The organism is Micromonospora arida (genome assembly GCF_003857035.1).
In the GTDB taxonomy this organism is placed as follows: Bacteria; Actinomycetota; Actinomycetes; order Mycobacteriales; family Micromonosporaceae; genus Micromonospora; species Micromonospora arida.
In genome coordinates, this window is the sequence record NZ_QGSY01000143.1 from 1 (window position 1) to 41913 (window position 41913).

General features: G+C 71.4%; 33 protein-coding genes and 1 pseudogene. 13 read left to right on the forward strand and 21 right to left on the reverse strand.

Annotated elements, in window-relative coordinates:
• Both DLJ58_RS09275 and DLJ58_RS09280 read right to left on the reverse strand, forming a co-directional pair.
• Positions 1–1279: glycoside hydrolase family 99 protein (locus tag DLJ58_RS09275; protein ID WP_244218855.1), on the reverse strand; the 1279-nt coding region annotated here is incomplete at its 3' end.
• A gap of 124 nt (positions 1280–1403) precedes the next feature.
• Complete coding sequence (locus DLJ58_RS09280; protein WP_124854826.1) at positions 1404–2456, reverse strand: GDP-mannose 4,6-dehydratase; 1053 nt, start codon at positions 2454–2456, stop codon at positions 1404–1406.
• Between the two features lie 267 nt (positions 2457–2723).
• Here DLJ58_RS09280 and DLJ58_RS09285 point away from each other — a divergent pair, with 267 nt between their 5' ends.
• Positions 2724–4031, forward strand: coding sequence for a glycosyltransferase family 2 protein (locus DLJ58_RS09285; protein ID WP_208740958.1), 1308 nt, complete (start codon positions 2724–2726; stop codon positions 4029–4031).
• A 193-nt stretch (positions 4032–4224) separates the two neighbouring features.
• On the opposite strand, the gene DLJ58_RS09290 is transcribed toward DLJ58_RS09285, so the two are convergent.
• The 3 genes from DLJ58_RS09290 to DLJ58_RS09295 form a co-directional block, all read right to left on the reverse strand.
• Positions 4225–5394 carry a YeiH family protein gene (locus DLJ58_RS09290; RefSeq protein ID WP_124854830.1) on the reverse strand — a complete coding sequence of 390 codons (1170 nt, stop codon included), beginning with the start codon at positions 5392–5394 and terminating at the stop codon, positions 4225–4227.
• Positions 5394–5540, reverse strand: a complete 147-nt coding sequence (locus tag DLJ58_RS34080) for a hypothetical protein (RefSeq protein ID WP_167493693.1) — start codon at positions 5538–5540, stop codon at positions 5394–5396. Before DLJ58_RS34080 ends, DLJ58_RS09290 begins: the two co-directional genes overlap by 1 nt.
• Before the next feature lie 359 nt (positions 5541–5899).
• Positions 5900–7753 carry an adenylyl cyclase gene (locus tag DLJ58_RS09295; RefSeq protein WP_124854832.1) on the reverse strand — a complete coding sequence of 618 codons (1854 nt, stop codon included), beginning with the start codon at positions 7751–7753 and terminating at the stop codon, positions 5900–5902.
• 240 nt (positions 7754–7993) lie between these two features.
• Between DLJ58_RS09295 and DLJ58_RS34855 the strand changes: the two genes are divergently transcribed.
• Positions 7994–11035 (forward strand): AfsR/SARP family transcriptional regulator, encoded by a 3042-nt coding sequence (locus DLJ58_RS34855; protein WP_279635852.1) that lies wholly within the window; start codon positions 7994–7996, stop codon positions 11033–11035.
• 7 nt (positions 11036–11042) lie between these two features.
• Here the strand turns inward: DLJ58_RS34855 and DLJ58_RS09305 are convergent, their stop codons facing one another.
• The 7 genes from DLJ58_RS09305 to DLJ58_RS09335 all read right to left on the reverse strand — a co-directional run bounded on the left by DLJ58_RS09305 (position 11043) and on the right by DLJ58_RS09335 (position 20992).
• Positions 11043–11597 (reverse strand): dihydrofolate reductase family protein, encoded by a 555-nt coding sequence (locus tag DLJ58_RS09305; RefSeq protein ID WP_124854836.1) that lies wholly within the window; start codon positions 11595–11597, stop codon positions 11043–11045.
• Positions 11598–11670: 73 nt separating this feature from the next.
• Positions 11671–12237 carry a hypothetical protein gene (locus DLJ58_RS09310; protein WP_244218856.1) on the reverse strand — a complete coding sequence of 189 codons (567 nt, stop codon included), beginning with the start codon at positions 12235–12237 and terminating at the stop codon, positions 11671–11673.
• A gap of 17 nt (positions 12238–12254) precedes the next feature.
• Positions 12255–14102, reverse strand: a complete 1848-nt coding sequence (locus DLJ58_RS09315) for a S9 family peptidase (RefSeq protein ID WP_124854838.1) — start codon at positions 14100–14102, stop codon at positions 12255–12257.
• Positions 14103–15881, reverse strand: coding sequence for an N-acetylglutaminylglutamine amidotransferase (locus DLJ58_RS09320; protein WP_124854840.1), 1779 nt, complete (start codon positions 15879–15881; stop codon positions 14103–14105).
• A 99-nt stretch (positions 15882–15980) separates the two neighbouring features.
• Positions 15981–18650: a carboxylate--amine ligase/circularly permuted type 2 ATP-grasp protein gene (locus DLJ58_RS09325; RefSeq protein WP_208740961.1), complete on the reverse strand. Its 2670-nt coding sequence runs from the start codon at positions 18648–18650 to the stop codon at positions 15981–15983.
• A 255-nt stretch (positions 18651–18905) separates the two neighbouring features.
• Positions 18906–20243 carry a cellulase family glycosylhydrolase gene (locus DLJ58_RS09330; protein ID WP_124854842.1) on the reverse strand — a complete coding sequence of 446 codons (1338 nt, stop codon included), beginning with the start codon at positions 20241–20243 and terminating at the stop codon, positions 18906–18908.
• Between the two features lie 167 nt (positions 20244–20410).
• Entirely contained in the window at positions 20411–20992 is a 582-nt protein-coding gene (locus tag DLJ58_RS09335) for a dihydrofolate reductase family protein (RefSeq protein ID WP_244218857.1), read from the reverse strand.
• Positions 20993–21099: 107 nt separating this feature from the next.
• On the opposite strand from DLJ58_RS09335, the gene DLJ58_RS09340 reads away from it, so the two are divergent.
• Positions 21100–22077 (forward strand): aldo/keto reductase, encoded by a 978-nt coding sequence (locus tag DLJ58_RS09340; RefSeq protein WP_124854844.1) that lies wholly within the window; start codon positions 21100–21102, stop codon positions 22075–22077.
• On the opposite strand, the gene DLJ58_RS09345 is transcribed toward DLJ58_RS09340, so the two are convergent.
• Genes DLJ58_RS09345 through DLJ58_RS09355 form a run of 3 tightly spaced genes read right to left on the reverse strand, consistent with a single transcriptional unit; the run spans position 22071 to position 25160 of the window.
• Positions 22071–22835 carry a YqjF family protein gene (locus DLJ58_RS09345; RefSeq protein WP_124854846.1) on the reverse strand — a complete coding sequence of 255 codons (765 nt, stop codon included), beginning with the start codon at positions 22833–22835 and terminating at the stop codon, positions 22071–22073. The genes DLJ58_RS09340 and DLJ58_RS09345 overlap by 7 nt on opposite strands.
• Positions 22836–22872: 37 nt before the next feature.
• Positions 22873–24030, reverse strand: a complete 1158-nt coding sequence (locus tag DLJ58_RS09350; RefSeq protein ID WP_124854848.1) for a winged helix DNA-binding domain-containing protein — start codon at positions 24028–24030, stop codon at positions 22873–22875.
• The gene (locus DLJ58_RS09355; RefSeq protein ID WP_124854850.1) at positions 24027–25160 is read right to left on the reverse strand and encodes an epoxide hydrolase family protein; all 1134 of its coding nucleotides are present in this window, start codon (positions 25158–25160) and stop codon (positions 24027–24029) included. The genes DLJ58_RS09350 and DLJ58_RS09355 overlap by 4 nt, the downstream gene beginning before the upstream one ends.
• Before the next feature lie 62 nt (positions 25161–25222).
• Between DLJ58_RS09355 and DLJ58_RS09360 the strand changes: the two genes are divergently transcribed.
• The 4 genes from DLJ58_RS09360 to DLJ58_RS09375 all read left to right on the forward strand — a co-directional run bounded on the left by DLJ58_RS09360 (position 25223) and on the right by DLJ58_RS09375 (position 28790).
• On the forward strand, positions 25223–26191 hold the full coding sequence (locus tag DLJ58_RS09360) for a helix-turn-helix transcriptional regulator (RefSeq protein WP_124854852.1): 969 nt from the start codon (positions 25223–25225) through the stop codon (positions 26189–26191).
• A gap of 94 nt (positions 26192–26285) precedes the next feature.
• Positions 26286–27209: an RNA polymerase sigma factor gene (locus tag DLJ58_RS09365; RefSeq protein WP_124854854.1), complete on the forward strand. Its 924-nt coding sequence runs from the start codon at positions 26286–26288 to the stop codon at positions 27207–27209.
• 113 nt (positions 27210–27322) lie between these two features.
• Positions 27323–28207: an alpha/beta fold hydrolase gene (locus tag DLJ58_RS09370; protein ID WP_124854856.1), complete on the forward strand. Its 885-nt coding sequence runs from the start codon at positions 27323–27325 to the stop codon at positions 28205–28207.
• A 121-nt stretch (positions 28208–28328) separates the two neighbouring features.
• A complete protein-coding gene (locus tag DLJ58_RS09375; RefSeq protein ID WP_124854858.1) occupies positions 28329–28790 on the forward strand; it encodes a DUF5709 domain-containing protein in 462 nt (153 codons plus the stop codon).
• 54 nt (positions 28791–28844) lie between these two features.
• On the opposite strand, the gene DLJ58_RS09380 is transcribed toward DLJ58_RS09375, so the two are convergent.
• The 6 genes and pseudogenes from DLJ58_RS09380 to DLJ58_RS09405 form a co-directional block, all read right to left on the reverse strand.
• On the reverse strand, positions 28845–30425 hold the full coding sequence (locus tag DLJ58_RS09380) for a DHA2 family efflux MFS transporter permease subunit (protein WP_124854860.1): 1581 nt from the start codon (positions 30423–30425) through the stop codon (positions 28845–28847).
• 448 nt (positions 30426–30873) lie between these two features.
• Entirely contained in the window at positions 30874–32124 is a 1251-nt protein-coding gene (locus tag DLJ58_RS09385) for an HNH endonuclease signature motif containing protein (RefSeq protein ID WP_124854862.1), read from the reverse strand.
• 109 nt (positions 32125–32233) lie between these two features.
• A complete protein-coding gene (locus DLJ58_RS09390) occupies positions 32234–32806 on the reverse strand; it encodes a DinB family protein (protein ID WP_124854864.1) in 573 nt (190 codons plus the stop codon).
• Between the two features lie 72 nt (positions 32807–32878).
• Positions 32879–33663, reverse strand: a pseudogene (locus DLJ58_RS09395) (integrase core domain-containing protein).
• Positions 33664–33787: 124 nt separating this feature from the next.
• Positions 33788–34591 carry an IclR family transcriptional regulator domain-containing protein gene (locus tag DLJ58_RS09400; protein WP_124854866.1) on the reverse strand — a complete coding sequence of 268 codons (804 nt, stop codon included), beginning with the start codon at positions 34589–34591 and terminating at the stop codon, positions 33788–33790.
• Positions 34592–34595: 4 nt separating this feature from the next.
• The gene (locus DLJ58_RS09405; RefSeq protein ID WP_124854868.1) at positions 34596–36032 is read right to left on the reverse strand and encodes an amidohydrolase family protein; all 1437 of its coding nucleotides are present in this window, start codon (positions 36030–36032) and stop codon (positions 34596–34598) included.
• Between the two features lie 198 nt (positions 36033–36230).
• Here DLJ58_RS09405 and DLJ58_RS09410 point away from each other — a divergent pair, with 198 nt between their 5' ends.
• The 6 genes from DLJ58_RS09410 to DLJ58_RS09435 all read left to right on the forward strand — a co-directional run bounded on the left by DLJ58_RS09410 (position 36231) and on the right by DLJ58_RS09435 (position 41849).
• Complete coding sequence (locus DLJ58_RS09410) at positions 36231–37367, forward strand: CaiB/BaiF CoA transferase family protein (RefSeq protein WP_124854870.1); 1137 nt, start codon at positions 36231–36233, stop codon at positions 37365–37367.
• The gene (locus tag DLJ58_RS09415) at positions 37352–38122 is read left to right on the forward strand and encodes a citryl-CoA lyase (protein ID WP_124854872.1); all 771 of its coding nucleotides are present in this window, start codon (positions 37352–37354) and stop codon (positions 38120–38122) included. Before DLJ58_RS09410 ends, DLJ58_RS09415 begins: the two co-directional genes overlap by 16 nt.
• Positions 38123–38153: 31 nt before the next feature.
• Positions 38154–39020 carry a DODA-type extradiol aromatic ring-opening family dioxygenase gene (locus DLJ58_RS09420; RefSeq protein WP_124854874.1) on the forward strand — a complete coding sequence of 289 codons (867 nt, stop codon included), beginning with the start codon at positions 38154–38156 and terminating at the stop codon, positions 39018–39020.
• Positions 39017–39379 (forward strand): hypothetical protein, encoded by a 363-nt coding sequence (locus tag DLJ58_RS09425; protein ID WP_112589508.1) that lies wholly within the window; start codon positions 39017–39019, stop codon positions 39377–39379. Before DLJ58_RS09420 ends, DLJ58_RS09425 begins: the two co-directional genes overlap by 4 nt.
• Positions 39376–40341: a quinone oxidoreductase family protein gene (locus DLJ58_RS09430; RefSeq protein WP_124854876.1), complete on the forward strand. Its 966-nt coding sequence runs from the start codon at positions 39376–39378 to the stop codon at positions 40339–40341. The genes DLJ58_RS09425 and DLJ58_RS09430 overlap by 4 nt, the downstream gene beginning before the upstream one ends.
• Before the next feature lie 83 nt (positions 40342–40424).
• Positions 40425–41849 (forward strand): aldehyde dehydrogenase family protein, encoded by a 1425-nt coding sequence (locus DLJ58_RS09435; protein ID WP_124854878.1) that lies wholly within the window; start codon positions 40425–40427, stop codon positions 41847–41849.
• The last annotated feature ends 64 nt before the right edge of the window (positions 41850–41913 follow it).

The following is a 41913-nucleotide window of genomic DNA, read 5'->3' on the forward strand; positions in this document are numbered from 1 at the left end:
CACCGATGGTCGGCACCCCGCCCCCGACCATCGGTGGGGTGGGGCGGACCGAGGTGAGCGCGAGTTGCCCCTTGAGCATCCGGCCGCCGTCGGCGGTGATCCGCAGGTAGTAGTCGGCGGAGCAGGCGACGCCGTCCTCGTCGAGGGCCCGGATGTTCGCCCCGGCCGGGGTGGTGGCCTGGGTCTCGGACGTCTTGGCGATCTGGTTGCCCTCGTTGTACTCGTCGAACATGGACACGTACAGGCCCTGGGAGCCGAGCCGGACCATGTTGTAGATGTGCCGCCAGTAGAAGTCGCCGTGTTTGCGGTGCCCGCCGGCGAGGTCGCCGGGCATCACGCAGGGCAGGTAGTCGATGCCGCGTGCCGCGCAGTCGGCCATGTCGCCGATGTTGACGTTGTTGTAGTAGGAGTCGAGTTCCTCCACGGTCCTGGCCCGGTAGACCATCCACGGCGAGATCGCGTGGAACGCGTGGTAGACGTCGAGGAAGCCGGGGCGGGAATCCTCGATGCCCTGCCGCCACCAGGTGGGCACACCACCGATGACGTAGCAGCCCTGAGCCTTGAACCAGTTGATGACCTCCAGGCAGGGCCCGGGGGTGAAGGGTCGGCTGGGCTCGCTGAAGCCGAAGCCCCAGATGCAGACGACCGGTTTGCCGTTCTGCCGGGCGTACGCCGACGACGCGGTGTGCGCGGCCATCTTCGTCGTCCAGTCGGTCTTGATCTCCGATTGGAAGGTCAGCCAGTCGGTGACGTCGTACATGATGTAGAACTTGCGGTTGTACCGTTCGGCCGCGGAGCGCACCTTCTGCGTCATCGCGTCGCGGGTCGGGCCCTCGTCGCCCATCGGGTTGAACCGTTGCAGCGCGGCGGTGTCGCAGCCGTTCTCCTGCATCCAGCGGAAGTGGGTGTCCACCGTCTGCTGGTCGTACGAGGAGAAGAGGGTGGCCGGCTGGCCGTTGCCCAGGTTGGGGTACGCGGTGGGATAGGTGCGCGTGTACTCGCGCACGTCCGGCCAGGACACGATTGTGGTGTTGGCGGGTGAGGGCGGCTGGAACCGGTCGCGGCCCCAGTGCCACCATCCGCCGATCGGCGCCCCGTCGCCGGGAGCGCTGAACCAGCCCTGGTAGCCGACCGTCACCTTGCCGACCACGTCCCCGGGGGGACTGGCGGCGTGCGCGGGGCTGGCCAGGGTGGTGAGCAGCTCGGTGGTGGTGGAGGCGGTGGCGAGCGCGGACCCGGCCAGCACCGATGTGACGAACCTGCGGCGGGAGACCGCCATGAGGACCACTCCTTCGGGACGGAAGGCATTGACGGCCATCGTGGCAGCAGTCGATGCCGGCCCGCAAGAGTTAGACTGATCGATGAAAATCCCGATCAGATGACGGGAATTACGCGCTGGGTTGTCAGTGGCTGGCGGCCCGCTCCCGCGCCCACAGCGGGGACAGGATCTGGCTCGGGGCTTGACGGCGGCGGGCGTCGCGCACCGTTATCCGTACGCCCTCGGTGAAGCCGATCTTCGGATGCCACCCGAGCGACTCTCGCGCCTTCCTGGTGTCCAGCGCCATGTTGCGCACCTCGCCCGGCCAGGGCAGCGGCTCGTAGCGGGCCGCACTGTCGACGCCGGACGCCTCCCGGACCGTGTCGTACACCTCGTTGACGCTCGTCTGCCGACCCGAGGCGATGTTGACCACACCCACACCGTTGTGGTGACAGGCGACGGCGATCGCCTCGGCGACGTCGCTGACGTGGACGAAATCCCGGGTCTGGGTGCCGTCGTCGTAGATCACCACCTGCCGGCCACCGAGCAGCGCATCGACCATCAGGGACACCACGCCGCAGTCGCTGCCTTCCGGCCGCGGCCCGTAGACATTTCCGAACACCATCGAGGTGTACGACAGGCCGTGCTGACGCCCGTACCAGTCGAGGTAGTGCACACCGGCGGCGTTGCTGACGCCGTACGGGCTCACCGGGGCGATCGGGTAGTCCTCCCGGACCGGCAGGTCACGGGCGGCGACACTGCCGAAGATGGCGCTGCTGGTCGCGTTGATCACCAGCCGTACGCCGCTGCGGGCGCAGGCGTCCAGCACGTTGACGGTGCCGAACACGTTCACGTCGGCGTCGTAGAGGGGTGATCGCTGGGCCTCGGGGACGCTCGACTGTGCGGCGAGGTGCACCACCACGTCCGGCTGCCACTGGTGGATGATCTCGACACCCTCCGGCGTACGGATGTCACCCGAGACGACGTCCGCCTCGGTCAGTCCGCCGTACGCGGCGTCGGTCAGGTTTTCGATCCGGCCGGTGGAGAAGTTGTCGAGCACCCGGACCTGGCTGCCCATCAGCATCAGCCGGGCGACCACGTGGCTGCCGATGAAGCCGGCGCCCCCGGTGACCAGCACGCGCCCGGGAATCAGGTCCCTCGGCGGGTCGACAGCGACGGCAGTAGCGGGCAGGTCCATTTCGGACTCCTCGGAACGACGGAACGGTCGGCCCGCTGCGGCAACCGGACGGCCGCACACGACCGTAGCCCACCAAAGGCCACCAAACGGACGATCAGCCCGAATAACTTGCGTAGATATCACCCATTCATCACTATTCACCCCATACCGCTAGTAATTTCTCCTCCGGGGGTGTCCGCCGGCATGCCCTGGCTGCACCGGACGGAGAGGGAGGACGGCGTGTTGAGAGAGACTCCGGGCCCACCACCGCGACAACCGGGCGGTGGCGTGACGAGCGCTCCCCTGCTGTCGGTACTGCTGGTCAGCTGGAACACCCGCGAACAGACCCGACAGTGCCTGGAGTCGCTGGCGTCGACCGCCGATCCCGATCTGGACTACGAGGTGGTGGCCGTCGACAACGGATCGTCCGACGGCTCAGCCGACCTGCTCGCCGACCAACCCCGGGTCCGACTGATCCGCAACAAGCACAACAACGGTTTCGCCGCCGCCGTGAACCAGGCGTACCGACGGGCGAACGGGCAGCTGATCCTGCTGCTCAGCAGCGACATCCGGTTTCACCCGGGCGCGCTGTCCCGAATGGTCGACCATCTGCGGGAGCGGCCAGACGTCGCAGGGGTCAGCCCGCTGTACCTCAACCCGGACGGCACCTTCCAGCAGCACTACGTTCAACAGCCCAGCTTCGCCGCCACCATCGCGCTGGTGACCGCGCTACGCCGACTGCCCGGGTTCCGCCAGGCGCTGCACCGGTTCCAGATGCGGGGCGAGGACTTCAGCCGTCCCCGGCAACTCGCCTCGGGCAGCTGCGTGCTGCTACGCCGCACGGCGCTCGGGCAGCAGACCATCTTCGACGAGACGTTCCCCGTCTACTGGAACGACGCGATCCTCGCGCGGCAGCTCGACCAGGCCGGGCACGAGCTGTGGATGCTTCCGGACGCCGTGGTGACGCACAGCCGTGGCGCGTCCTGTCGGCTGCTCGGGCCGACCATCCGCTTTCGACACCTGCTGGGCAGCCTGGTCGGGTATCTGCGGATGACCCAGCCCCGGTACCGGTTGCCGGTGTTCCGGGCCGTGCTGCTCGCCGACCACCTGGTCAAGCGACTCTTCGGTCGATCCGTACCGCTGGGCCTGGGCGACCTGTTCGCCGCGCTGCGCGGCGACGTCGGCCCGCTGCCCGACGGTGACACCCGCGACTGGGTGGTGCTGTTCAGCCGAACCCGCTGGTCTGTCGACGGGCATCCGACGGTGCTGGGGCAACTGACGTCCGGGCAACGGTTGCTCTTCGTCGACCCGCCGGGACGCCGGCCGCGCTGGCGATGCGAGGTGAGCCCGATCGGCTCCGCGGCCTGGCACGCCATCGCACCGACCGCGCTGCCGCTGGGCGACTCGGTGCCGCTGGTCAACTGGATCAACCGGCGGATCGCGGCCGGTGCGCTGCGTGGCTGGCTGGACCGGCACGCCGGCGCTCGCCTGCTGCGACTCGACGACGAACGCGCCCGCGCGGTGCTCGGCCGCCTCGGCGAGGACGAGTTGCTGCCCGCCGGAGCGCCACGGCCGGTGGAACGGTCGCCACGATGAGAGTGCCGACTGTCGCGCCCGGTGTGCTGCTCGCCGGCGCCGGGCTGGGCGCGGTGCTGACCGTGGTCACCCTGCTGCCCGGACCGGTCGGCCTGGCCGCCGCCATCGGCGTGCTGTGTGCGGGGGCGTTCCTACTCTGGCCGTGGGCCGTGCTGCCGGTCGGCATCATCGGCGGCGCGGTGGTCGGCGCTACTCAGGCCGAGAAGTTGCGGAACAGCAGGGACGCCAGAGCGAGCGCCAACGCCAGGTTGAACACCGTGGCACTGGCGAACACCGCCACCGGTCGCCAACCCGCCTCCCGCAGCGACGCGACCCGGACCTCCAGGCCGATGCTGACGAAGGCCAGGATCAGGAACCACACGCGCAGGTCGTTGACGATGGCGATGGTGGCCTTGCCGTCCGCGCCAGCCGCGTCGAGGTACCAGGTGGCGATGACCGAGGCCGCGATGAAGCCGAGGACGAACTTCGGAAACCGCGTCCACAGCTCACCGAGGCCCGGTCGGGCCGCGCCGGGCCGTCGTTCCACCCGCAGGGTGAAGTACGCGGTGAGCGCGACCGCCACCACACCCATCAGGGCATTCTGGGTGACCTTGACGATGCTGGCGATCTGGAGCGCCTCCTCGCCGGCGAGCGCACCCGCCGCGGTGACCGCTGCGGTGGTGTCGATGTTGCCACCGATCCAGGCGCCGGCCACCGCGTCGGAGAGCCCGAACACGTCGGCCAACCAGGGCAGGACGAAGATGGACGGCAACGCGAAGACGATGACCAGACTCGCCGTGTAGGCCAACTGCTCGCGGCGCGCCCGGACCGCGCCGGCGGCGGCGATCGCCGCGCTGACCCCGCAGATCGACACCGCCGACGCGAGCAGCGCCCGCAGCTTGTCGTCGAGGCCGAACCTGCCGGCCAACCACCAGGTGAACAGGAACACCCCGCTGATCAGCAGAATCGCCTGGGCGATCGCCGGGCCGGCGGCGCTGGCGATGACGGCCAGGTTGATCGACGCCCCGAGCAGCACCAGCCCGGTCTTGATGAAGAACTCGGTCCGGAACGCGGCGGAGATCCGGTCCCGCCACCCGAGCAGCGTGACGGCGACATTGCCGAGCAGGCCGAGCAGGATCGCGTAGACCGGGTACTCGACCGCCGCTCCGATGTCCTCGACGGCGGTGCCCTCGGCCCAGGCCGGAACGTTCTGCTCCAGGTAGCGGGTGAGCGCGGCGAGACCGACCACGATCAGCAGGCCGAGCGCCGTCCACGCCCAGAACGCCCCGTCACGCGCCACGCTGGTCGGCTCGGCGGGATCGGCGGTGGAGGTGGCGTCGGCCGGGCCGGGCTCGTTGCCCGTGCGGGTCACGTCGGCGGTCATCAGGGCACCAGCCCGGCGGGGATGGCACCCAGCAGGACCAGGGCGAGCAGGGCCAGGCCGAGGATGGTCGCCACCCAGTCCTCGTTGAATGCGAGCCGGGACGCACCGTCCGTCGGCGGGGTGGGCGGTGGCTGGTCGGATGTCATGGCGTACCTCCATGGTGGTGAACCGATCCGGCCGTGCCGGATCGGTTCACCAAGCGCGGTGACGAACGTGCGGAGCCGCGCCGGGTCACGAGCCGGCGGCGCGGCCGGAAGAGGAGTGCGGTGCTGCGGTGCTCAGTCGGTGCCCGGTGCGCCCGGACAGAGCTCGCTGGCGGTTCGCATCAGGTCGACGACCCGACGCGAGGTGAGGAGCGGACCAACCGGCATTCCCGTATTTTCCTACCGACTCGATAGGAATTCAAGACCGTCGACCCGAATTCTCGCTCTGCCGTGCCGACCCACACGGACGACGGGGCCGGAGCCGTCGCCGGCTCCGGCCCCGTCGGTACGCCCGAACTCCGCTACGGGGCCGGGTACTGGGTCAGGTACACCGGAGCGCCGACCTTGGTCATGTCGGCCGCGTCCCCGATGCCGTTGACCACGTGGTCGATAGTGCCGGCGCTGAGGTTGACGGTCATGATGTGGTGCAGCCGCACCCCGGGCCGGTTCGGGACCTCGAAGCCGTTCTCGGTGTGGATCGACGGGTTGTTCTGGTTGAACACGTACACCCCACCCCCGTACAGGGTGTGGTGACGCACCCGGTCACCGACCTTGTATCCGGCCCAGCCCTCGACCGCGCCGTTCATCCAGTCGGCCTGCGTCGGCGGGTCGTACGGCAGCTCGTTCTGGTAGAGGATCGTGGTGCCGTGCTCGCCGTTCCAGACCGTGTTGTAACGCTGGAAGTGCTCGACGAAGAGGCCGGTCGCGGTCACGTGGTCCCCGTTGATGACGGCCCCGTAGCGACCGGTGTTGGTACGCCAGCGGTCGGTGTCACCGTTGACGCCCTCGGTGAAGCCCTCGACGCCGTGATCACCGCGCCACACCCAGGTGTGGTCGATGAGCACGTTGTCGCTGTTCACCTCCAGCGCGGTGTTCGTCCGCCCGATGTGCGGGCCGCCGACCCGGAAGTACACGTCGGAGAGCGTGGTCGGGTTGTGCGGACTGCTCGCGTTGCGGCCGTGCTCACGGCCGACCCGCAGCAGGACCGGCGACTCGACGAGGCCGGCGTCGATCGTGACACCGGCGACGATCACCCCGGGAACACCGGCCACGTCCAGCGGGATCGCGCCGTTCACGGCGGTCAGCGTGGCGTGGCCGATCCCGAGCACCACGGTGTTCGGACGCCGGACCTCGATGCTGCGCGCGATGTCGTACGTTCCGGGCGTGAGCAGCAGGTGCTTGCCGCGCGCCAACTGGCTGTTGATGACGCGCACCGAGTCCGACGGCTTGGCGATGAAGAAGTCGCCGATCCCGATGGTGCGCCCCGGCGTGATGCCGTCAGCCCAGGAGACGCCCCGGCTGTCGCGCTGCGCGGCGGGCACCCGCACCTGGTAGCGACCCTTGCCGTCGACGAAGAGGTAGGGCTTCTCCCGGCTGAGCGGGGTGGTCTCCAGGGTGGTGTACGGCGGGTCGGGGAACGTGGCGTCGTCCGGTGCGCCCTCGACCCCCGCGAACACCTGGTTCCACACCGCGTTGGACCAGCCGCCGACCTCGCTGTTACGGGTCAGCCACTGTTGCTGCGAACCGTTCGTCGTGGCCGGCAGCCGTGAGTCGGCGATGAACCCGCCGCTGGCGTACTGCGGGCCGGCGGTGCAGTAGTCCATCAGTGACAGACCGCCGCCGCCGATGTTCAGCCGGCGCATCGACACCGCCTGGGAGACCGCCCAGAAGTTCGCCGTCGACCGGCAGTCGTCCTGGCCGGCCGCGTTGATGGTGAGCGAGAGGTTGGACAGGGTGCGCCAGAAGTTGACCAGCGCGAGGCAGTTCCCGGTGCCGCCGTCGGCCAGGCAGCGGTTGTAGACCTCCAGCTTGCCGTTGACTGTGACGTCGGTGGGCGAGGCGCCCAGGCCGGACACCTCGGTGTAATAGCCGACCTTGGCCTGCAACGGCTGCGCGGCCGTGCCGTACGTGCCGGGCTTGAACAGGTAGGCGTGCCGCTCGGTGCCCATCTCGTTGTCGACCTGCCGGGCGTGCGCCGCGTCGAGGGTCTGCTGGATCTCGGCGACCGGCATGGACGGGTCGAAGATGGTCACGTTCGGGCCGAAGTCGGGTGCGCCGTGCGTCGGGCGGCCGGCGCTGGCCGCCGTGCTGGTCATGGTGACGGCGGCGGTCACCAGCAGAGCAAGGGTGAGGGTCCGTCGGGACGGGCTTGTCATGTGGTTCGTCCTCTCCGCTGGCCGAACATGCTTCCGGCGCAGCTGGGGGCGGTGAGAGCGCTCTCTGACCCCTGCCGCCGCCAGTGCGGTCGCGGTGAAGGGGTCGACATGTTTCTACCCGTTAATCCGGCCGCACGCCACGAGCGCCGCACCGCGAATGTCGGTGGGTGGGACGCTCGCGGTGCCGGTGCGCAACGGACGCGCTCGTGGTCGGCTTGGGTTCGCCTGCGCGCGGTTAGGATGACCGCCGTGCAGTTCGGGGTGCTCGGGCCGCTCGCCGTGACCACGGACGCCGGCGAGCCGGTGGTGGTGCCCGGCACCAAGGTACGGGCGTTGCTGGCCGACCTGTTGGCCAACCGCAACCAGGTGGTCTCGGCGGACCGCCTCATCGACGACCTGTGGGGTGACGACGCCCCCGCCAATCCGGCCGGGGCCCTCCAGGTGCGGGTGTCGCAGCTGCGCAAGGCCCTCAACGATGCCGAGCCCGGCGCCCGCGAGCTGGTCGAGTCCCGGCCACCCGGCTACCTGCTGCGGGTCGACGCGGTCGACGTCGACCATTTCGGCGAGCTGGCCCGCTGCGCCGACGTCGAACGGCTGACCGAGGCCCTCGCGTTGTGGCGCGGCGAGGCGTACGCCGACGTGGCCGACGCCGAGTTCGTGCGGGCCGAGGCGGCCCGCCTCGCCGAGCAGCGCCTCGTCGTTCAGGAGCGGTTGGCACAGGCCCGGCTGGCCCGGGGTGAGCATGACCTGGTGGCCGCTGACCTGGCCGAGTTGGTCGCCAGACATCCGCTGCGCGAAGGCCTGCGGGCGGTGCAGCTACGCGCGTTGTACGCGGCCGGCCGCCAGTCCGAGGCGTTGGAGAGCTACGCCGAGCTGCGGGCCCGGCTCGCCGAGGAGCTGGGCCTCGACCCCGGCCCGGAGCTGGTCGCCCTGCACCGCAGGATCCTCGAACAGGACGCCGGCCTGAACGCCCCGCCGAAGGCGGCGATCATCCGGAACAACCTGCCGGCCCCGCTCGACGAGTTGATCGGACGGGACGAGGCGCTGGCCGAGCTGCGGGCGTTGCTGCCCCGGCAGCGGCTGGTCACGCTGGTCGGGCCGGGCGGCGTCGGCAAGACCCGGCTGGCCACCGAGACGGCCCGCGCGACGTCCTACCCGGACGGTGTCCGACTGGTCGAGCTGGCCCCCCTCCCCGCCGGTGACGCCCGCGTCGCCGAACAGGTGCTCGGCGCTCTGGGCGCCCACGAGGCCGCCGGAACGACCCAGTCCCCCGCCGACCGGGTGGTCACGGCCCTGCGGCACCGGCAGCTGCTGCTCGTGCTGGACAACTGCGAACACGTCATCGAACCGGTCGCCGAGCTGATCGCCCGGCTGTTGCGCGACGTGTCCGGGGTGAGCGTGCTGGCCACCAGCAGAGAGCCACTCGGACTGACCGGTGAGCTGCTCTGGGAGGTACCCCCACTGCCGGTGCCCGACGACGGTGACCTGGACGCGGTCCGGCGCTCGGCGGCGGCCCGGTTGTTCGTCGCCCGCGCCGCCGCGCAGCAGCGCGGGTTCCGGCTCGACGGGCAGACGGCGACGGCGGTGGCCCAGCTCTGCCGCCGCCTCGACGGTCTGCCGCTGGCGTTGGAACTGGCCGCGACCCGGGTCCGCGCGCTGGGCGTACGCGGGGTGGTGGACCGGCTCGACGACCGGTTCCGGCTGCTCACCACCGCGCAGCGGGACGTGCCACAGCGGCAGCGGACGCTCACCGCGGTGATCGGCTGGAGCTGGGACCTCCTGGACGAACCCGACCGGGTGGTGCTCGCCCAACTGGCGGTGTTCCCGGACGGCGGCACCCCGGAGGCCGCCGAACAGGTCTGCCGAACCGACCTGGACGCCCTCGCCCGGCTGGTGGACCGGTCGTTGGTGGTACTCGACGACTCCGGCGCGGCCCCCCGCTACCGGCTGCTCGAATCGGTGGCCGCGTTCTGCCTGGAACGCCTCACCGACGCCGACGAGGTACGCGGGCGGCACGCCACCTACTACACCGAGCTGGCCGAACGGGCCGACCCCGGGCTGCGCGGGGCCGACCAGCGGCGGTGGCTGGCGCTGCTCGACACCGAGCTCGCAAACCTGCGGTCGGCGCTGACGCACGGTGGTGGGCTGCGCCTGGCGGTCGCACTGAGCTGGTACTGGTTCCTGCGCGGCCGGCTCACCGAGGCACGGCGGGCGCTGGCCGTGCCGGGCGACCCGGAGCAGGAGGCCCGCGCGGCCCCCTGGCGGGTCGGCTTCGCCCTGTCGCAGGGTGAGGTGATCGCACCGGACGACGTGCGCGCCGCGGTGGCCGCCGAGCCGGACAGCCACGCCGCCTGGTTCGCGGCCAACGCCGTGATCGAACACGGCGACCTGGCCCTGGTGTCGGAGCTGCTGCCCACCGCCGCCACCGACCCGTGGACCGAGGCCGCGGTGCTCACCTCCCTGGCCCACATCGCCCATGCCAACGGTGACCAGGCCACCCTGGAGCGCACCGCGACCCGCAGCGCCGCGCTCTTCGCCGACCTCGGCGACCGGTGGGGTCGACTCCGGGCGACCGAGTGGGTGGGTGGTCTGGCCGACATGCGCGGCGAGCACGAGCGCGCCGCCACGCTGCACCGGGAAGGGCTGCGCTGGGCCGAGGAGTTGGCGCTGTGGCCGCAGGTCTGCGCCGAGCTGTCCTGGCTGGCCTGGCTCGCCGTGCAGACCCGCGACTACGCCCAGGGTCGGGAACTGGCCGAACGCGCCTATGACCTGGCGGTGGAGCAGGGCTCGCCCGGCGCGCTGATCTTCGCGGAGATGAGCCTCGGGCTGGCCGCCCGCCGCGACGGCAAGCTCGATCTGGCTGTCACCCACCTCAGCCACCTCGCCGACCTGGGCCGGGGAGAGAGCCAGTCCGCGCTCTACCTGCCGATGGTGCTGGTGGAGCTGGGCTACGCGGTCGAGCAGGGCGGCGACCCGGACGCCGCGTTGGCCCTGCACATCGAGGCGTTCGAGGTCGCCGAGGCGATGGCGACGATGCGGGACGCGATCAACCCGCTGGAGGGGATGGCGGCGGCGGTGCGCTCGCCCGAGGTCGCCGCCCGGTTGCTGGGCGCCGCGGCCGCCGCCCGGCTCGCCACGCAGTCCCCTGCCGCGCCGGCCGAACGCGACGACACCGACCGGACGACAGCGCGACTGCGCGCCGAACTCGGGCCGGAACGCTTCGACGCGCTGCTCGCCGAGGGCGCGAAGCTGAGCCCGGGCGAGGCCCGGGCCCAGCTCTGACCGGTGCTCAGGAGGTCACCTTCGGCGCGTACGAGGCGACGATCACGCCGCTCTTGTGCACCCGGGTGTCGACCAGGTCGAACGACGCCTTGACGTCGGTCAGCGGCGCGGTGAGGCTGGGGCCGCCCTCCAGCACCGGGTGGATCCAGAACCGGACCTCGTCCACCAGCCCGGCGCGGATCAGCTGGGCGGTGACCGAGCCGAAGCCGTACTGGATGATGTTCTTGCCCGGCTGGGCCTTGAGCGCGGTGACCGCCTCGACCAGATCGCCCTGGAGCACCTCCGTGTTGTTCCAGGTGGGGTTGGTCAGGGTGGTCGAGGCGACGTACTTCTTGACGTTGTTGAAGTACGCGGCGCCCGTGGTCGGGTCGCTCTCGTCCCTGGTCGGCCAGGCGGCGGACATGCCGTCGTAGGTGGCCCGGCCCATCAGCATCGCGTCGGCCTCCTCGGTCTGCGCCCCGGCGAGGCTGGCCGCCTCCTCGTCGAAGTACGGCATGGTCCACATCGGGTTCTCGATGACGCCGTCGAGGGTGATGTAGGTCGAGTTGACGAGCTTGCGCATCGGGATCTCCTGGGTGTTTGTCGTGCTCTCCGGTGACACCCAGAACTCTGCCGGCCTCCGCTTACGATTCGCTTCAGGTGCTCTTACCCGCGTCGTCGACCGGGCCTTGCGCCGGGTCGGTCAACGGGATCGGCAGCGCCTGCGGGGTCACCGTGCCGCCGCCGGTCGAGTGGGCCGGGGCGGGGCGGTCACCGCCGCGGCTGTGCAGCCGCCCGCGCCCGGCCGGACCGGCCCGCCGGGTCACCTCGACGGTCACCATCCGCACCGGCGGTGGCGGCGCGGTGAAACGCCCGACGCCCCACCGCACCCAGATCGGGATCCGGCCGGCGTCCGCCTCCGCGCGCAGCTTCTGGACCGTACGGGCCCGGTCGGTGTGGTCGACCTCCACCACGACGGGCGGACCGTCCGGACGGGCACACGCCACGTCGAGCACCGAGTGCCGCTGCTCCATCGGTGGTGGCAACGGCAGCACGCTGGGCGCGCGCCGGTAGACCCGCCAGCCCTGGGCCTCGGCCCACCGCACCACCGAGTCGATCACCCGCGCGGTGACCTCGTCGGTGTCCAGGTCGACGAAGGTCACCTCGGCCAGCCAGCGACCCAGGTCCGCGGCCAACCGCTCGCCCTGCGCCGCGACCTCCACCGGCGCAGGATAACGCCTCAGCCGACGAGGGTCGCGGTCGCGGCGAGGTGCCGGGTCAGCCAGCCGGTGGTGGCCGTACGGGCCGCCTCGGCGTTGGTCCGCGACAGGAAGTCGTGCCCCTCCCCGGCGAGCACCAGATGCCCGTGCGGCACACCGCGGTCGGCGAGGGCCTGGGCGACCTGCGCCGACTCGCCCGCCGGCACGTTGGTGTCGTTGGCGCCGTGGATCAGCAGCACCGGCACGTCCAGCCGGTCGATGTGGGTCAGCGGGGAGAGGTCACGCAGCAGCTCGGCATCCCGGTGCGGGTCGCCGTACTTGCTGACGGCGGCGGCGGCGATCCACGGCTCGGTGCCGGCGAAGAAGGTCCGGAAGTCGGAGATGCCGCACTCGGCGACACCGGCCGCGAACAGACCGGGGAAGTTCACCAGCACCGCGAGGACCAGGTAACCGCCGTAGGAGCGGCCCAGGACGCCGAGCTGGCCGGGCCGGGCGACGCCGGCGTCGACGAGGAAGTCGGCGCAGGCCGCGACGTCGGCGATCGCACCGTAGCGGCCGGCGAGGTTGTCGGCGGCGACGAACGAACGGCCGAACCCGGACGACCCACGGACGTTGGGCGCGAAGACCGCGATGCCCTGCGCCACCAGTGCCTGGAACAGCGGGTTGTAGCCGGGGCGCTCCTGCGCCTCCGGGCCACCGTGCAGGCTGATCGCCGTCGGCCAGGGACCCGGGCCGGCCGGGCGGTAGAGCCAGCCGGAGAGCGGCAGCCCGTCGCGAGCCCGCAGGTCGACCAGTTGCGGCGCGACACCGGCATCGTCCGTACGCGGGACGCCCGTGTCCGGCCGCAGCGGGCGCGGCGCCCCGGTCGACGGGTCGACCAGCCAGACCTCCCGTGGTTGCACCGGCCCCTGCGCGGTGAGGCAGAGCAGGCCACCGTCGGCGGCGAAGACGGCGTCGCCGAGCACCTCGCCGGGGGCGGTGACGGCCCGCTGCACACTGCTGGCGAAGTCGAGCAGGCTCAGCTCGCTGCGCCCGCCGTAGGTGTTCCACAGCAACGCGCCGCGCTGCCCGTCCGCGCTGGCCGCAACGTGTTCCAGCTCGGCGTCCGATCGTCCGGCCAGCCGGGTCGGCGGCTGCTCCGGCCGGGTCAGGTCGACCCGTACCAGCGCGGAGAGTTCGGAGTACGCGTCGGTGCGGGCCAGCACGCTCGTTCCGTCCGGGCCGAACCAACCCTGGTCGGTGCTGCCCCGCCCGGTGTCCGGAAACAACCGCCGTCGAACGCCGGTGGCCACGTCGAGCACCTCCAGCCAGCGGGCGTTACGGGGGCCGCGGCGCAGCAGCGCGGTGCCCGCGTCCGGGGTCACGTCCAGGAGGGTGAGCAGGTCGCCCTGGGCGAGCACCCGCCGGTGCCCGGTGGCCGCGTCGACCAGCAGGGCCTGCCCGTGCTCGTCGGTCTCGGTGACCGCCAGCACCGCGCCGTGCGGCAGCCAGCCGGCCAGCGCGGCGCTGCGGCGGCCGAACCCGGCGACCTGGTGGCGTCGCGTGCCGTCCGGGCGCAGCACCCACAGCTCGGTGCGGGGCGCGCCACCGGGGGCGACGACACAGGCCAGCCACTGGCCGTCCGGGGACCAGCTCAGTGCGAGAACCGGTTCGTCGCCGACGGGCAGCGCGACGGGCGCACCCGCGTCGACCTCACAGACCCAGACGCCGGGCGTGCCGGCCCGGTCGGAGAGGAACGCCACCCGGCGGCCGTCGGGGGACGGCGCGGGGGCGAAGTCCTCGCTGATCGGCACCGGCGGTGACACCGGCCGCTGGCTCGCGAATCGGGGCCGCCGGGTGGTGCGCGGCGGTTCAATCCGTACGCTCATCTAAACCCCGATCCGCTGCAACCAGAGCTCCAGCAGCCCGAGCTGCCAGAGCGCGTTGGAGCCCAGCGTGGTCCGCCGGGCGTTCGGCGCGTCCAGCAACTCCTCCAGGTAGTCCTTGCGGAACAGGCCCCGCTCGCGCGCCGGTCGGGCGGTCAGCGCGTCCCGCACGTCGTCGAGCAGTGGGCCGGAGAGGTGCCGGATGGCGGGCACCGGGAAGTAGCCCTTCGGCCGGTCGATCACCTCGTCCGGGACGATGCCCCGGCTCGCCGCCTTCAGCACCCCCTTGCCGCCCTGCGCCAGCTTCAGGGCCGGGGGGCAGGCGGCGGCCAGCTCGACCACCTCGTGGTCGAGGAACGGCACGCGGGCCTCCAGCCCCCAGGCCATCGTCATGTTGTCGACCCGCTTGACCGGGTCGTCGACCAGCATCACCAGGCTGTCCAGGCGCAGCGCCGCGTCCAGCGCGGTGTCCGCGCCGGGCGCGCCGAAGTGCGCGGCGACGAACTCCAGGCTGGCGTCGTGGTCGAGCATCCACTCGGGCGCCAGGTGCCCGCCGAGCGCGTCGTGGCGACGATCGAAGAACACCCGGGCGTACGCCTCGACGGCGTCCGCGCGGGCCACGTTGGCCATTGGCGGGTACCAGTCGTAGCCGGCGAGGATCTCGTCGGCGCCCTGCCCGGACTGCACCACGGTGATCCGCTGCGAGACCTCCTCGGAGAGCAGGTGGAACGCGACGCAGTCGTGGCTGACCATCGGCTCGCTCATCGCCGCGATGGCCTGGTGCACGGCGGGGACGAACCGCTTCGCGCCGATGCGGATCTGCTGGTGGTCGGTGTCGAAGTGGCGGGCGATCAGGTCGGAGTAGTGGAACTCGTCGCCGCTCTCCCCCGCCGCCGCCTCGAAGCCGATGCTGAAGGTGGCCAGGCCGGTTTGGCCCTGCTCGGCCAGGAGGGCGACGATCAGGCTGGAGTCGAGACCGCCGGAGAGCAGTACGCCGACCGGTACGTCGGCGACCATCCGCCGTCGTACGGCGGTGCGCAACGCCGCCATGAGCCGTTCCTGCCACTCGTCGGCGGACATGGCGGGGGCGGCGGCGCGGTTGAACTCCGGCCGCCAGTAGGTGGTGTCGGTGCTCCGGCCGTCCGCGGTGATCACCCGCACGGTGGCCGGCGGCAGCTTGCGGACCCCGGCGAGGATCGTGCGCGGCGGCGGCACCACCGAGTGGAAGCTCATGTAGTGGTGCAGCGCCACCGGGTCGAGGTCGGTGTCCACGTCACCGGCGGCGAGCAACGCCGGCAGGGTCGAGGCGAAACGCACCCGACCCGGCCCCTCAGCCAGGTAGAGCGGTTTGATGCCGAGCCGGTCCCGGGCCAGCACCAGGGTGTGCGTCGCCAGCTCGACCAGGGCGAACGCGAACATCCCGTAGAACCGCTCGACGCAGGCCGTTCCCCACCGGTGGTACGCCTTGAGGATCACCTCGGTGTCCGAGGTGGACCGGAAGGAGTAACCGGCGGCGGTCAGCTCGTCGCGCAGCTCCCGGTAGTTGTAGATGCAGCCGTTGAAGACCATGGCCAGGCCCAGCTCGGGGTCGACCATCGGCTGGGCGCCCGCGTCGGACAGGTCGATGATGCGCAGCCGGCGGTGCACCAGGGCCGCCGGCCCCTGCTGCCACCGGCCCTCGCCGTCCGGGCCCCGCGAGGCCAGGGCGGGGAGCATCCGCTCGACGGCGGCCAGGTCCGGTGGCGCCCCGTCGAGGCGGAACTCGCCTCCGATACCGCACATGGCACTCACCTCTCATCGGCTGGATCCGCTGGGGGCCGCTGACCGGTCCAGGCTTGGCGGACCGGGTTGCGTCCCGATGACGGGTGGGTCAAGCGTCGGTTACGCCGACGGTTCGTCGGCTCCACCGAGCAGCCAGGTGTCCTTGGACCCGCCGCCGCGCGACGAGTTGACGATCATGCTGCCGGCCGGCGCCACCCGGGTCAGCGCCACCGGCGCGACCTCGGCGGTGTCACCGAGGAACACGAACGCCCGCAGGTCGACGTGGCGGGGAGCCAGCGCCGTGCCGTCGAAGACCGGGTGCGTGGTCAGCGCGATCATCTCCTGGGCGATCCACCGGTGCGGGGCGGCGAGGATCTGCTCCCGGACGGCGTCCAGCTCCTCCGCCTCGGCGCGAGGGCCGATCACCACCCGGTCACCGCCGTACCCGTCGACCGGCTTGAGCACCAGCTCGTCGAGCCGGCCCAGCACCTCGGCCCGCTGCTCGGGCAGCCCACACAGGTACGTCGGCACGTCCCCGAGCAGCGGCTTCTCGCCCAGGTAGTACTCGATCAGCCGGGGCACGTACGCGTACAGCGCCTTGTCGTCACCGACGCCGTTGCCCAGCGCGTTGGCCAGCGCGAGCCGCCCGGCGTGCACGGCGGCGAGCAGCGGCCAGCCCAGCGGCACCCCGTCCGCGCCGGGCGCGTGCAGCAGCGCCTCCTCGTCCATCCGCAGGTAGATCACGTCGACCTCGCGGCGGCTGCCCTCGCGGACCAGCCGGACCCGGCCCTCCTCCACCAGCAGGTCGCTGGTCTCGGTCAGCGGCACACCCATCTCGTCGGCGAGCAGCCGATGCTCGAACCACGCCGGATCACCGGGGCCGCTGCTGAGCACCACCACGGCGGGGTCGTCGGCCGCGGCGGGCGCGGCGGCGACCAGCGCCCGGTACAGCATCGCCGGCGTCTCGTCGGCGGGCAGCAGATCCTCCGGCACCGGCAGCTCCGGCAGCACCGCCCGGGTCAGCCGCCGGTTCTGCACCGCGTAGCCGATCCCGGAGGGCACCCGCAGGTTGTCCTCCAGCACGTACCAGCCGCCGTCCGGGTCCCGGACGAGGTCCGTGCCGGACACCTGGGCGCGGGTGCCCCGCCGGCCCATCAGCGCCCCGGTCGGGCGCAGTCCGGGTGAGGACTCCACCACCCACGCCGGCACCACGCCGTCGGCCACCACGGCCCGGTCCGCGTAGACGTCGCGCAGGAACGCGTCGAGGGCGCGGGCGCGCTGCACCAGGCCGGTACGCAGGGTCCGCCAGTCGGCGGCGGGCACCACCCGGGGCACCAGGTCGACCGGGAAGAGCCGGGTGCTCGCCTCGCCGGCAACGCTGAACGTCACGCCCCGGGCCCGCTGCTCCTCGTCCCGGTCGTGTTCGCGTTGACGCAAGACCCCGGCGCCGAGTTGGCGCAGGGCCGCGAGCATCGGGGCGTACGCCGGTTGCGGTCCGGCCGGTCCGAAGACCTCGTCACCGGCATCGGCGTACGTGGGCAGCGCCGGCAGTGTCGGCGCACCCGGCAGCGGACCGCGGACCCGGCCCCGGGTCTCGTCGAGCAGCAGGTCGACCACGTCGGCCAACCGGCCCCGTCGCTCGTACGCCCGCCGCTGCCGGGCGGCGGAGCTGCCACGTTCCAGCGTGTACCGGGTCAGCTCGCTGACCTGCTCCCAGTCCCCGGTCGCCTCCAACTGCGGGCGCAGGTCGGTCACCAGGCGGCGGACCGCCTGGGCGGCCGGCACCGGTCGGGCCGACCGGGGCAGGTCGAGCAGGTCACCCTCCAGCCCGGAGCGGGCCGCCCGCCACACGGCGGCGCGCAGGACCGGTGGTCGTACGGCAGTGCGCTCCACCCCGGCGCGCAAGGCGGCGACCTCCCGTCGGACGAGCGCCCGGAACAGGCCGGTGAGCAGGACGATGGTCTCCACGTCGGCGTTGGCGTCGGTGATCCGCAGCTCCACTGTGGGCACGTGCGCCGACGGCCGGACGTCGAAATAGATCATGGCGGGGTCGGTGATGGTCTCGGAGGAGATCAGCTCGGCGACCAGCGCCTCGTGGTCCGCGGCGCTGGTCACCTCGCCCGGGTCACCGGCGGTGGGCCAGCGTTGCCAGACCAGGGACCGGACGCTGGCGTAACCGCTGTCCTGACCCATCCAGTACGGCGAGCTGGTGGACAGGGCGAGCAACACCGGCAGCCACGGCTGGACCCGGCGGGTGACCGCCACCGCCAGGTCCCGGTCGGAGACGCCGACGTGCACCTGCGCGCCGCAGATCAACTGCTCCCGGGCGAGCAGCTGGTACTCGTCGAGCATCCGCCGGTAGCGGGAGGTGGGGGTGACACTCGGGTCGCCGTCGGCGCGCAGCGGCACCGTACCGGCCGCCACGATGCCCAGACCGGCCCGGTCGGCGACCTGGACGGCCGCCTGACGCAGCCGGGTCAGCTCGGCGCGGATCTCGTCCAGGGTGCGACAGACCGCGGTGTTGGTCTCCACCACGCTGCGGTGCAACTCGGCGGTGAACGACGCCGCCGGCAACCGGTCGAGCAACTCCCCGGCGCGGGGCACCAACTCCCGGGTGTGCAGGTCGACGACATGGAACTCCTCCTCCACCCCGATCGTGGCCAGGTCCGCCGGGTCGCCGTCGTCCAGCGACAGGACCGGGTTCGTACGCGGAGTGGGCAGCATCCGACCGTTGCCGGACCGGCCCACCGGCCCGTCGTACGTCGGCGCGTTCGTGGTGTTGTCGGCCATGGTCACCCCGGTTCGCGTGTCGGTGGTCTGGCTGTCCGACGAGCGTTCCCAGGGTTGGTACCGGGGGTGTTTCCGGCGCGTTAAGGTGACGGGCCCGTTCTGTCCGCGCTGCTCAGCGCTGCGCAGCCCCGTACTCGATGGTCGTGGCGACCCGGTCGGCGGTGGCGGTCGGTGATGTCGGGGTGTCCTGCCGGCCTGGACACCCCGACACCAGCAGTTCTGATTCGATCAATCTCGGTCAAGGAGCGGCCGGGATCACCTCATGTTCGCCACCACGAACGGCGCATGGCCGTGCAGGTAGTTGGTCCACCCGCCGGTCACCGGCGCGCCAGGGCTGAGCAGGTTGGTGGTGTCGGTGCCGACGTCGAGCTTCCAGGCCGTCCAGGAGATGCCGTTCGCCTTCATCCAGTCGATCCAGGACTGCGCCTCCGGCAGGCAGGCCCGGCCGTCGAGGCCGCCATCGGCGTTGCTGGCACCCCACTCCGTGACGAACAGCGCCAGACCCGCGCGGATCGCCGCGTCGCCCTTGGCGCGCAGCGACGCCCCGTGCGTGCAGGAGTAGAAGTGCAGGGTGTACATCAGGTTGGTGCCGGTGACCGGGCTGGCCGCCGCGACGTCCACGTCCTGTGACCAGGTCGGGGTGCCGAGCACGACGATGTTGTCCGGGTCGGCGGCGCGGATCGCGGACACCACCGCCTGGTGGTACGGCTTGATGACGTTGGTCCAGCTGACCTGGAGCGGCTCGTTGTAGGGCTCCCAGATGACGTTCGGCAGGTGGCCGTACCGGCGGGCCAGGTCACCGAAGAACGCCACCGCCTGGGACTGGTTGTTCTGCGCCTCGTGCGCGTGCCAGTCGACGATCACGTAGACCCCGGCGGTGACCGCGTTGTTGATGATGGTCTCCACCTGCGCGCGCGCCTTGTTCGGGTCACTGAGGTACGCCCCCGCCGGCTCCACGCCCATCGCCGCGCGGATCACCTGGAGGTTCCAGTTGTCCCGCATCCAGCGCAGCGCGGAGAGGTTCTCGGCGTACGGGGCGGTTTCCCAGTTGAGCCACATGCTGCTGATTCCCCGCAGCTGCACCCGCGCGCCGGACCTGTCGCACATCGTGGTGCCGCAGACCCGCAGTTGTCCGTGCCGCTCGACCGGCGTGCCGGTGGTCGGCGGCGGGGTGGTCGGCGGCGGCGTGGTCGGGGGCGGACCGCCGGCGCAGGACGCGCCGTTCACTGTGCAGTTGATTGGGGTGCCGGTGCCGTTGACGAGGAAGCCGAACGAGGTGGAGGCACCGGCGGCGAGGGTGCCGTTCCAGGACACGTTGGCGAAGGTGTAGTGGCTGCCCGAGGTCGTCTGCTGCGCGTTCCACGACTGGCTGACGGTCGAGGAGGACGGCAGGTCGAACTCGACCCGCCAACTGGTGATCGGCGCGGAGGTGTCGTTGGTGACGGTGACCTGCCCCTGGTAGCCGTTGCCCCAGTTGTTCGTCACGGAGAACACGGCGGTCGCCGCGCTGGCCGGTGTGGCGGCGACCAGGGCCACCCCACCGGCCAGCAGGCCGGCGACGGCCAGGGTCGTGACAAGTCTCAGTGTGCGCATGCGGAACCCGCTTCGGATCGACGGTGGTGGTCTGAGGCGGGGCGGCGCCTGCGCGCACAATATCGATCAATGCCTATGGGTGCAAGGCGGGGGCGCTGGCCGGAGGGCTCAGCATCAGCACCCGACACCGGGGACCGGCCCCGATCAGGCCGGCCCCCGCGCGGCGCTCAGGCCGCTCGGCGTACCCGGTAGGCCAGGTGCGTGACGCCGTCGCCCTCGACGACGCTGAACGGGCCGTCCAGCTGAAGTGGGGCGATCTTCAGGTCGGCGAAGAGCGGGACGCCGGCGCCGAGCAGAACCGGGACGAGCTCGACGTGCACCTCGTCGAGCAGGCCGGCCTCGACGACCTGGGCAGCGATGGTGCCGCCGTTGACGCCGACCTCCTTGTCGCCGGCGATCGCCTTCGCCCGGGCGATCGCGCTCTCGATGCCGTCGGTGACGAAGACGAAGGAGTCGTTCTTGGGTTCCCAACCCTCCGGCACCCTGTGCGTGACCACCACGACGGGCACGTCCAGCGGATGCCGGCCACCCCACCCGCTGGTGATGTCGAAGAGCCGCCGGCCGACGACGAGCGCGCCGGTCCGCTCGGTGAGAGCCCGCAGGTGTCGGGCGCTCGTGGCGGAGGTTCGAAAGGTCAGCTCGGGGTCGGCCGTGGGCGTCTCTCGATCCGTGCCGTGTCGGCTCGTCGGCGAGGCCGGCTGTCTCCGGCCCCCAACCCAAGGTCGAAGCCAGCGCACCGTCCTCGACACGTCGGCCGAGTTTCTCCCCAGTGTCAGCCGTGGCCGTCCGGAGCGCAGCGCGTTGAGCACGAGATCGGCGTATGCAGGTCGGCCGGTCCGGTCGTAGCGTGGGGCGCATGCGAACCACCACGTTGGGCAGCACCGGACCCGAGGTCGGCGTCATCGGCCTCGGCTGCATGGGCATGAGCCACGGCTACGACATCACCGGCCCTCGCGACGACGACACGTCGATCTCCGTCATCCGACAGGCACTGGACCTGGGCGCGACGCTGATCGACACGTCGGACGTGTACGGGCCCTACACCAACGAGGAGCTGGTCGGGCGGGCGCTGGCCGGCGGGCACCGGGAGCGGGCCGTACTGGCCACGAAGGTCGGCCTGGTGGCCACCTCCCCCACCGGCGGCCCCGGCAACTCACCGAAGATCGGCAACAACGGCCGGCCGGAGCACATCCGCGCGGCGATCGACGAGAGCCTGCGCCGGCTCGGCACCGACCACGTCGACCTCTACCAGCTGCACCGGGTCGACCCTGGGGTGCCCATCGAGGAGTCCTGGGGCGCGATGGCCGAGGTCGTGGCGGCGGGCAAGGCCCGGCAGATCGGGTTGTCCGAGGTGACGGTCGCGCAGATCGTGCAGGCCCAGGCGGTGCACCCGGTGGCGTCGGTGCAGTCCGAGTTGTCACTGTGGACGCGCGACCCATTGACCGAGGTGTTGCCGTACTGCGCCGAGCAGGGCATCGCCTTCCTGCCGTTCTCCCCGCTCGGTCGCGGTTTCCTCGCCGGCCGGTTCACCTCGTTCGACGACCTGCCCGCCGACGACTTCCGGCGTGGCCTGCCGCGCTTCCAGCAGGACGCGCTGCGCGCCAACCTCGCCATCGTCGCCCGGGTCCGGGAGATCGCCGACCGGGCCGGCTTCAGCCCCGCGCAGGTCGCCCTCGCGTGGGTGGTCGCCCAAGGGGACCAGGTCATCCCGATCCCCGGCACCAAGACCCCGAAGTATCTCGTGGACAACTGCGCCGCCGCTGATGTGCGGCTCAGCGCCGATGACCTGGCCGACCTGGACGCGCTGCCCGCGCCCGAGGGTGGCCGCTACTGAGGCTCCGGCGGCCCGGCACCGCGTGGCCGGGCCGCCACCGGCGGGCCGAACCTGACCCCGACACCTGGCGAGTAGAGCACGCTCACCGGTGGCCCGACCGGTGCCGGCAGCCCGGCGGCGGCGATCAACTCGTCATCCAGGTGCAGCACCTCGGCCCTGTGCAGCGGCCAGCTCGGATGCCAGTTCGGCAGGTGCAGCGTGCGCCCGTACGCCCGGGTGTGCAGCCCCCAGCGGGCGGTGACGAAGTGTTCGAGCGGGGTCGGCTCGACGATGGGCTCCCCCACCCGCACCACCATCCGGCTCGTCGCGCCCGCCGGCCCCGGCCAGCGTCGCCGGCAGCGGTAGGTGCGACGGTCGCCGTCGCGATCCAACCGCATCGACGACCAGAGGTACGGCAGACGCAGCGTCGCCCGCGCCACCAGCACCGGCAGCAGGCGGGACGCGTCGAGCGACCGGAACACGACCGCTCGGCGGCCGGCGTCGTCGACGGAGTAGAGCCGGACGTTGGTCTCCCAGAAGGTGCCGAAGTATGGCACCCCCGGGCCACGGCCGAAGCCCAGCCCGACCATCCGGAAACCGATCAGGCCCACGTAGCTGACCCCCTGGAGCGTGTCCGGACGAGTGCCGGCGGGCAGCAACGGCGCGACCACCTCCGGAGCGACGGCCCAGTGCAGGAAGGTGAGGTCCTCCCAGCGCTGGCGCAGGAGCGCCCAGGGGAACGCCTGCCGGGGTGCGTGGTCGACCGGTTCGGGTTGCACGCTCCCATCGTCGCCCAGGCGGTGGGCCGGCGTGGCCTCAGGCGTGCGGGCCGACACTGACGGTGCCGATGGTCAGCGACGCCTTGCCCTCCAGGATCTCGCCGACCCGCTCGACCTCCTCCCCCAACGCCCGCTGCTGGGCGGCATCGAGCGTCCGCAGCGGCTCAACGGTGACCCGGATCGAGCGGCCGGAACGGCGTTGATGCCACACGCCGGCGACCACCCCGTCCACCAGCAGCACCGGATAGTTGCCGGCCTGGCCACCGGCGAGCGCCCGCTCGGCGGCGGCACCGGGGAAGAGGCGTTCGCGGGGGTGGCAGCCGACCGCGTACGCGTCGAAGTACGGCAGGAGCCGCAACCCGGACGGCCGCTCGTCGGAGAATTCGGTGTCGTCGGCGGCCACCCAGGCCCGGGTGCCCTCGACTGTCACCTCGGTCAGGTCGAGCGAGTCGAACAGCAACGTCGCCCACGCCGGGGGCACCGCCATCCACCGGGCGAACTGTGCCGGGGTGGCCGGCCCGTACGCGTACAGGTAGCTGCGGACGAGTGCGGCCAGGGCGGCGGGACCGGGCATCGGCGCGAAGTCGGGCAGCCACCGGGTCGGGCTGGTGTACGTGCTGGCCCGACCGCGATTCGGGCCGAAGCAGATCACTCCGCCCCGGGTGGCGGCGGTCATCGCCGCGACCCACCGTGGCCACTTGTCCTGGAACGCCTCCATGACCAGGTCACCCGCCCACGGGCCGGTACGGGCGACGATCTCCTCGGTCAGCTCGGCGGTGGTCAGGTCGGCCTCGGCGACCGCGTCGGCGATGGCCGCGAGGACCTGCTCGGTCTGCCGGGGCGTCAGCAGGACAGCACTCCGCTCCCAGGACGGCGCCGGCAACGCGGTCAGCGCGCCGACCCACATCGGCAGGTCCGCTGCGGCGAGCAGGTGCACGGTCCCGCGTGGCCCACGGGTCTTGACCAGGGTGCGGTCGGTCCACAGTGCTCGGCGTACCAGGGTGCGGGTCGTGCCCGGCACCCGTAGCCCGATGGACAGCTCGGCGGCCGACGCGATCTGGGCGTGCGCGCCGCACATCGCCGACACCACGTCGGCGACGCGTGCGGCGTCCGGTGCCGCGTCCGCCGCCGGCGTGCAGAGCCGGTGCCGCGCAAGCCGTCGGGCGGAAACCTGCGCCCAGCTCAGCTCGATCATCGCAGGCCCTCGAAGAACGCGCGGATGTCCGCCGCGTGCGCCAGCGGCTCGTCCATCGCCACGAAGTGGCTGCCCGGGTTGCCCTGCGGCCAGTGGACGATCGTGTTGTCTCGCTCGGCGAGGCGGCGCATCAGCGCGGAGCCGCCGCCGTACACACCGGACGGCACCCGCCGCTGGCCCGTCGGCCAGGCGAAACCGCCATCGTCGGCGACGGTGAGTCGCTCGTACATGGGCCACGACGACGTTCCCGACGTGCCGGTGAACCAGTATAGGCTCACATTGGTGAGCAGGTGGTCCCGGTCGATGGCCTGCTCCGGCGTCGGCACCGTCATGGTGAACTCCTTGAACTTCTGCATCATCCAGGCCAGCAGCCCGACCGGCGAGTCGTTCCAGGCGTACGAGAGGGTCTGCGGCGCTGCCCGCAGCAGCGCGTGATGGTCGACGCCACCGCTCATCCACTGCTGCATCTGCTCCCACTCGGCGCGTTCCGCAGCGCTCATGTCCGGCACGTCGGCGGCGGTCGGGAAGCCGAACCCGCCGTCGATGTGCACGCCGACGACCTGCTCCGGCGCCACCGCGGCCACCCGTGGCGCGACGTACGCACCGAGATCGCCGCCCTGGGTGCCGTAACGGCGGTAGCCGAGGCGGGCCATCAGCTCGACCCACATCCGGGCGAGCCGGTCGATCGTGAACCCGGCCGGCGGCGCCTGCGAGAAACCGTAGCCGGGCACCGACGGCACGACCACGTGAAACGCCTGCGCGGGATCCCCGCCGTGAGCGCGTGGGTCGGACAGCGGGCCAATCAGCTCGGTGAACTCGACCACGGAGTTCGGCCAGCCGTGTGTCAGCAACAACGGCAGCGCGTCCGGCTCCGGCGAGCGGACGTGCAGCACATGCACATCCAAGCCGTCGATCTCGGTGACGAGCTGGGGGAAGTCGTTCAGGCGCGCCTCCTGGGCCCGCCAGTCGTAACCATTCGCCCAGTACTCGGTCAACTCGCGCAGGTAGGTCACCGGTACCCCACGGCTCCAGCCGGTGCCGGGCAACGAGCGGGGCCACCGGGTTCGGGAGAGCCGATCACGCAGGTCGTCGAGGTCCGCCTGCGGAATATCGATGCGAAATGGCGTCATGCCGCGAACGCTACGGCCCATATAGGTCAGCTTCTGGCACACATCGCTGGCATTCTGGGATCATGTCCGACACCCCCGCCCGACTGCTGGGCCTGCTGTCGCTGTTGCAGACGCCCCGCGAGTGGCCCGGCAGTGAGTTGGCCACCCGGCTCGGCGTCAGCCTGCGCACCATCCGCCGCGACGTGGAGCGATTGCGCGACCTCGGCTACCCGGTGCAGGCGACGATGGGCGCGATCGGCGGATACCGCCTGGTCGCCGGCAAGGCGATGCCGCCGCTGCTGCTCGACGACGACGAGGCGGTGGCGATCGCGGTCGGTCTGCGCACCGCCGCCGGTCACGCGGTGGCCGGCATCGAGGAGGCCTCGGTACGGGCGTTGGCCAAACTCGAACAGGTGCTGCCGTCCCGGCTGCGGCACCGCGTCAGCGCGCTGGGGGCGGCCACCGAACCGCTGCTCACCTGGGACCGACCGACGGTCGACCCGGAGCACCTGAGCGCACTCGCCGGTGCCGTCAACAATCGTGAGCAGCTGCGGTTCACCTACCGCCGTCGCGACGGCGTGGACACCGAACGGCTCGTCGAGCCGTACAAGCTGGTGTCGGCGGGTCGACGCTGGTATCTGGTGGGCTACGACAACGACCGCGACGACTGGCGGATCTTCCGGGTCGACCGGATCACCGACCTGCGCCCCACCCGGATCCGGGTCGCCGCCCGGCAACTGCCGGCGTCCGACGCCGCCTCGTTCATGACGGAGAAGCTGCTTGAGCTGACGCCCGTCTACCGGGCGGTGGTGACGCTGCACGCGCCGATCGAGCGGATGGCGGGCCCGCTCGGTGGTGCCGGCGTCGATCTGGAGCCGATCGACGAGACCTCCTGCCGGTTGCGCAGCAACGCCGACACTCTGGAGTGGCTGGCGTGGCGCCTGCTGACACTCGGTTGCGACATGGAGGTGCACGAGCCTCCGGAGTTGATCGCGCACCTGCGGCAGATCGGCACCCGGGCGACCCGCGCCGCCAGCCCGCGCGCAGCGTAGGACGGCCGGCGGCCCGGGCAATCGGCACGCTGGTCCGTCGTACGCTTGATGGAGCACAAGCGTTCAGAACAGGTGTTTCGGGGAGGAACTGGGCGTGACGCAGAGCGACGGGGAGTTGGTGGTGCTCGCGCAGGCGGGAGACGCGGCTGCGCTGGGGGCGCTGCTGGCCCGTCACGAGGCCGGGATGCGAGCCGTCGCGCTGAGCGTCCTCGGTTACGGGCCGGACGCCGAGGACGCGGTGCAGGACACGATGGTCGTCGCCCTGCGTCGCATCGGCGAGGTCCGCGACCCGAGCGCCGTCGGCCCCTGGTTGCGAGCTATCGTCCGCAACAACAGCCGGATGGCGTTGCGCGGGCCCAGAGCCGTCCCGGTCGCCGAACCCGAGTGGTTCACCCGCCCCGCCGACACGCCCACCCCGGAGGAGGCACTGGACCGGGCCGCGATGTGCGACTGGGTGTGGCACTCCCTCGGGCAACTGTCCGAACCTGACCGGCTCGTCACCCTGCTGCGGTACTTCAGCGACGCGTCCTCGTACGAGCAGATCGCGGCCGTGTGTGGCGTGCCGGTCGGCACCGTCCGCAGCCGCCTCAGCCACGCCCGCCGGGCGCTCGCCGGCGGCCTGCGGACGGCGGCGGACGCGGCACACACGGACGTCGCCGCCTCGAACGACTCGCGGTGGCGGGAGGGCAGCGACATGATCACCACGGCGATGGGCGGCGACTTCGAGCGGGTGGTCCGCGAGAGCTGGTGGCCGAACGCCGAGATGATCGTGCCGGGCGGCCCGCGCGGTGGCCGTGACCTGGCCATCAACGGCATGAACTGCGACCTGGCCGCCGGGGTACGTCAGCGGCTGCGCAACGTGGTGGCCAGCGGCGACGTGCTGATCTGGGAAACCGACCTGATCAGCCCACCCGACGACCCGGAGCACTGCCCACCCGCGGCGCTGTGGTTGCAGGTGCTGCGCGAGGGCCGGGTGCGCCAACTCACCCTCTTCCACCCCGTCCCCGCGCTGGTTTGAAAAGACTTCTCCGACCGAGCGAACTTTCCTCTCGACCCGCGCATCTGGTCCGCGTCATGCACCAGTTGCCGTGTCGGCGGACGCCGCGCGGGTCTCGGATCGGGAGATAGTTCATGGGTTTCACCAGCCACGACGTCAGCGCCCTCGCACCCGGTGCCCACACGTTCACAGTGGATGGCGTTCGGCAGGTCTACCACGTCGCCGGCACCGGTCCGGTCTGCGTGGCGCACTCCGGCGGCCCGGGCATCGAGTGGGCGTACCTGCGGACGCCCAGCCTTGAGACGCACTTCACCATGGTCTACGTCGAGCCGGTGGGCACTGGCGCGTCGGGGCAGCTCGACAACCCCGACGATTACCGTCTCGACACGTATGTCCGGTTCCTGCACGCCGTCGTCGAGCACCTCGGCAAACCCCGGGTGTACCTCCTCGGGCACTCGCACGGCGGTTTCGTCGTCCAGCGGTACGCGCTAGCCCACCCGGACCGGATCTCCGGCCTCGCCCTGTACGACACCTCGCCCGTCACCGGCGCCGAGTTCTGGGGCGAGGCCATGGCCGGCCTCGCCGCCTACCCGCAGCGACACCGGGACCGGCCAGAGGCGGCGGCGGTCCCGGCTGCCTTCGCGCAGATCGGCGGCGCGACGGACGACGAGTCGCTGGGGGGCGCTCTGCGCGCCGCCCTGCCGGTGTACTTCGCGGACTTCTGGGGCCGACAGGACGAGTTCGCCCCGTTTCAGGCGGCCGTCCGGATCTGGGCGACCCCGGCCGGTGCGCAGGACCCCACGCCCTTCGACGTGCGGGAGAACCTCGGTGAGATCACAGTGCCCGTCGTGGTGATCGTCGGGGCGTACGACTTCATCTGTGGCCCTCGCTGGGCCGAGCAGTTGCACGCGGGGCTTCCGGACTCGCGGCTGGTGATGCTGGAGGGAAGCGGACACTTCGCGCACATCGAGCAGCCGGTGGAGTTCACCGACGCCGTGGCGGAGCTGCTGAAGCGTTGACCCACCGCGGCAGCGCCCGCCCCGAGGTCCGTTCGTCACAGCGGGCAGGCCTCGGGGTGCGGGCGCGTTGCACGGTCATAGGCTGAACGCTTTGCTGCACCGCAACGAAGAGGAGACCGCCGTGAGCCAGACCGAACGAGTGGATTCCGTCGACGAGTGGAACGTGGCCGAGGACGACGGCGTCCTGGACGCCTCCGACACCCTCGACGACGACCGGGTCGGCGACCCCCTCGACACCGGCATCATCGCCGCGGACCACTGGACGGCGGCAAACCGGTTCGGCACGACGCCGGCCGAGGAGCGGGCGGGCGAGTCCCTGGAGCAACACCTCGCCCAGGAGGTGCCGGATGTCGACCCGTACGCCGAAGGTGGCGACGACGAGGACGAGCTGACCCGCCGGGGTTATGACGCGGAGGCGCGCGCCGGCCGTCTCGTCGCCTACGACGAGGGCGTCCGCGAGGACGACGAGGCCGAGGCGGTGGCGTGGGACGCCGGCATCGACGCGGGTGCCGCCAGCGCGGAGGAGGCGGCGATCCACGTGGTCGAGGACCCGGACGGGCCCGGCGACGGTCCTTTGCGCTGACGCCGTACCCGCCGCGCTCGACACCTCACCTGGTGTCGAGCGCGGCGGGGTCGGTCAGTGGATGACGACGGGCGTCCTGACCTGCTCGCCCTGCGGGTCGTCGAGCTGCGCCGGCTGACGTCGGCGCGGCAGGAACGCCGCCGGGATGATCGTGAGCACGACCAGCGCGAACGCCACCCAGAACGTGCTGGCGAACGACTTGGCGGCGAAGTCGAGCCCGCGCTCGATGAGCGACGGGTCGACCGGCATCTGCGCAAGCAGCTCCGGCCGCTGCTGGGAGGCGATGGCCAACCCCGCCTCGGTGACCGGCTTGCCGCTCTCGTCCACCAGGCCGGGGATCGGCCGGGAGCCGTTCAGCTCGTTGGTGAGGATCACCGACATCACGGCGGCGCCGACGGACCCGCCGATCTGCTGGAGGATGTTGACCAGCGTCGAGCCGCGCGCCACCTCCTGAGCCTGCAACGTCCGCAGCGCCGACGTCATGATCGGCATCATCGTGCCGCCCATGCCCAGACCCATCACGAACAACGACCCACCGAGCAGCCAGTACGACGTCTGCGGGTCGACCTGGGTGAAACCGAAGAACCCGACGACGATGAGCCCCAGCGCGAACGGGACGGTACGCCCGATCGGCACCCGGTCGGCCAGCGTGCCGGCGATCGGCATGGTGATCATCGCGCCGATGCCCTGCGGTGCCATCAGCAGGCCGGCGGCCAGCGTCGACTCACCGCGCACCTGCAGGAAGTAGCTCGGGAACAGCAGGCCGGCGCCCATGAACGCGATGATGAACACGAACATCGTCACCGATGCGATGGTCAGACTGCGGTTGCGGAACAGCCGCAGGTCGAGCAGCGGGTGCCGGGGCTTGAACGAGTAGAGCACGAATGCCACCACCAGCGCGCCGCCGACCAGCATCGGGGCCCAGACCTTGGCCTCGGCGAAGGTGCCCGCCTCCGGCAGAGACGAGACGCCGTAGAGGAAGAGGGCGAGGCCCGGCGAGAGCATGAGCATGCCGACGAAGTCGAACGACTCGGACGGCTCGGGCGCGTCCTTCGGCAGCGCGACCTGCGCGTAGATCAGGGCGATCAGGCCGATCGGCAGGTTGATCAGGAAGATCCAGTGCCAGCTCGCGGTGTCGATCAGCCAACCACCGAGGATCGGGCCGCCGATCGGCCCCAGCAGCATCGGGATGCCGAGGACGGCCATCAGCCGGCCGATCCGGTGCGGACCGGCCGCCCGGGTCATGATGGTCATGCCCAGCGGCATGAGCATGCCGCCACCGAGGCCCTGCAGGACCCGATAGCCGATCAGCTCGCCGATCGTGTCGGCCATGGCGCAGAGCCCCGACCCGATCGTGAACAGGGCCAGCGCCACCATGTAGAGGCGCTTGGTGCCGAACCGGTCCGCCGCCCAGCCGCTGAGCGGGATCACGGTGGCGAGCGCGAGGGTGTAGGCGGTCATGGTCCAGGCGACGCGGGCGTAGGACGCGTCGAACTCGCTCTGGAATGTGGGCAGCGCCACGCTGACCACCGTCACGTCGAGGATCGACATGATCGCGCCAAGGACGACGACGCCCGCCACCTTGAGCACCGCAGCGTCGAGTTTGTCCGATGTCGCGATGGATTGCTGTGTCACTAACTCTCCTGAAGTTGATTGAGCCGGCCGACGGTGGGCGGTGGCGGCGATGCCGCGCCTACCGGGCGCGGGGCGCGACGTGCCAGGACGACGACGCGCCGAGGAAGACTAACTGCCAGCTGTGACGATTCGCCGCCGTATTTCGTGACGGCCCGGCCGCGTATCCGATCGGCCGTGCGACTGTGGCCGGACGTCGGTGTGGCGATCAGCCGGCAGAGCCGCGAGCCAGGGAAGGGTCACGGTCCGGATCAGCGCGGTGAGGCCCGGAGATCGGCTGTGCGGCGGCCAAGCGATCACCGTCGTGACGGTTGGTGCGTCCACCACTGGCACGCGCCAGGCCTCTGGTCGGGCGCCGCTCTTGGCGTCGGTGGCCGCGCGGGATTGGGGCGGGCTGGGCTGCCACTGGATCGGCCTGCTGACCGGACTGATCGTTGTGTGCTGGCGGTGCTCACGTTCGTCGGTGGTAGTGGTTGCGGCGGGGGACCTGCTCGGGGTCGAGCCAGGCCGGTGGCACGAATTCGGGGTGGCCGTCGCCTGCCAGTCGCACGGCCCAGTCGCTGTGGTGCAGGTGCCGGTGGTGGTGGCCGCAGAGCAGGACGGCGTTGGTGAGGCTGGTGTCGCCGCCGTCGGCCCAGTGGTGGATGTGGTGGGCGTCGCACCAGCGCGGTGGTCGGTCGCAGCCCGGGAAGGCGCAGCCCCTGTCTCGCAGCACCAGAGCTCGCCGGAGGGGGCCGGTGACGAGACGACGTTGCCGGCCGAGGTCGAGTGGTTGGCCGGCTCCGCTGAGGACGGCGGGGAGGATGGCGGCGTCGCAGGCGAGGCGGCGCACGGCCTCGGGGGTGAGGCGCAGGCCGGTGTCGAGGGTGCCGCTGCCCAGTTGCCGGGTCAACCCGTCGTAGCTGGCGGTGACGACTATCTGGGCGGGATCGCCGCCGTGCTCGGGCAACTCCCCGGTGCGCAGGGCGAGGCGGCACACGTCGCTGAGAGCGTCGTGCCGGCGTTGCCCGGGAGAACGCTGGTCGTCAGGGCCCGAGGGTGCGCTGAGTGGGTCGATGGCGGCACGGAGCAGCCCGGCGGTCTCGGTGTCGAGGATGCCGGCGAGTCGCAGGCGACCGTCGGTGAGCGTGGAGAGGGTGAGGTGGCGGTCGCGGGTGGCACGGCGGGCTTCGGCATCCAGAGCGGCTTTGGCGGCGGCGTCGGCGATGTCGGGTGCGACGTGGTCGAGGATGCGGGTGCTGAGTTTGCGTAAGAGGGTGGGATCGAATTGCCCGGCCCACTCGACGAGCACTCCGAGGGCCTTGTCGGCGGCCTCGGGACCGACGGCGGTCTGCACGCTGTCGACCGTGTCGGCGATGACCCGGGCCTGGTCGACGGCGATGTGGCCATCGGCCAGTGCGTGTCGTACCCCGGGGTTGCCGGTGTCCAGGACCTCGGCGAGGTCGACGAGGCGGCGGGCGGCCGGGATCGTGAGGCGTAATCGTTCGCGGAGCCAGACCGCGGTGGAGGAGGCGCCCTGCGCGGTGGCGGTGCCTCGGCCGTCGAGCTCACGGATCAGGGCCAGTTTCACCGCGGCGAGACGCTGCTCGATGCGGTGCGCGGTGTCGAGCGCGGCGATCAGCTCGTCCTCGGGCAGTGCCCAGGTGGCCGTGTCGGCGCAGGCCGCGATGGCGCCCTCTGCCTGCGTCAACTCCTCGACCATGACCCGAGACTAGAACACGTGTACGACACTTCGAGCCATCATGATCGATCCGCGGCGGACCCGACCCAGGCGGCAAGCCGGCGATCTGGCTGCGATGGCCGGCAGAGAACTAGCTGCTGCGCCTGCTGGCGTCGAGGGCAGCCTGCTCCACTCGCCGGTGGTGATCCAGCCACCATGACTCGCCCACGGGGGGCAGGTTGTCGTTGCTGGGCAGCAGTCCGGCCGCGCCGTCGATGAGTTCGCGGACGATGTCGGCGTGGCCGGCGTGCCGTTGGGTTTCCGCGATGACGTGGACCAGGACGTGGTGCAACGTGACCGCGGTATCGCCCCACCACGGCACGCGGCCTACCTCATCCAGGGCAAGGGCTTCGATTGTGGTGTCGGCGTGAGCGATCGCGCGACGGTACAGCGCGACGATCTCCTCGCGGGTCTCATCCGCGCTCGCCCACATGTCGGCATTGGTCTCCGCCCCGTCGCCGACGTACGGCAACTGCTCGAACGGTCGGCCGAACACGACGCCGAAGTAGAGAGTCTCCATGGCCGTCGCGTGCTTCACCAGACCGAGCAAGTTGGTCGCGGTCGGGGTCAACGGACGCCGAATGTCGTATTCGCCGAGCCCGTCGAGCTTCCACAGCAGCGACTCGCGGCCGCCCTTCAAGTAACTGTGCAGGTCCGCCTTCATCGCGGCACTATGGCATCCGGTCGGGTGTCGGCGCTGCCCCGGACGATCCGCGAAGCTCGTGATCGGTAGGACCTAGGTGTGCTGTCCAGGGACGTTGGTCAACCTGGTGATGGGTGGTAGGCCGCCGGTGGCGGTGTGGGGTCGGTGGTGATTGTAGTGATGTAGGAAGGCCGGTAGGGCTTTCCTGCGGGCTTGCTCGGAGTTGTAGAACCGGGCGATGGCCCAGCCGTCGGTGAGGGTGTGGTGGAACCGTTCGACCTTGCCGTTGGTCTGTGGCCGGTAGGGGCGGGTCTTCTTCGGCGTGATCCCCAGCTCGGCGCAGGCGTCACGCCAGGCGTGGGATTTGTAGGCTGAGCCGTTGTCGGACAGGACGCGTTCGATTCTGACGCCGCGGGCGGCGAACCAGCCAACCGCGTTGCGCAGGACGTCGATGGCGGTGGCGGCTTTCTCGTCGTCGCGGATCTCGGCGTAGGCGACCCGGGAGTGATCGTCGACGACGGTGTGCACGAACGCGGTACGTGCAGTCGGCAGCGGGTCAGCACCGCGTGCACGGTCGAGGCCGGCACGCCCAAACGCCCGCCGATCTGCACGGGACCAAGGCGCTGCTTCCACCGCAAATGCACGATCTTGCGCACCACCGGCCCCGGTGTCTTCGCAGGGCTGCGGTGGGGCCGCGACGAACGGTCCTGCATGCCCTCGGCGCCCTGCTGCCGATATCGCTGCGCCCACCGGTCCGCGGTTCGCCAGGACACCTCGTAACGACGCGCCGCCGCAGCGACCGACCAGTCCTCATCCACGATCAGACGCGCCAGGCGCAGACGCGCGCGAGGAGTCAAAGCAGCGTTAGCGTGGGACATGAAGGCCTCCTGGTTGGCGGAGCGGTTCCTCAACAGCTCCACTCCACAACCGGAGGCCTTCACCTACCTACGACATCAAACCGTGTCGTCACACAACCTCAACCAACCTCCCTGGACAGCACACCTAGGCAGTGACCACCGGCACGGCGGCGGTGAGCGCCCAGTCGTGCCCGATGTCGGCGGCCGCGCGCAACAACCTCGGAAGGTGCTCCTCGCGCAGGGTCTCCAACGAGGTCTCGGCGGCGTGCACTGTCACGTTGATGGCGGCGACGACCCGCCCGTCGCCGTCGCGTACGCCGGTGGCGACGGACCGGATTCCCGGCGCCAGGTCCTGGTCGGCGAGCGCCCAGCCCTTCGCCCGGACCTCACGCAGCACGGCGTCGAGGTCGCCCGGTCCAGGCTGCCAGCGCGGCGTGATGCCGGAGCGGCTGGGCTCGGCGAGGACGGTCGCCAGCGTGTCCGGTGGGAGGGCCGCGAGCAGCACCTTGCCCATCGACGTCGCGGGTGCCGGAAAGCGGGTGCCGATGGTGACATTAAGCGTGACGATCTTGGGTACGGCCACCCGGGCGACGTAGACGATGTCGCTGCCGTCGAGCTGGGCCATCGAGGTCGACTCGTTGGTCTGCGCGACGAGCTTCTCCATGTGCGGCCGGGCCACGTCCCACATGTTCAGCGCGTTGACGTACGCCATCCCCAGCTCCAGGACGCGCGGGGTGAGGGTGTGGCCGCGGCCGACCGCGCGGACGTAGCCCAGCGATTCGAGCGTGATGAGGATGCGCCGGACGGTGGGGCGGGCCAGGCCGGTGGCGGCGGCGAGCTCGCTGAGCGTCATCGAGGGGCAGGCGGGACGGAAGGAGCGCAGGACGTCGAGGCCACGGGCGAGAGCCTCGATGAAGTCGGGCCCGGCGCCCCTTCCGTTGTCACTCATGTCCTTAATGCTTCCATTGCGCCGACCCGGCGTCCCACTCGGTGTACTGGTACGGGTTCTCCAGGATCGCGGTCTCGGGGACGTCCGGGTTCATGCCCCGCTGCCACGCCTCCTCCCCCATCGTCTCGCGCAGGTGGTCGATGGTCGCGGCCACCCTGGCCCGCGCTGCGGCGAGGTCGACGCCGACGAGGCGGCCGTCGCGCTTCACGACCCGGCCATCCACCAGCACGGTGTGCACGTCGGCACGCTGGGCCTGGAAGACGACGTGACCGTGCGGATTCAGGATCGGGAACATCACCGGCGAGGCGTCGTTCTTGATCAGGACGACGTCGGCCTGACGGCCGGGGGTGAGCGCGCCGATCGTGGCGTCCATGCCGAGCGCACGGGCGCCGCCTCGGGTGGCCCACTCGACGACCTGCTCGGCGCGCAGGTGGCAGTGGGTGATGGTCTCCTGCTTGGCGTGCGCCTCCAGGTGCTCCCGGGAGCGGTCCGCGCCGAGCGTGCTGCGCATCGCGGAGAAGAGGTCGCCGCTCCACCACACGCTGGTGTCCATCGACAGTGACACCGGGATGTCGTGGTGGCGCAACTGCCAGGTGGGTGGGTAACCCTGGCCGGCGCTCTGCTCACTCTCGGTCGAGACGGAGACCGAGCCGCCGGTCGCGGCGATCCGGTTGTACGAGTCCTGGGTGAGCGTCGCCGCGTGCACGTACACGTTCGACGGGGTCATGAACCCGTTCTCGTGCATCAGCCGGATGCCGTCGTCGTTGGTGGCACCCCACACGCCCGCGTGGGTGGTCACCGCGGCGCCCAACTCCCGGGCCACCTCGAACGCGGCCCGTTCCGGGAAGGCGGGGTCACCGGTGACGTCGAACGCCAACTGGAAGCCGGCCAGCTTGCCACCGTCGAGGCGGCGGCGGTGGAAGTCGCGGAACTCCGGCGAGGTGGCCCACTCCCACGGCCCCTGCTGGATGTTGCCGTAGGCGAGCACGAACCGACCGTCGACCGCCTCCAGGGCGTCCACGGCGGCGTCGGCGTGCTCGGGTGTCTGCAACCCGTGCGACCAGTCGACAGTGGTGGTGACGCCGGCGTCGATCGCCTCGATGGCGCCGAGCAGGTTGCCGGCGTAGACGTCCTCGGGCCGGAACAGCTTGCCCGACTCGAGGTAGTACCAGACGAAGTACTGCGTCAGGGTCCAGTCGGCGCCGTACCCGCGCATCGCGGTCTGCCACAGGTGCCGGTGGGTGTCGACCATGCCGGGCATGAGGATGCCGTCGGTGGCGTCGATCTCCAGGGCGTCGTCGGGTGCGGTGAGACCGACGCCGACCTGCGCGATCCGGCCGCCGATGACCAGCACGTCGGCGCCGGGCAGCACCGTGTGCGCGTCGTCCATGGTGAGAACCAGGCCGTTACGGAAGACCACCGGCCGGTCGGTTGCGCTCATTCGCCACCCATTCCTTTCACGGTACGAGGGGAATCCGGACTCTTGTCCGCTGTGCGGCCAGCCCGAGTGGCGCAAGTGTGGCCCCGGTCACGATTCGTGTCAAGAGGGTGGCCCCGCTCAATGAACGTACCGTTGACACGCACCGTGCGGTATCGCAAGCTGTTCCGGCGGACAGGTGTCCGCAGAACGGGCGGAAACATGGTGCAGCATTCGACAGGCCCACTGGCCGGCCTGCTCGTCGCGGACTTCTCCCGGATCCTCGCCGGGCCGTACGCGACGATGCTCCTGGCCGACCTGGGCGCCCAGGTGATCAAAGTGGAGGGCCCCGGTGGCGACGACACCCGCACCTGGATGCCGCCCACCCGCGACGGGGTCTCGACGTACTACCTCGGCATCAACCGCAACAAGCGGTCGGTCGCCCTGGACCTCAAGAAACCCGACGACCTGGCCGCCGCGCAGGAGTTGGCCCGCCGCGCCGACGTGCTGATCGAGAACTTCCGGCCCGGTGGCCTCGCCCGGTTCGGCCTCGACTACGACACGGTCACCGCGACCAACGACAAGATCGTGTACGCGAGCATCAGCGGCTTCGGCACCGGCGCCGGTAAGGACTTTTCCGGCTACGACCTCATGGTGCAGGCCATCTCGGGCCTGATGAGCCTCACCGGCGACCCGGACGGTTCGCCGTACCGGGCCGGCATCTCCGTCTTCGACGTGATGGCCGGGCTGCACGCCAGCATCGGCATCCTCGCCGCGCTGCACCACCGTGGTGAGACCGGACGAGGCCAGCACGTCGAGGTCAATCTGCTCAGCTCGGCGCTGTCCGGGTTGGTCAACCACTCCAGCGGCTACGTCGCCGGCGGCACCGTCCCGTTCCGGATGGGCAACGCGCACCCCAGCCTCTTCCCGTACGAGCCACTGCCCACCGCCGACGGCGAGCTGATCGTCATCGCCGGTAACGACGGGCAGTTCCGCAAGCTCTGCCAGGTGCTCGACCTGCCCGGCCTGCCCGACGACCCGCGTTTCGGCCGCAACCAGGACCGCACGGCCAACCGCGAACAACTGCGGCCCCTGCTGGTCGAACGCCTCGCCAAGCGGACCAAGGACGAGTGGTTCCGGGACCTGCTCGCCGCCGGCGTCCCGTGCGCGCCCATCAACACCATCGACGGTGGTGTGGCGCTCGCCGAGGAGCTGGGGCTCGACCCGGTCGTCACCGTCGCAGACGTGCCCGGTGTCCGCAACCCCATCACCTTCTCCGACACCCCGGCCCGGTACGAGCTGCCGCCGCCGGGGCTCGACGAACACGGCGAGGAGATCCGCGCGTGGCTGAAGAACTGAACTTCCCCACCGGGATCGGCACCTCCGACCCGACCACCATCTCTCTGCTCGGTCAGGACCTGGCCGCCGACCTGATGGGCACTGTGGGCTTCGGCGAGCTGGCGTACTGGCTGGTCGCCGGCCGCCGTCCCACCCCGGGCGAGGTACGGGTCTTCGAGGCGGTGCTGGTGGCCCTCGCCGACCACGGCTTCACCCCGACGGCGATCGCCGCCCGGCTGACGTACCTGTCCGCGCCCGAGTCGTTGCAGGGCGCGCTCGCCGCCGGTCTGCTCGGCGGCGGCTCCCGATTCCTGGGTGTCACGGAGGACTGTGGACGCTTCCTCGCCGACACGCTCGCCCAGGCCGGCGAGGTGACCGACTACGACGCGGTGGCGCTCGACGCGGTCACCCGGGCCAAACAGGAACGCCGGCTGGTCCCCGGGCTCGGGCACCCCGTGCACAAGGAGCAGGACCCGCGCACCCCCGTGCTGATCAGGATCGCCACCGAGGAGGGTCTGCACGGCCCGCACCTGCGGCTGTTCGAGGCGATCGGACGCGTACACCCCCAGGTGCTCGGCCGCACCCTGCCGCTCAACGGCGCCGGAGTCTGCGGGGCGGCCCTCGCCGACCTCGGGCTCCCGGTCGAGATGTTGCGCGGTTTCGCCCTGCTGGCCCGCGCTGCGGGGCTGCTCGGGCACCTTGCCGAGGAGCGACGACGGCCGCTCGGGATGGACATCTACCGCACCGTCGACCGCAACGCCGTCTACGAGCCCTGATCTCCTCTTCCACCCCCCGAAAGGAGCGGGAATGGCCTCCATCGTCGCGGTCATCGCCTCCACCCACCACCCCTTCTACTACCGGGCCAGCACCGCCACGGGTGAGGATCGGCCACCGTTCGCCGACGAGTGGACCCGCAAGATCCTGGCGTTCCGGGAGACGTTGACCCGAGCCCGACCCGATGTGCTGGTGATGGTCGGCTCCGACCACTTCCACCAGCTCTGGCTGGACAACATGCCGCAGTTCCTGGTCGGCAAGGCACCCCACTACGACGCCAACTGGTACAACGAGGAGCGCGAGTTCGGGCTGCCCCGGATGCTGCTCAAGGGCCAGGAGGACCTGTCCGGGCACATCCTGCGGGCCGGCCTCGACGCCGGCTTCGACCTCGCCTTCAGCAACGAGCTGCGCATCGACCACAGCATCACCTGCCCGATCATCACGCTGCGGCCCGAGGCCGACCTGCCGATCGTGCCGATCTACACCAACATCTTCGCGCCGCCGCTGCCGCAGCCGAAGCGCTTCGTCCAGCTCGGCCAGAGCATCCGCGACATCGTCGAGTCGTGGCCGTCGCACCTGCGGGTGGCCGTCATCGGCACCGGCCATCTCTCGCTGGAGCTCGGCGGCCCCCGGCAGTTCGGCCCGCACGGCCCGGACCCGGAGTTCGACCAGCGGGCCGTCGAGTGGATCGCCAACGGCGACCTGGACGAGTGCCTGCGCGAGGTCACCCTGGACAGCCTGCACTCACCGGGCAACGCCACCCACGGCTTCATGGACTTCATGCTGATGATGGGCGTGGCCGGTGCCGGCGTGAAGGCCGACTACGTGGACACCCTCGATCTGTTCCACACCATGGAGGCGTACTTCACCTGGTACCCGAACGGAGCGCCGACGGCATGAGCAAGTACCTGCTGAACAAGTTCCTCTTCATGGTCGACCGGGACCCGGAGCTGGTCGAGCGCTACCGCAGCGAGCCGCGTGAGCTGGTCTCCTGGTGGGAGGCAGAGTGCGCCAACACGGTGCTGAACTGCCACACCGGCGAGGCGAGCACCTGGCTGCGCTTCGACGACGTGGAGCGCGAGGCGTTGGCCACCCACGACCACGTGAAGCTCTTCGAGCTGGGCGCGCACCCGTTCCTCACCCTGACCCTCTTCATCGCCCTCTTCGAGCGGGACAACACCGAGCCGCTGGAATACCAGAAGTCCTACGGCGCGCGGCTGGCCCACTTCTCGATGCCCTACCCGGACATCGCGACGTGATCCGCGCGGCCCTGCTCACCACCTGCGGCACGCCGCCGACGATCGCCGATCGGCCGGAGCCCGTACCGGCCGACGGTGCGGTGGCGGTCACCGTCGAGGCCGTGCCGATCACCCCGCTGGACGTGCTCTGCGCCAGCGGCACCAGCTACTTCGGACCGCCGAGCACCCCGTACGTGCCGGGTGTGCAGGGGGTCGGTCGGCTCGCCGACGGCACCCCGGTCTGGTTCGGCACGTCGGCCGGGATGCGCTCCGGCGTCGACGGCAGCATGGCGACCACGGTCACCGTGCCCACCGTCGACGTGGTGACGCTGCCAGCTGGCGTACCGCTGACCCTGCTCGCGGCTCTCGGTCTCTCCGCGGTCGCCGCGCACGCGGCGCTGACCCACGCCGGCGGCCTGGCGGCCGGCGAACAGGTCATCGTGCTCGGCGCAGGGGGTGTGGTCGGCCAGGCCGCCGTCCAGCTCGCCCTGCTCGGCGGCGCCCGCCGGGTCATCGCCGTGGCCCGGTCGGCCGCCGCACGGGCCCGCGCCGAGGAGCTCGGCGCCGCCGTCACGGTCCCGCTGCTCCCCGACGACGATGTCGCGTCGATGGCCGACCGGCTGCGCCACGCCGCCGACGGGCCGGTCGACCTCGTCCTCGACCCGGTCTTCGGTGTCCCGGCCGCGGCGGCGCTGCGGGTGCTGCGCCCGGGAGGGCGACTGGTCAACCTGGGCAGCGCGGCCGGCGCGACCGCGCCCATCGAGTCCGCGGTGCTGCGCAGCGGCACGCTGCGGATGATCGGCTACACCAACAACGGGTTGTCGACCGCCGAGCGGGCCGCGGCGCTGACCGTGGTGGCCGGGCACGCGGCGGCCGGCCGGCTCACCGTCGACCACGAGATCGTGCCGTTCGACGCCATCGCGGACGCCTGGGCCCGGCAGGACGCGGGCACCACCGCCGGCCGGATCGTCCTCGCGCTCTGAGGGGCCGAACCCCAGCCAGGGATCGCTGAACCCTGGATAAACCGCACCTGGTTGGGGTTCGGCAGCGGTGCGACGGTCGGTCCATGACACCTTCCACCTACACCGTCGCCGGCCACTGGATCGGTGGCGAGACCGTCACCGGCTCCGCCGACACCCTTCCCGTCGTCAACCCGGCCACCGGCGAGGTCGTCGCCGAGACCCCGGCCGGCACCGCCGCCGACGTCGACCGCGCCGTCGCCGCCGCCCGAGCCGCCTTCCCGGCCTGGTCGGCGACCACCCCGCAGCACCGGGCGGACGTGCTGCGCCGCCTCGGCGCCGGCCTGGCTGCCCGCACGGAAGAGATCGCCCAGGCGATCACCGCCGAGATGGGCTCTCCGATCGGTATGTCCCGGACCGCCCAGGTCGCGTTCCCGGCCGCGGTGGTCGAGTCCATCGCCGGCCTGGCCGACGACTTCGCCTGGACCGAGGAGGTCGGCAACTCGCTGATCGTCCGCGAGCCGATCGGCGTGGTCGGCGCGATCACGCCGTGGAACTTCCCGCTCCAGCAGATCGTCTCCAAGCTGGCGCCGGCCCTGCTCGCCGGCAACACGATGGTCTTCAAGCCGTCCGAGAACGCCCCGCTGACCGCGCGCATCCTCGCCGAGGTCGCCGCCGAGGCCGGCGTACCGGCGGGTGTGTTCAACGTCGTCTACGGCACCGGCGCGACCGTCGGCGAGGCGATCTCCGCACACCCGGACATCGACATGATTTCCTTTACCGGCTCCACCCGGGCGGGACAGCGGATCTCCGCGGTGGCCGCGGCGACCGTCAAGCGGGTCGCGCTGGAGCTGGGCGGCAAGGGCGCGAACATCATCCTCGACGACGCCGACCTGCCCGCCGCGGTCGAGCGGGGTCTCATGATGGCGTTCAGCAACGGTGGTCAGGTCTGCGGCGCGTGGCCGCGGATGCTGGTGCCCGCCTCCCGTCAGGACGAGGTCGTGGCGTTGGCCGTCGAGGCCGCGAAGCAGTACACCGTCGGCGACCCGGGCGACGAGGCCACTCGGATCGGCCCGATGGCGTCCGAGACCCACCGGCAGAAGGTCGTCGGCTACATCGAGCGGGGCATCACCGACGGCGCCCGGCTCGTGTTCGGCGGCCCGCAGCGACCCGAGGGGCTGCCCGTCGGAGCCTACGTCCACCCGACGATCTTCGCCGACGTCGACCCGACCTCCGCGATCGCCCAGGAGGAGATCTTCGGCCCGGTGCTGACGATCATTCCCTACGCCGACGAGGACGAGGCCGTGGCCATCGCCAACGGCACCCTGTACGGCCTGACCAGCGGCGTCTTCGGTGAGCCGGAGCACGCGCTGGCGATCGCCCGGCGGCTGCGCGTGGGCCAGGTCGACGTCAACGCCGGCCACTGGAACCCGCTCGCCCCGTTCGGCGGCTACAAGCACTCCGGCAACGGCCGCGAGTTCGGCCGCTTTGGGCTGGAGGAGTTCCTGGAGACGAAGTCCATCCAGCGCTGACCGCCCCAACGGCCCCGACCCACACCTGTCGGTCGAGATCGGTCCCGCACGTCTCGCCCTGCCC

Bases quoted from the DNA above. Each gene is read 5' to 3' on its own strand.
- DLJ58_RS34080 (WP_167493693.1), bottom strand. From the start codon at position 5,540: ATGACATCCGACCAGCCACCGCCCACCCCGCCGACGGACGGTGCGTCC.
- DLJ58_RS09385 (WP_124854862.1), bottom strand. From the start codon at position 32,124: ATGGTCGAGGAGTTGACGCAGGCAGAGGGCGCCATCGCGGCCTGCGCC.
- DLJ58_RS09370 (WP_124854856.1), top strand. From the start codon at position 27,323: ATGGGTTTCACCAGCCACGACGTCAGCGCCCTCGCACCCGGTGCCCAC.
- DLJ58_RS09405 (WP_124854868.1), bottom strand. From the start codon at position 36,032: ATGAGCGCAACCGACCGGCCGGTGGTCTTCCGTAACGGCCTGGTTCTC.
- DLJ58_RS09290 (WP_124854830.1), bottom strand. From the start codon at position 5,394: ATGACCGCCGACGTGACCCGCACGGGCAACGAGCCCGGCCCGGCCGAC.
- DLJ58_RS09360 (WP_124854852.1), top strand. From the start codon at position 25,223: ATGTCCGACACCCCCGCCCGACTGCTGGGCCTGCTGTCGCTGTTGCAG.
- DLJ58_RS09400 (WP_124854866.1), bottom strand. From the start codon at position 34,591: ATGAGTGACAACGGAAGGGGCGCCGGGCCCGACTTCATCGAGGCTCTC.
- DLJ58_RS09330 (WP_124854842.1), bottom strand. From the start codon at position 20,243: ATGCGCACACTGAGACTTGTCACGACCCTGGCCGTCGCCGGCCTGCTG.
- DLJ58_RS09325 (WP_208740961.1), bottom strand. From the start codon at position 18,650: ATGGCCGACAACACCACGAACGCGCCGACGTACGACGGGCCGGTGGGC.
- DLJ58_RS09350 (WP_124854848.1), bottom strand. From the start codon at position 24,030: ATGATCGAGCTGAGCTGGGCGCAGGTTTCCGCCCGACGGCTTGCGCGG.
- DLJ58_RS09435 (WP_124854878.1), top strand. From the start codon at position 40,425: ATGACACCTTCCACCTACACCGTCGCCGGCCACTGGATCGGTGGCGAG.
- DLJ58_RS09340 (WP_124854844.1), top strand. From the start codon at position 21,100: ATGCGAACCACCACGTTGGGCAGCACCGGACCCGAGGTCGGCGTCATC.
- DLJ58_RS09420 (WP_124854874.1), top strand. From the start codon at position 38,154: ATGGCCTCCATCGTCGCGGTCATCGCCTCCACCCACCACCCCTTCTAC.
- DLJ58_RS09305 (WP_124854836.1), bottom strand. From the start codon at position 11,597: ATGCGCAAGCTCGTCAACTCGACCTACATCACCCTCGACGGCGTCATC.
- DLJ58_RS09355 (WP_124854850.1), bottom strand. From the start codon at position 25,160: ATGACGCCATTTCGCATCGATATTCCGCAGGCGGACCTCGACGACCTG.
- DLJ58_RS09295 (WP_124854832.1), bottom strand. From the start codon at position 7,753: ATGACAAGCCCGTCCCGACGGACCCTCACCCTTGCTCTGCTGGTGACC.
- DLJ58_RS09425 (WP_112589508.1), top strand. From the start codon at position 39,017: ATGAGCAAGTACCTGCTGAACAAGTTCCTCTTCATGGTCGACCGGGAC.
- DLJ58_RS09320 (WP_124854840.1), bottom strand. From the start codon at position 15,881: ATGTGCGGTATCGGAGGCGAGTTCCGCCTCGACGGGGCGCCACCGGAC.
- DLJ58_RS09315 (WP_124854838.1), bottom strand. From the start codon at position 14,102: ATGAGCGTACGGATTGAACCGCCGCGCACCACCCGGCGGCCCCGATTC.
- DLJ58_RS09390 (WP_124854864.1), bottom strand. From the start codon at position 32,806: ATGAAGGCGGACCTGCACAGTTACTTGAAGGGCGGCCGCGAGTCGCTG.
- DLJ58_RS09280 (WP_124854826.1), bottom strand. From the start codon at position 2,456: ATGGACCTGCCCGCTACTGCCGTCGCTGTCGACCCGCCGAGGGACCTG.
- DLJ58_RS34855 (WP_279635852.1), top strand. From the start codon at position 7,994: ATGACCGCCGTGCAGTTCGGGGTGCTCGGGCCGCTCGCCGTGACCACG.
- DLJ58_RS09410 (WP_124854870.1), top strand. From the start codon at position 36,231: ATGGTGCAGCATTCGACAGGCCCACTGGCCGGCCTGCTCGTCGCGGAC.